Source organism: Antrihabitans cavernicola, from assembly GCF_008297975.1.
In the GTDB taxonomy this organism is placed as follows: Bacteria; Actinomycetota; Actinomycetes; order Mycobacteriales; family Mycobacteriaceae; genus Antrihabitans; species Antrihabitans cavernicola.
In genome coordinates, this window is record NZ_VLNY01000024.1 from 1 (window position 1) to 48,232 (window position 48,232).

Consider the following 48,232-nt stretch of genomic DNA (forward strand, 5'->3'; position numbering starts at 1 on the left):
TCGTTGGTGGAAGGTCATGGCCGCCGAAGCCGCGGTCGAGGCCGATCCGATCAACCCGATGCGGCTCTTCGCCGAACTCTCGTCTCGGCTGCCCGACGACGCCATCGTGACAGCCGATTCCGGATCCTCCGCCAACTGGTACGCGCGACAACTGCGGTTCCGGGGGAACATGCGCGGCTCCTTGTCCGGCAACCTCGCCACCATGGGCCCCGGAGTGCCGTATGGAATCGGAGCCAAATTCGGTCACCCCGATCGGCCGGTCATCGTCTTCGCCGGCGACGGCGCAATGCAGATGAACGGGCTCGCCGAACTCATCACCATCAAGCACTACTGGCAAGAATGGGACGATCCGCGCCTGATCATCACCGTTCTGCACAACGACGACCTCAACCAGGTCACCTGGGAGATGCGGGCGATGGCGGGGGCGCCGAAGTTCGCCGAATCCCAGACTCTGCCCGACGTCGACTACGCAGCGTTCGCGGCCAGCCTCGGCCTGCACGCCATCACCGTCACCGACCCCGAGAAGCTGCGTGCCGCATGGGATTTCGCGTTGGCGGCCGATCGGCCGACGATCCTCGACGTGCACTGCGACCCCAACGTCCCACCGGTGCCGCCGCACGCCACCTACGAACAGATGAAAGACACCGCGATGTCTGTACTCAAAGGCGACGACGACGCCTGGGGTCTGATGAAGGAGGGCGTCAAGATCAAAGCCCAGGAATTCCTTCCGCACCCGACGCAATAGTGAGGTCGGAGATCATGATCGGCACGGTTGTCGACGACGTCGATGTCGCCGCGTACACCGTTCCCACCGACGCACCCGAGGGCGACGGCACCATCACGTGGAGTTCGACCACGATCGTGGTGGTCCGAATCCGCGCCGGAGACACGGTAGGCACCGGCTGGACCTACGGGCCGGTGGCGTGCGCGAGCGTGGTACGAGACATGTTGGCCGACATCGTCCTTGGCCGCGATCCCCTCGATGTCGGTGCCGCACACGAGGCGATGGTTCGGGCGGTGCGCAACGCCGGGCGCCCCGGCGCCATCGGCTACGCGATCTCGGCTGTCGACGTGGCGCTGTGGGATCTCAAAGCACGACTGCTCGAGGTGGCGCTGCATCGCTTGCTCGGGGCGGTACGCACCGACGTCCCCATCTACGGCAGCGGCGGCTTCACCACCTATGACGCCCCGCAACTGCGCACCCAACTTTCGCGTTGGGTATTCGAGCAGGCGATACCGCGGGTGAAGATCAAGGTCGGAGAATCGTGGGGCAGCAACCCCGACCGCGATCTCGAGCGAATCGACCAGACTCGCCGCATCATCGGTGACGGCACCGAGTTGTACGTCGATGCCAACGGTGGCTACACCCGCAAACAAGCCATCCGGATGATCAGGGCCGCTGACGATTTCGATGTGCGGTGGTTCGAGGAACCGGTGTCCTCCGATGACCTGGACGGGCTACGGGAAGTACGCGATGCGATCTCGGCGGACGTCGCCGCCGGCGAGTACGGATACGACCTCTACTACTTCCGCCGGATGTGCGCTGCCGGTGCTGTCGACTGCCTCCAAGTCGATGCCTCCAGATGCGGCGGGATCACCGAATGGCTCCGTGCTGCCGCCGTCGCCGCCTCGTTCGGGCTCGACGTCTCCGGTCACTGCGGACCGCACCTGCACGCGCACGCCGCAGCCGCGATTCCGAACCTGCGCCACCTGGAATGGTTCCACGACCACGTCCGCATCGAGTCGATGTTCTTCGACGGCACTTTGAACCCGCTCGGCGGAACCGTGAGCCCAGATCCCGACGCTCCAGGTCACGGACTGACTCTCCGAACTTCGGACATCGACAGATATCTGATCCGATGAACCCCACATGCAACCGAAGGGGCAGAAAACGTGGAATTTGCATACCCGGACCGCTGAATCAGCGGCGCGCCGACGACTACGGTCTACTCTGAAGGGCGCGTCGAGCCATTCCGAACGTGCGGCCTGGCGCCACGGGGGTGCATTGACATGACAGACGATGACATCGATGTCGGCACCGCCCTGTTGTCATACGAATTCCGCTGCGGTCACTGCGAACACCGATTCCACACAGCCGCCGCACAGCCCGACGATGCTGCCAGCGCGGCCCGCATCAACGGCTGGGAGATCACGAGTACGCATGCAGTGTGCCCCGGCTGCATCCAGGCTCTCCGATAACGCCGAAGCGATCGCAACAGTGGCAGCACGCAGGTCGCTCTCGGCGTCCTGAAACGCCTGACGCCCTGGGACTCACGCAGGTGTTGGCCCCAGCGGGCGGCCGCCATCGCCGACGCTGCGTGTGTCGAGGTGCTCCTTGAGCTCGACGAACACGACGTGGCTGTCGGCGTCACCGATATTTTCACCCGCATGTTCCTGCGCATCGAGCCACCGCACCTGCCCGGCCGCGAGTTCGACTTCCACCTGTTTCCCTTCGGTGCCGAGCCTGCGGCGGATCGGGCTCAGCGTGACCATCACACTGTCGGGATGACGGTGCGCCGTGGTGCAGTCACCGGGCCTGTCGTGGTAGTCGCAACACCCGCACCCGCTCATTCTCGAATACCATCGAGTACAGATCCGGATCGGTCAGCACCGGGTCCGTCGATGCAGATTCCTCGATCATGACGACTCCCTTGTCGATCGGGCAGCCCGCTGCCGGTGCGCGCCCGCTTGATCATGAGATTTACGTCTCATAAGAATACGCCGGTACCATAGGCGCATGTCAACGCCCTACGAGGCCAGCGGCCGAACCCGGCAGAAGCAACGCACCCGCGCGGCACTGACCGACGCGGCGCGCACGCTGGTTGCTTCGGGTATCACCCCGACCATCGACGACCTGGCCGATGCGACCGGCATCTCACGCGCGGTGGTGTACCGGTATTTCCCCAATCGATTGGCGATGCTTACGGCCGCGCATCCATTCACCGGGAGGCATTCCCTGCTACCCGAGGATCCGCCCGGGGACCCCGCCGCGCGATTGGAGATCGTCGTGGACACGCTCATCCGGATCGTCCTCGACACCGAGGCGCAGCAGCGCACCATGCTGCGCTTGTCCCTCGAGGCCGGACCCATCGAACGCGCAGATCTACCGTTGCGGCAGGGTCGCGCCATCGGGTGGATCGCCGAGGCATTATCACCACTGCACGCGCAGCTGTCCGAGCAAGCCGTCCACCGACTGGTCCTCGCGGTCCGTAGCGCGGTCGGAATCGAAGCCCTCGTCTGGCTGACCGATGTCGCTGGGCTCGACAGCGAGGCCGCGGCGGCACTGATGTCCTGGTCCGCCCAAGCGATGTTGCACGCCGCGCTCACCTCCGCGCCGCCGATGGGCTGATCGACCGCCTATTTCGTGAGGGTGAATTGCATGACGTCGAGGTAGCGGGTGCGGAACAGGTCGGCGCACCCGGTCAGGTATTTCATGTAGCCGTCGTAGGTTTCTTGCGAGGCGATGCGGACCGCGTCGTCTCGGCGCTCCGACAGGGCCGCGGCCCAGCAATCGAGCGTGCGCGCGTAGTGCGGCTGCAGCGACTGAATCCTCTCGACCCGGAACCCGGTGTCCTGCGCTGGGTCGGTGACCCAGTCGGGTTCGGGAAGCTGCCCACCGGGAAAGATGTTGCGCAGCATGAAGATCGCGAAGAGAAGATGCTCGCGCGTCACCGGAATTCCGCGTTTCTCCAGGGTGGCGCGTTGATAGCCGATGATGGTGTGCAACAACATTCGGCCGTCCTCGGGCAAGATGTCGTGGCACCGTTGAAAGAACGCCGGGTAGCGACGCTGGCGGAAATGCTCGAACGCGCCGATGCTGACGATCCGATCCACCGGTTCGTCGAACTCCTCCCAGCCTTGCAGCCGGACCGACGCGGTCCGCGCCCCCGACAGTGTCGAACAGATCCGCTCGACGTACGCGTACTGGTTGCGGCTGAGGGTGAGCCCGATCACGTTGACATCGTATTTTGCGATTGCTCGCAGCATCGTCGAACCCCAGCCGCAGCCGACGTCGAGCAAGGTCATTCCCGGCTGCAGATCGCACTTGCCGAGCGCGAGGTCGACCTTCGCCCATTGCGCCTGCTCGAGTGTCATATCGTCGCGCTCGAAGTAGGCGCAGCTGTAGGTCAGGCTGCGATCGAGAAACAGAGCGAAGAACTCATCGGACACGTCGTAATGTGACCGCACGTTCTCATAGAAGGGCTTCAAATCCGGCATGGCAATCCTTCCTCCGATTTCCGCGGATCGTCGCTGTAACGGCCGTAGCGCCGCATGCGTGCCGACCGGGCGGTCGGCACATCTGCACGCGATGGCCGCCGGATGTCCACGACCTGGGCGGCAGCTTCCTCGTGTTGACGCTCCTCGACGACCAGCGCCTCCTTCGACGCATCGGCACGTTCGACGGCGGTGGAGTCGGCGAAAAGTCGGCCCGCACCGTAGTCGAGGGTGACCAGCATCTTTCGATACCTCAGCAGCAGCGACGACCGACGATCGAGCACGATCGACGCCACACCCTCCCCCGCCCGAAGCACGGATCGGATCCCTTCGTACTCGAAACACGCCACCGCGCGCGGCCACATCGTCCACACCATCAGCTCGGCCGAGCGGTATCCGGATCGCCGCCGGCAGCGTCGTGGGTCGCGGCTCTGGTTACCGGGTCCGCGAACATCGCCTCGATCCGGTACTTGACCTCCGCGGTGCTCATCACTTCATGACGCCGGACGTGCCCGCGCGCTGCGGTGGAACTGCTCATCTGGATCACTCTTTCGATCGAAGTCGGGGTGCACCCTCGTCGTGTCAGCCAGCGCTGGTTCATACCAAGATCGCCGACAGCACCGCGGCACTTCATCCCGTCTGCCGCATCCCCGCCGACCCGCAACCCGTGTGACAGCACCCCGGAAACGAAAGTTCGTCGAGGCCGGTGTCGCGATAGGCAGGACGCTAGGTCGACACCCCGAACCACGTCAACCGGAAACCGGTGGATACCCCCCATGGCGCACTCACAGCAATCACCTAGAAACAAGATAGGCACTAGTTTTCGCTCGCAGATTTTGAACTATCGGTTTGCTTGCATCGTGTCCGCAACGGCGATCGACCCAACTCTGCACGACCGCCGCGGCGCTGCATGCGTAGTTCGGCCCGCCGTCGCCGGGAATCGGTTGGGTTCTCGCTACGTCCCGCAAAGAAAGAAAAGGCCGAAAACATCCCGCAAACCGTCTGGCCGGTATTACGGCGTCGATAGCAGCGCAGTGTCGGGGGTTGTGGGCTGGTCGTGATGGCTACGAAGGTGCGTTTGCAGTCGCGCAGGCACCTTCCCCGGAATGTCGTCGAATTCCGGAGGGTCCGCCGCACCTTGCTGCGCGGACCCGGGTGCGTCGGTGTCGGCGTGATGGCGGTGCCGTCGATCGCTACGTTCTGGTCCTTCTCTGCGTGGGCCGACCGGGCCAGCCTCGACACTGCGATCGGTCACCATCGCGAGACCACGATGACGGCGACCCTGTCGGGGAGGGTCGCGATCTCGCTGGTCGTCGTCTACACCGTGCCAACCGGGGAGGTTCCACCGCACTGGGGCGAGGTGCAGGCCCGTCTGCGGCCGTAACCGTCGTGCTGCGAGGACTCCGGCTGGGTGCGCCGGTTCACGAGGTTGCATCCCGCGCTGCCATGAGACGGCGATCAAGATGGATCGTCACGGTGAGCGCATATCCCGGCATAGACGGCGTTGTAGGTGGCATCGTCGTCGAACACCCAGGACATGGAGCGGGTGTCGAACAGAAACGCAGCCAGCTGCCGATCCAGCGAGCACTGCGAGTATCGGCCGGTGCGGTAGCCGGAGGCCAAGAAGGATTCGACTATCGCAGCGGACGATGTCTCCCCGGGGCGACTCATGCGACACCGCTCACTGCCGATGCGGGAGTAGGCCCCGAGTTCGGCGGAGCGAGTGGCGAGCAGAATGCACAGTGACCGATCCATCGACGCTACCTCGGCGGGTTCCACCGAGCATCCGACGCTGCAGGACACCTGGTTTGCTGAATATTGCCTCAAAGAATTCTCTGGTCAATCCACAGTGCCGGATGACGAGAAAGCTTCGTAGCCGATGCGGGTGCCGAAGTTCGTACTGCACGGTCTGGTTAGGGCGTTAGCGGGCGATCCGCTGGATCGGTGCCCGTGATTTACAGTCGTACGGTTTGTTTGCAGAAGCAGTTCATGTCGGCCATCCGGATAATTTGGTGTAGCGGGTGATGAACTGCGGCATTCGGCGGCCAACGCGGCTTGACGACACCGTCAAACACTTCATAACGTCCAGATAACGACGGAGACCGCGTGGTTTGGTACCGGAGGTATAGGGGCCTTCGTAGGGGGTGAAGCAAATGCCGGGCCAACCCTGCGGATCGGGGCTCGTGTTGGTGTAGTCCCGGAGTCGTTGGGGTGAATGCGTCTCCACAGCAATGCTTTTCACAATTCGGTGGACGACGTTCGGTGCAGGTTGACCCGCTGACCGGAGACGAGCACTGCATATCGATTGCAGTCGAACGAGAACAATTTGGGGGAATTCTCACATGGGGGACACTTCAGGGGCCGAATGGCGGACCAACCGGGACAACCGCCCCGGCGGATGCGACATCGGCGATCCGCGGCGACGACTCAACCACGTGTTCGAGGGGTCGTGTGATCGTACGCCAGCGTCGGTGGCGCTCGAATGCGGACCGGTGCGGTTGAGCTACCGCGACCTCGACGAGCGCGCCAACCGGGTGGCGCATCATCTGATCGATCGTGGGATCGGTGTCGGCGCCCGGGTGGCGGTGTTGTTGCATCGTTGCATCGATACCTATGTTGCGATCCTCGCCGTCGCGAAGTCCGGCGCCGCGTTCGTGCCGATCGATCCGGAGAGTCCGGTCGACCGGATCGCCTACATCACCTCGGATGCGGATGTCGATCTGGTGGTGACCTCGGCGTCGTTCCGGGAGTCGCGAACACGGTTGGATCGGGCGTGGCTCGAGATCGACCGCGAATCGTTCGACGGCTACTCCAGAGGTCGGCCGCTGCCGATCGGTGATGGCCCGGGGGTGGGCGCCGATCCGGCGTGTTACGTGATCTACACATCCGGGTCGACTGGGCGGCCGAAGGGTGTCGAGGTGGCGCAGTCGAGTATCTGCAACTTCCTCGACGTCGTTCCCGGCATCTACGACGTGCAGCCGGCCGATCGGGTGTATCAAGGGATGACGATCTCGTTCGACTTCTCGATCGAGGAGATCTGGCCGACCTGGGCGCGTGGTGCCACGCTGGTCGCGGGTCCGACCGATTCGCGGCGCCTCGGAGCCGACCTGGCGGATTTCCTCGACGACGCGGCGATCACCGTACTATATTGCGTGCCAACACTTTTAGCGACGATTCCTCGCGATCTGCCAGGCCTGCGCACCGTTCTGGTCGGTGGCGAAGCATGTCCTCGTGAACTCGTCGAACGGTGGAGTCGACCCGGGCGCCGCATCCTGAACACCTACGGCCCGACCGAGGCGACGGTGACCGCCACCTGGTGCGAGCTGTTACCGGGCCGACCGGTCACCATCGGTCGGCCGCTGCCGAGCTACTCGGTGGTGTTGCTCGACGAGCGGCGCACCGTGGTTCCCGACGGAGAAGTGGGCGAAATCTGTGTCGGTGGGCCGGGGGTGGCCCGCGGCTACGTCGGGCGACCGGAGCTGACCGCGGAACGCTTCATCGACCATCTCCTCGCGCCGCCGGGCGGCAAGCTCTATCGCACCGGCGACCTCGGCCGGATCACCGCCGAGGGCGAGGTCGAGTATTTGGGGCGCGCCGACAGCGAGGTCAAGATTCGCGGGCATCGGATCGATCTGGGCGAGATCGAGAGTGTGATCCTCGAGGACGCCGATGTGGCCGTCTGCGTGGTGGCACCGGTCGATGCGGTCGACGGTGACGAGTTGGCGAGTTATCTCGAGTTACGCGCCGGAACGGCCCGCCACGTCGACGAGGAGACGGTGATCGCCCGCGTCCGCGACGAACTGCGTGTCCGCCTCCCCCGCTACATGGTTCCGGCCTTTCTCGACGTCCTCGACGCCTTGCCGACCATGCCCAGCGGCAAGGTCGACCGTAACCGGCTACCCACACCGACCGGTCGTCGACTGCTCACCGCCGGTCCGATCGTCGCGGTCGTAGGCGAACTCGAACACCAGCTTCGGACGGTGTGGGCGCAGGTGCTCGGACTCGAAGCGGATCGGGTGTCGGCGGAGGCGGACTTCTTCACCGATCTCGGCAGGCATTCGTTGACGGCGGCGCGCCTGATTTCGCAGCTCCGCGAGTCCGAACTGCATTCGTCCGCCGGTATCCGCGATCTCTACGAGCACCCCACCATCCGTTCGCTGGCACAATCGTTCACCGGTGCAGCCGACTCCGCCGACATTCAGGTACCGGATCGTCCGGAAGTGTTGCGGCACACCGATGCCCGGGTTGCCCGGGCCGGCGCCGTGCAGGCGGTGTTTCTGTTGACGGTGCTGCTGGTAGTGACGGCACCGGTGTCGATCGTCTACAGCCGCCATCACGGACAACCCTCGGTTCGGGTGCTGCTCGAACTGCTGCTTGCCACGATCCCGACGTATCTCGGGGTGCGGTGGTTGTTGCCGATGCTGCTGGTGCGGCCACTGTCGTGGGGTATCGGAGCGGGTCGCTACCCGTTGTGGGGGTCGACGTATCTGCGGTTGTGGATGATCGACCATCTGCTGGTGCTCTCACCGATACCGGTGTTGAGCGGTTCGGCGATGCTCGCCCCGTTCCTGCGGGTGCTGGGAGCCAGCATCGGGTCCAACACCGACATCGGCACGAGTGCGATCTCACTGCCGTCGCTGATCCGGATCGGGGACGGGGTGGCGGTCGGCTACAACGCCGACCTGCGGGCGTGGCGCGTCGAGCACGGCTGGGTCGTCGTCGCGCCGGTGATCATCGACGACAACGCCTTCGTCGGGTCGAGCTGTGTGCTCGAACCCGGTGCCCGAGTCGAGACCGCGGCGATGCTGGCCGAACAGTCGCTGGTCTGCGCCGGACACCGGATACCCGAGGGCACCCGGTGGGCGGGGTCGCCGGCGCGTCCGGTGGCGAGGCTCACCGCGACGGTCGAGCAGATGATGGCCGCCGAGTCGCCGCGGCCCTGGACACCCGCACTGCTGGTGTGCTCGGCGGCAGCAGTCGCGGCGTTGGAGGTGGTCGCGATCGCCACCATCGTGCCCGCACTGGTGCTGGTCTGGGCGGTGTTGCTCGAATACGGGATGATCGCCGCGCTGCTCGCGACGCTGCCGTCCGGCACGGTATATGTGCTCACCGTCTGTGGTGTGGTCGCGGCGGGCAAACGTGTCGTGCTGCCGACGTTGCCGGCCGGGGTGTTCGACGCGCACTCCGGGCTCGGGATCCGCAAATGGATCGCCGACAAACTGTTCGAGATGAGCCTGACCTACACCAATTCGCTCTACGCCACCCTCTACACCGCACCCTGGCTACGGCTGCTCGGGGCGAAGATCGGTCGCGGCGCCGAAGTCTCGACCGCCGCCCACATCGACCCGTCCCTGCTGCGCATCGGTGCGGAAAGCTTCGTCGCGGACATGGCGTCCGTCGGCGGATCCACCTTCGCCAACGGGCGGATGGCGTTCGATGCCACCGAGGTAGGTGTCCGATCCTTCGTCGGGAACGCCGCGTTCGTGCCCGCCGGCACCCGAACCGGTACCGGTTCGCTGGTCGGGGTGTTGACCGTGCCGCCGACCGGTGATGTGCCGGAGGGAACGTCGTGGCTCGGCTCACCCGCGATGTTCCTCCCGACCCGCCAGGACAGCGGCGACTACGCCGAGACGCAGACGTTCCGGCCGACGCGGCGGCTGATCGGGCACCGCCTGCTCATCGAGTACTTCCGAATCACCTTGCCCGCCACCGTGATCGGGGTGAGCCTGTATTTCTATCTGTTGGGGCTGTCGCAGTTCGCGCGGACCACCACCCTGGTGGCCACGATCGTGGCGGCACCGTTTCTCGCGGTCGGTACCGCTGTGGGCGTGGTGCTCTACGTGTCGGCGGTCAAACGCAACGTTGCCGGTACCTACCGGCCACGGGTCGAGCCGCTGTGGGCCCGATTCGTGCGGCGATCCGAGTTCGCCACCGGACTCTACGAGGCGGCGGCGGTTCCGGTGCTGCTCAACCAGCTGCTGGGGACGCCGTTCCTGGCGCCGTTGCTGCGCGGATTCGGCGCCGACATCGGCAAACGCACCTGGATCGGTACCACCTACTTGGCCGAGTTCGACCTGGTCCGCATCGGCGACGACGCAGCGATCGGCACCGAGGTGTCGCTGCAGACGCACCTCTTCGAAGACCGGGTGATGAAGATGTCGCAGGTCACCGTCGATGACGGTGCCACCGTCGGATCCCGGTCGATCGTGCTCTACGACGCCATCGTCGGCGACGACGCGACCGTCGCCTCGTTGTCGCTGTTGATGAAGGGGGAACAGCTTCCCCCCGACACCCACTGGCGCGGGATCCCCGCGCAGGCGGTGCACTGATGGCAGGCACCGAGTCGACCGCACGGCCCGCGTCCGGTGGTCTGGCATTGGTCTACCGCGGTCCGGCCGCGTTGCCCGGATGCCCGGAATCGGTCGCGCGACTGCTGCGCGGCAGCCACTGGAACTTCGATGTCCGCTTCGTCGGCCCGGACGAGGGGCGTGATCTGTCCGCCGACACACTGCGCGGGGCGGCGGTCTACGCCCAGCCCGGCGGGGCAACCCTGCGTCCGGCGTGGCGCGCACTGCGCGCCGTCCGCCAACCCCTGCGCGACTACGTCCATCACGGTGGCCGATACCTCGGCTTCTGCCTCGGCGCCTACCTGGCCGGGCGCACCCCCGGGTTCGGGTTGCTGCCGGGCGACACCGAGCAGTACATCCGCACCGCCGGCGCCACCACCGGCACGACCCGGCCGACGATCATCGACGTGACCTGGCGGGGCACCCCACACGCACTGTATTTCCAGGACGGTGCCACCTTCGTCCTCGACGAACCGGACGAGGATGTGGATGTGGATGTGCTCGCCCGCTACCCGAACGGCGAGATCGCCGCCCTGAGCCACCGATTCGGTTCCGGCCGGGTCGCGGTCGTCGGCCCACACCCGGAGGCGACCACCGACTGGTTCGCCGACACCGGCCTGCGTGACCACACCGATCCTACGATGCACGCGGGACACGACCTGATCGACACGGTGATGCGCTGATGGCCACCACAACTACCGCCGTGTCGACCGGCAGCTCGGCGACGGGCTCGCCCACCGTGGCGAAACAGTCGCGGCTGATCGGTGTCGACATCACCCGCGGCCTGGCCGTGCTCGGGATGATCGCGATCCACTCGCTCGACGAGTACGACAACAGCGGTGCGCCCACCCTGAGTTTCACCCTCTTCGCCGGGCGGGCCGCGGCGATGTTCGCGGTGTTGGCCGGGGTCGCCATCTCCTTCATCGTGGGCCGCCGACAACTCGTCGGCGGACCGGTGGCCCGCGGGAAGGTCGCCGCCCTGATCACCCGGGCCGCGACGATCGGGGTGATCGGCCTGGCCCTGGGCTATACCGACGCCGACTACGGCACCGTGATCCTGCCCTACTACGCGATCATGTTTCTGCTGGCGATCCCGTTGACCTATCTGCGGACCCGGGTCCTGATCCCGCTGACCGCCGTAGTCGTCATCGCCGCGCCGGTCCTGAGTCAATGGGTGCGCCCGCACCTGCAGGAGCCCTTGGGGACGCAGGCGTCCTTCGGCATTCTGCTGCACAATCCGCTCGGGCAGCTGATCGATCTCACCGTGACCGGCGAATACCCGGCGCTGGTGTGGATGAGCTACGTGTGCGCCGGGATCGTGGTCGGGCGGATGCGGCTGACCACGCTGCGGGTGGCCCTCGGCCTCGCCGGACTCGGGGGGATCCTCATGATCGCATCGTCCGGACTGAGCTGGCTGCTGCTGCGCCCGCTCGGCGGGATCGCGCACCTGAGCGCCGGCGTCGACACCGACACCGCTCAGGACTTGTTACTCTTCGGCGGTGACGGCATCGTGCCCACCACCTCGTGGTGGTGGCTGGCGGTCGACGGTCCACATACCGGAACACCCCTGGACTTGATGGCCACCATCGGCAGCTCGTTCGCCGTACTCGGTGCAATTCTGCTGCTGGGGCACCTCACCAGGCACCACCTCGGCTGGGTGCTCGCACCGCTCGCCGCCACCGGCAGCATGTCGTTGACCGTGTACACGGCGCACATCATGTTCATCAACTCCGACTTCGACATCTACGGTCCGACGTCGGGATACATCCGCCAACTCGTCTGCATCTTCGTCTTCACGCTGGCCTGGCGGGCCACCGCCGGCCGCGGCCCCCTCGAAGGACTCGTCGCGGCGATCACCACGCGCGTCGCCCGACACGTCGAGCGACGCGCATACTCCCGGACGCCACGACCAGCACACATCACTGGTGAACAGGGCGCAACCGAACGACGGGGAATCACCCAGCGACTCGGCCGCGGTCGATGACGGACACAGTTCCGGAGTTTCGTGCCATCTTTCGTGACGCCCCCACCGCACTAGCGGTGTGCACCCGCGGCGAGGTCATACTCGAAGCCAATTCGGCGTTCGCGCAGCTGCTCGGACGCACCGTCGACGACCTCGCCGACACCGCGCTGCTGCCCTGCGTGCACCCCGGCGATCGGCACATTCTGCACACCGTCTGCGCGACCACCGCCACCGCCACCGCAGTCGCGCGGCGGGTACGCATCCTGCGCCCGGACGGCGGCGAGCGCGCGATCACGGTCACGGCATCGACCACGGCTGGTCACGGTGCCGCCGCCCTGCTCATCCTGCACCTCGACCACGCCCGCTCCACCGACATCGCCCACGCCGCGGCGACGCCGACCTTGTCGCGGCACCACCCTGCGACCGGCCTGCCCGATCACGACACATTCCTCGACCGCTGCCGACACGCAACGATCGCAGGCCACCGTGCGGGCACCCCGACGACCGTGACGGTCGTCGCCGTGACCACCACCTGCTACGGTCGACTCGTCGCGGAGGCCGTCGCCATCGAAACGGCGCGACGCGTCACCGCCTGCCTGCCCGGAGCCGTCATCGGCGCAACCGGCACCGTGGCGTGCGTCGCCACGGGAACATTCGCAGTGGTGTCACAGAACACCACACCCGCACAGGCCACCCGCATAGCGGACCGTCTGCGACGCGAAACGGCCAGACCCATCCACCTCGCGGCTCGACCCCTACAGTGCGCAACGTCCGTCACGGTCTCGAAGATCACCGATCACGATGATCCAGCCACCCTGCTCGCGGCGATGATCCGAGACACCCAGGACCACCTGGCAACGAGTTCACGATGAACCATCACCACTGGCCACCGCACACTCGCCCGCCCCGAACACTGACCCGTCGGCGGTTGCTGATCAGCGGTGCCGGCATCCTCACGGTCGGCGCAACCATCGGCATCACCACACACCAGCATTTCGACCCTCCCGGCAACCGCCCCGTAGCGCTGGTTTACCGCGGCCCGGCGTCGTGTGCCGGATGCTCGGAGGCCGTCGCCAACCTGCTGCAGACCTCCCCGACTCCGTTTCGGACCGTGTTCTGCGGCCCCGACGAAGCCACCCCGCTCACAGCGGCGAACCTGGCGAACGCGACCGTCTACGCCCAACCCGGCGGCGGAACCCTCGCACCGGCCTGGCGCAAAATGCGCGGCCACGCCGACGACCTCCGCGCCTGGGTCCGCGGCGGCGGACACTACCTCGGCTTCTGCCTCGGCGCCTACCTGGCCGGCCCGACGTCCGGGTTCGGACTCGTGCCTGGCGACATCGAACGCTACATCGACTCCGACAACGCCACTGTCCACAACACCGACGACACCGTCATCGCGATCCGGTGGCGAAACCAACCGCGGCACATGTTCTTCCAAGACGGCCCCACCTTCCCTAACACCACACCCGCCACGACGGCAGTACCGGCCCGCTACGACAACGACCTACCGGCCGCAGTCATCACCACCTACGGGACCGGGCGCGTCGGGCTCGTCGGACCACACCCCGAAGCCGACCCGACCTGGTACACCGGAATCGACCTCACCAACCCCGACGGAATCCGCTACGACCTCGGCCACGACCTCATCGAATCCACACTCCACCCCACACCCAACGAACCAGCACCAGCAGGGTGAGGGACATGCGCGAGCTGGTGAGGTTCATGTTCGGTGCGAACGCACAGCGCTACACGCCTTCCACGCAAGTCGCGACCCGCATATTCCGGTCGCAGTTCGGCGATCTTCGTGCGGAACCAGGATTGCGAACCGTGCCAGCCCACCCGCTCGGCGATCACCGTGGCAGGCATCGTCGAAAACTCCGCGAGCAACGCCCGCACGTGTGGCTCGAACGGAACGACCGCCGACGGCCCCGACACCCGCTGATATCGCGGTGGCGACTCGACGACGATCGCCCGCGCGACCGTGTCGCGTGAAACTCCCTCCGGGTCGCGATAGCCCGAATCGACAGACCCTCGCTCGGCTGGAGATACCTGACCTGCGCCAGTCCTGCACTGTGATCACCCATCCGATCGTGGTTGGGTGGCCGATTTTCAAAGAGCGCCAGCGGCCTGGTCTTCAAGGAGCGCTGACACTCTCTACGAAGTAGGAGCCCAACTGTGTCCCTGCGGCCTCGCCACAAGTACGCCGTATACCTTCCCCGCGGCCTCCCGACCGGAAACGGTAAACCGGCCCAGAAGTCCCACCGACCAAGTTGGCGGTACGCACGATCACGGTGCGGCGCCGCTGTTCACGTTCGCCGATGTCGGCGATTCGGAATCGGTCGTTGCGCATGTGCAGGCGCTGGCCAGCACGATCGTCGAGTTGGCGCACGCCGACGGTTCGACGGTGCGTACGGTGGTCAGCGAGTCCGTCTTGCTCCGCGCCGACGACCCAATCGCTCTTGTCGCGTTTCACGATGTCACCGAACAACTGTGGACGCGGGGGTGCCAGGGCCGAAATCTTTGTGCGCACGTTCGCCAACGGTTAGCCGTACTCGGGGGAGCTACCCGTTGGCGGAGAGTCGTCGCTGCCCGGCCTGGACGACTCGATAGAGGTTGTTGAAGGTCGCATCGTCGGTGAGTACCCAGGCCGTGTCACGGCCGTTGGCGAGGAACGCGACGAGTTGCCGATCCAACGTCCAATGTGCGTAACGTCCGGTCCGATACGCGGAGCGAACGAATGCCGCCGCCAGGCGTGCGGTACCCATGTGTTCACCGGTCCTCGCCCGAGGGTGGGGAGTGACACGCATCGGACCAGCCCGGGTGGAGCTCGAACGCTGTTCGTGCCCACAGTTGTTCGGTGACATCATGGAGGGCGACCAACGCCACCGGGTCGTCGACACGTGCCAGCGCCGAGGTGCTCACCAGCGCGTGCACGACCCACCCATCCTGATGACGCAGATCGATGACCACATTCGATCGCCCGCGCAGGCCGTCGATGCCGGTATCGGCATCAGCAGGGTCGGCCAGGATGTGACCGGCACCCCGGTTGATCAACGCGCTGCAGCTCGGATATCCCAGCATGTCGGCGAACGCCGCGTTGACGTAGACGATGACACCGTTCTGGTGCACCGCCAGAATCGGCACCGGGAACCGATCGAGAACCAGCGTGGTCGGCAATCCCTCGAGATAGCCGAGCGGAGTGTCCGGGGGCGCGCACCGCCGACGCTCGGTCCGCGTGTTGCTGGGCGTATATCCGCGCGTGACGTTATCGCCGATCATTGCGTTCGTCCCCCGAACCGGGGATTGCCCGGACGCGACATGCCCGAACAGGGTTCTCGAACCGAGATTGCATATCGACATAAAAAATAAGATCGCGCCCCTTCACCGTGACGACCACAACGGTCGAGATACTCCCGATGCGTCTTCGGAATCCCAAGGTCTGCCTCACCCTCGATAATGACCATCCGGCATTGCACGACCGGCGACGTCGAGGAACTATCCGATTCAGCACGCGACGTGTCAGCCGTGTTCGCCGGCGACATTTCAGGACTCACGGCGGGCTACCGATACCGACCGGCAACCGTCCGATACCCCGCTGCGTAATGGGTACCCGCGCCGAAAAGAGGTGCTCCAAAGCAACTCGCTTATGCATCCTCACCGCCCCCTGTCCGACTCAGAACCCAAGCCGTTACCGCGACGTTATAAGGATCTCCCGTAATGGTCAACCGGATAATCCGCCGGAAGCGATCCGCGCATTATCCGCAACCAATATTTACCAAGTAGGACGAACGGTATCCGCTACCGAACGCCGACCTGTAGTTTGTTATTGGACCGAATTTCAAGACTTCGTATGGCGTAAAACCGCTGACGGTATCGAAATGTGAGTTGCAAAACCTACATGCGGTCGGAAATACATGCGTCCATTCCGCCGGGTCGACCTGCACATCGAGCCAGACAATGTTGAGCAACCAGTGTTTCACGAGTCGCCATCGTCACGCCGCGTACACGCTGGCAAAAGCAGTTGCAGAACATTGCGTCCATACCACTGCTGCGAACACCCTGGCCCGGTTCGCAGCTACGTAGAGACGTTTGTCAGTGGGCAGCGTGACCGCCGGAATGCTTGCGCGGCAGGTGGTTAGGGCCAGCTCGATGCCCGCTCGGACGGTGCGTTTCCCAGCGGCGAAAGCGGGTATTCCCCACCGGACGAACACCGAGTTGGCGACACATACCCAAGGGAGCAGAAATGATCGGAACCATCATCGGCGCGATTATTGTCGGATTGATCGTCGGTGCACTGGCGAGGTTTGTGATGCCCGGCAAGCAGAACATCGGTGTGATCATGACTGTCGTGCTCGGGATCATCGGCTCGTTCCTGGGGACCTGGATCTCCTACAAACTCGGGTATTCCAATCAGAACGGCGGATTCAAGATCATCCCGTTCCTCGTCGGGATCGTCCTCGCCGTCATCCTGATCGCTGCCTACCTGGGCGTCACCGGACGCCGCCGCGCACATCGGTAGGGTACGGCGTCGAACTGCTGAGGAGCGGGTCGACATTAGGTGATCGCCCGGCGAACAAATTTGGGAACCGCATTGCGATCCTTTCCCGTCGCGTCCGCGGGTCTGTCGCGGACGCTGTCCGGCCGTGGTTTGCACCGGCAGGTGTCGGGGGCGCGCGGCGCGGTCAATTTTCGGGTCGGCTGCTCACGATGTCGTCGGCGAGCGGGGCGACGGTGGTCAGTACCTCGTCGATCACCGCCGGGGACACGCCCGCGGCGGTGAGTGCGGCACCGAGATGGGTCGCCACCCGGTCGAAGTGCGCCTGGGTGATGGCGCGTCCGCGGTGCACATCGGGCAGCGAGGCACCGGTATAGGGCTCCGGTCCGCCGAGTGCGGCACAGAAGAACTCGGTCTGTCGACCCTTGAGCCGCGACACATTCGCACCGGTGAAGAATCCGGACAAGTGCCGGTCGTCGAGGATCCGGTCGTAGAAGTCGACGACCACGGCCTCGATGGCCTGGCCGCCGCCGATCCGCTGATATATCGAGGGTGTCATGGTTCCTCCTGAGATGCGGTGCGCCGCATCGTCTAATCGATTCGGTGGGTCTAGATCGGGGCCTGCCGCCGATGCGACGCGGAGCTGCGGGCGGTGTCGGCGTCGGGGTGATCGGTTGCACCGTCGTGCAGTGTGCGGACGCTGCGATCGAGTCGGTGCCTCGGCAGTGCGGGTGACGCCGCTGCGGGCAGGGCGGCGGCGACCGGTGGTGAGTCGAGGTGGGGCAGATCCCCGAGTTTGTCGATCTCGGTCGAGAGTGCGGTGACGATCGCCCGCAACTGATTCTGCGCAATCCGGGCGTGGGTGCGCACGTACTCGATCTCGGGTATCGGCCTGCTGTAGTTCGCCCCACTCCCCTGGGTGAGGCTGGTCAAACCGTCGGCGGTCTCGGCGGCGCTGCGTTGTGCACGGCGCAGAATCTCCCGGTACTGTTCGCGCGCGGTCAGCACCAGATCCCGGGCGTACAGTTCGGCTTCACCGATGGTGGCGTCGGCGGAGACCTGAGCCTGGCTGAGCAGGTTGACAGCGCGGACACTGACGCCGAGCAGATCCTGCTCGGACTCCGCCCGCAGCCGTGCGTTCTCCCGCTGCACCGCCGCCAGTTCCGCCCGCACACCGGCGATCGCGGCACCCCCGCCCACCGCGGTGCCGCGTTGATGTAGTTGATGTAGTTGATGTAGTTGCCATTCCAGGGTGCGTACCCGGGCGATCAGCCGGTCGTTCTCGGCGTCGGTGTCGATGTCGGTGGTCTCGGCCAGTCGGGTGTTGTCGGCGACCAGCCGGGCGTTGCGGGCGAGAAGGCCGGCGACGTCGGCGCCCACCGCATCGAGGAAGTCGTCGACGTCGTTCTCGTCGTAGCCGCGCCGCCCGAGCGGGGACCGCTTGAATTCCTTCCGATGAATCTCGGACGGGGTCAGCGCCATCCGCTCACCCCGTGACGGGCCCGACACCCACGGTCCGGGCGCCCGGTGTCCACATGCCGCCCGGCGTTGGCGCGGTATCGCCCGGTGTCGATTGCTGGCGAGTGGTGGTGGCGATGCCGCCCGGTTCCGGTTGTCGACCGAAACGAGGTGATGGACACGGCTCTGGGAGGACTATCCACACCCGACCGCGCCACCGCGCTCGGGAAGGGGCGTCGCCGGGTCACGGGTACACGCCGGCGACGGGATAGCCGCCGACCTGCGTCGACCCTGTTTGCGCACCACTGGCGGTGTCGTAGCTGTTCAGATACCCGATCCCGCCCGGCGGCAGCAGATAGAAATAGTCGTATTTCAGAATCTGCAGGGCGGTCGGAAGATTGGTCAACGCACCGAGATCGCTGACGTAGGCGGTGCGTCCGTCGGACGAAAAACCAACGTAGGCAGGAGAATTCTGCGTTTTTATCGTCCTCCTCGTGACGCCGGTGTGCGCGTCCAACACCGTGATGTCGTTCGACCCGACATTGGCCACCCACAGTTCGGAGTCGTCCGCGGTCAACGTTCCCGACAACGGCGACGAGCCGAGCGGCAGCACGAAATTGTCGATCACCCGCCAGAGCCGGGTGTCGATCAGGGTGATGTTGCTGGTGATGAAGTTGATCGCGTAGATGATCGATCCGTCGCGGTTCATCGCACCCCAGCCCGGGGCGATGCCGTCCACCAGGATCGGCAGGTTCAGCGGTGCCCCGGTCTGCGAGTCGAACCGTTCGATCGTGTTGAGCGCGGTCAGCACGTAGAACGAGCGACCGTCCGGTGCGACTTCGAGGTGCGTCGGCGCGAACGGGATCGGGAACGTGTGCACGATCGTGTCGGTGGCGGTGTCGATGACCTGCACCAGCGACAACGCGGTCGGGACGAACAAGAAGCGGCCGTCGGCCGAGAGCTGCGACACCGCATAGGGTGCGCCGAGCGTCGGAATCTTCTTGATCAGCCGATTGCTCGCCGTGTCGATGACCCCGATCTCGGCGGTGAACGGACCGAAGTTGCCGACGTAGAGTTTCGACTTGTTCGACAGCATCTTGAGCACGATCGGATGCGAACCCACATCGGGGATCGTCGCCACCACGACATGACGCGCGGGATCGACCACCTGGACCGACCCGTCGGTGTACATCGGGACATACACCAGACCGTTGCCTGTCCCCTGGGTACCGACCGGCGGTCCCGCACCCGCGATCGGTACCAACACCACCAGACTCACCACGGCCACCACACCGGCCAACGCGATCGACACTCTGCGCGGAATCCACTCGATCTTCATTACCTACCCCCGAGCCGAAAGGCACGAACCTCGCTGCCAAAAGCCGACGGTTCACAAACCGAACGGTACCTACAGCAATGGTTTTCCACAGGAGAATCAGGAATTACCGCGATAAACCGGTGCCGGATCGGGGTTCAGACGCAATATTCGGTGCTCATACACTCGCCTCATCGACAGTTTTCGTTCCATTTACCGCGGCTGTGGCCGGACTGACATTCCCGAGGCGGCCGCTCCCGAAACGGACCCGCCGGACAACAGAATCGTTGCCGGGCGCACAATCTCGTCAGCGAAACTATGCAGGCGTTCGGTCGGTATGCAGCAGAAACCAACCGAAAGATGGGGGCTGGGCCCGATTGCAGCACCAGCAATTTTTTGGCAAATTCCCTGGGATGGTGTTGCTTCTCATCGCTGTCGGCCTCTGGTGCGCTGCATCCCTGCCAACCGCAGTGCTTCTCGCGCGCATCCTCACCCCGTGGTCTCGTCGTCCCGCGTCGATGTTTCCGTAACCCGGGTCTACCTGCTGATTCGGCACTTCGGCCAGGAAAGGCTGCACCGTATCGCCATTTGACTTTCCGCAGGGATCACGGATTTCGCATTTCATCGCAACGTCATTGTTGACTGCCGGCAGGTCGACGCCTTCCGGTGTGGCAGCATCACCAAATGGCCTGGCGGCGACCGTTGCCGTCACGCTCGGGCCGCATGTTCGCCGCCACTGCGCACCGCAACGCTGCCGCGGCGATACCGAGCCTGCCCAGCGTTACCGCGCGCGATACCGATTCGCGAACAGCGGCAGCAACCAGGTCGGCGCTGGAGTCAGGAACGCCGGCCGTTCAGTCTGTATCGGCGAGGGCGAATCGCCGATTCGATTCTTGTCTTGCCCGCCGAGAGTTGGTTCTGTCCGGTGTGCTTGCTCGCACAGGCGTAGGCCCAGCGGGCGGACACCTTCGCAGATGCTGCCGGTGTCGGGTTGGTCCTTGAGCTCGACGAACACGACCTGGCTGTCGGCGCCACCGATATTTTCACCCGCATGCTCCTGCGCCTCGAACGTCAAGCTCCGCGACCTTGCCACACGACTCCTCGACGGCGTGGCCCAGATCGACGTCGTGGCCGTAACGCGCTCGGCGATTGACCGGATACCGCTGAGGGACAACACCGGCAACCGACACTGAAATGCGCTGCGCTGGCAACCTTCTGCCCGGGTCGGCGACGACATGTTGAGGGGAACACGGCGGGACGTGCAGCGCTCCGGCGGGATCGGAGGACATAGTCCACCCCGCTTTGCGGGGGTGCGTGCCTACAACCGCATCGTCGAACTTCATTGTGATCTCTTGTGGCCCGGCTATGCCGCTCGGCGGTACCGCCCTGGCGACACCCGCGACCCAGATCGTCGATGGCCGCCCCGGTTGGTTGTGGGCTCAGCGGCGGGTGTCGGCGGGGGGGTTCAGTCCCGTGACCAGGTACACCACACGCCGCCCGACCTGCACCGCGTGATCGGCGTAGCGCTCGTAGTAGCGGGCCAGCAGGGTCACATCGATCGCCGACTGCACACCGTGATCCCAGTCCGGTCCGGCAATGTGCACGAGCAGGCGACCGTGCATCTCATCGACCGCCTCGTCGTCCACCCCCAACCCGGCGGCGCGCTCGGGGTCATGCCCGGCCAGCACATCCCCCGCGGTGGCTGCCATCGCGACCGCAATGCGGCCCATCTCCGCGAACTCGGCGCGCACCTCCTCGGGCAGGACGGGGTCCGGGTGCCGTCTGCGTGCGACCTGGGCGACGTGGCGCGCCAACCCGCCCATGCGTCCGAGGTCGGCCACGATATGGATTCCACCGACGATCTGCCGCAGCTCGCTGGCGACGGGCGCCTGCAGAGCCAGCAACGTGAACGCGTTCTCCTCGCACTCCAGCGCGAGTCGGTCGATTCGACCCACGTCATCGATCACCTGCTCGGCAAGCACGAGGTCGGTGTTCAGCAAGGCCGCGGTAGCCAGGCGCATCGCAGTGCCGGACAATTCACACAGTGTCCCCAACGTCCCGGCAAACGAATCGAGACGCTCGTGAAAGCGTTCGCGCATAGCAGCCAACCTAGCCCGACCGTGACCCCCGCGTACCCGAGTGTCCAATAGTCGAACGGTGCGGTCGCTATGAAGGAATTCGTGAAGTCGCTGGTGGTCATCGTAGTGATGGTCGGCGTCGGGGTCGGCTTGTTCTTCTTGGGGTCGACCTATCTGGTGTCCGACCCGTCGCCCAGCGCGGCACCCCCTCCGCTCGCCGACACCGCATACACGGTAAACGGCCGACCCACCACGTGCACCGACCTGTTCCACCAACCATGTGACTTCACCCTGCAATACGGGTACGACATGTGGGGCCAGCATCTCGAGTCGTTCGTCAACTCCGGTGTGCTGGGCACCTATCGCGACGACATCGGTTTCGTCGCTTCCGCCGAGCTGAGCCTGCAAGCGTGTGGTGTTGCGCATACCACTGGGAAGACTTTTCTGGATTACCTCGACCTCGCGCACACAGACCATCCAGAAGCAGGCAGCCCGCAACTCTTTCCGTTCTGGAACCGGACTCGACAAGATTTGTGCCCTTCGAAGTAGCTCGAGACTCGTCGGACCGAGCCGCGACCATGGACTACCTGACTACTGCGCACGCCAACCCCGTCCGGCACCGGGGTCGGCATGCACGATCACCGCTCGGCCCTTGCCGTTGTTTCGGAGGCCTTCGATGCTGAAGGCGTCGGTCGACGTAACCGGCCCGACCTGTGCCGTCCTCGCGAACATGGACAGACATCAGGTCGCCGGCGTGTTGCACACTCGCCTCGCCGCCCAGCCTCAGCACATCCCCGCGAACAAGAACCTGCCAGCCCTCCCCCCTGGTATCCGTTTCATGTTCGTCCTATCGCAGGGCTTCTCGGTACCGGGCGTCGTCAGCGAACTCCGTGCGGGTCACGCTACGAATTTTCCCGGCCAGGACGGTCAGCATCAACCGCGTCGGGTGGCTCGACATGCCGCGAAACCCGCTTCACCTGTGTGTGACAGCGGGCGCAGTTCGGGCAGATCACAGCTCCGGGCGCGTTCGGGTTGAGACTGGGCAGACCGTTACGAAAGTAGTAGTCGCTCTGGTGGCCGCGAGTGTCTTCGACGTGGAGAACGTCGTAGTTCACCACCCAACTGTGTCCACAACCCGAGCAGGACAGGGTGAACCGCTCGATCGCACGCTCTTCGAGAAGCATTTCAGACACCCTTCCGGTGCGCCGTGTGAACGACGGCACCTTTTCGGCCCGCCAACGTACGAGCTGACAGAGCAAAGCCAGTCTAAACGCAATCTTTGCGATACCGCAATAGATGCCGCTGCGCAGACGACACTGCTCGAGATCGTCCTGCCAATACGGCCAGCCATGCACTCCCGTGGGAAGCATGTCGACAATCGCGGAGATGTTCACAGCGCGCAGTCGATCGACGAGGCGGCGGGCGCACTGGTTGACCACCGCTTCGATCCCACCACCGACCATTGCTCGATCCATGAGCGCACCGACGTTGCCGTCGAATCCATCGTCTCGTGTGGTCCACGCATGCCGGTTCCGGCCGAGATGTATAGCCGAGATGTATAGCAGAGTGCCCGCCTGCAGAGGCGGATCGTTGTGGCCCATGCCGGATTTCCCCGGCCCGCCCCACATATTGCCCGCATCGGGCCGAACATGTGCCACCTGCGAGTACATACGCCTGAGCCACCGGGTCACGCGTATGCGCGCAGCCACTGGACGAACCGGCGACCTGATAGAGCTCCCGGTGCATCAATGGCCAGGTTCAAGGCAGAACATCGCCGATATGTTGCACCGAGAATGGGATCGTCGTGCTGCCAGTCCGTGTAAGGGCAAGCACTTCCGGCCAGCTGGAACCACAATGTTGACATTCTCGCCCGCGAAGAACGACGCCAGGTCGGGCGCTCCGCCTGCCTCACCGCCATCGACGCCGTTGAGCGAACACGCGGATGCGACACCCACAACGGAATCTGCTGATTCATCGCTGCCGAGTACACAATCACGTCGAGCTGCCCGGCCTGGCGAACGGTGCAATCGAGACAATGGCGGGCGCACCTCCAAGCCGACGCTTACGGTTTCCCAGCGGATCGGGCGCACAGGTCGGTCGACCTCCACACATCGTGGACGTAGCCACCGGGCGCGCAGTGTGCTCGCAACGAACGTTCAGTGTCCGTTCAGGTCCGAGGCGGTATCGTTTGCGCGATGACCGGGGAGTTCCGAACTGCCCACCGAGTCCGATGATCGACCGGGCTCCCCGATCCGCTGGCGGCACGTCACGGCCGATGTTGAGTGCGTGGCGGTTCGTGACAGTCTTCGGCGCGGTCAGCTTGCTCGCCGACTTCGTCTACGAAGGTGCCCGATCCATCACCGGTCCCCTGCTGGCCGCCCTCGGCGCGACCGGGCTTGTGGTCGGCGTCGTGACCGGCATCGGCGAGGCGGCAGCTTTGGGGTTGCGGTTGGTCTCCGGCCCGCTCACCGACCGCACCCAGCGGTTCTGGGCCTGGACCATCGCCGGCTACACCGTGACCGTGATCACCGTGCCGGTCCTCGGTATCGCCGGCACGCTCTGGGTTGCGGCCACGCTGGTCATCGCAGAACGGGTCGGCAAGGCGGTCCGTAGCCCTGCCAAGGACACGCTGCTCTCCCACGCCACCAGCGTCACCGGTCGTGGTCGCGGCTTCGCTGTCCACGAGGCCCTCGATCAGATCGGCGCGGGTCATCGGACCGCTCACTGTGGCGGCCGTCCTCGCGGCCACCGACAACAACTATCGCCCAGCCCTGGGGGTGCTGGCCGCACCCGGCGTCGCCACGCTGGCCTTGCTCGTCTGGTTACGGTTGCGCGTACCGGAACCGGCTCGATACGAAACACCAGCAGCCGACGAACTCGACGAACCCATCGCGTCGCCTGCATCGACCGGCGGTCCGCGGCGCGCCTGGGCTATCGCGCTGCCGCGCGCGTTCTGGCTCTACGTCGGGTTCACTGCGACCACCATGCTCGGCTTCACCACCTTCGGACTGCTCTCGTTTCACATGGTGACGCGTGGCCTGTTGCCTGTGGCGGCGGTACCTGTTCTCTATGCGGCGGCGATGGTCGCCGACGCGGCTGCGGCGCTCGTCTCGGGCTGGGTTTACGACATGATCGGCGCGAAAACCCTTGCTGCGCTGCCTATCCTGTCGGCATTGGTACCGCTGCTGGCATTCTCCGACCACGTCGGGCCAGTGATCGCCGGTGCGTTGCTGTGGGGTGCCGCGGTCGGGCTGCAAGAGTCCACGCTGCGCGCCGTCATCGCCGACCTCGTCGGTCCTGCGCGCCGCGCCACCGCGTACGGTGTGTTCGCTGCCGGTCTCGGCGTTGCCACCGCGGTCGGCGGTGGCCTGACCGGGCTGCTCTACGACATCTCGATCACCACGCTGGTCATCACGGTCGTGGCAATCCAAATCATGGCGCTCGCAACCGTTGTGGCGGTCCGAATCCGACGTGGACCGAATCGCACGGCTTCCGAATACGAGGATCGGATCACGTGACCGCGGTGTGTACAACCGTGGCCGCCGTCGCGGCCGGATTCGTCGTACTGTGGCTCACGTTGCTTGTCGGGTTGGCGGTGATACGGCCCACAGACGCGAGCATCCCGGACGCGCTGCGCCTGCTTCCGGACACCGTTGTGTTGCTGCGCCGACTCGCCGCCGATCGCGAACTGCCCCGCGGAGTCCGCATACGACTGGCATTGCTGTTGGTGTATCTGATCCTGCCGATCGACCTCGTCCCCGACTTCATCCCTGTCCTTGGCTACGCCGACGACGCGATCATCGTCGCGGTCACACTGCGCTCCGTTGCCCGCCGCGCCGGCACGCACGCGCTCGACAAACATTGGCCGGGTACACCCGACGGGCTGCAGGTCGTTCGGCGCCTGGCCGGCGTACCGGATCGACCCGGGAACTGAAGGTCCCGGCCCATCCACGGGCGAGATGAGTCGCATCGATCAGCTTGTGGAGCCAGTCCCTACGTGCCGCCGACGTTATCGCACGCCGGGTCGGAGGCGCGGTCGGTCAGCGTCCGGTCAGTGGCGTGGGTTGGAAGTGAGATAGGTGAGCCGGAATTTGCCGACACGAATCTCGTCGCCGTCGCTGAGAACTGCGGTATCGACAGATTCCCCGTTGCGATACGTTCCGTTCAGGCTACCGACATCGGCGAGCCGGAAACGGTCCCCGTCGCGGCGGAACTCGGCGTGGCGGCGGCTGACGGTGACGTCGTCGAGGAAGATGTCGCTATCGACGTGCCTGCCGACGGTGATGACCGGCCCGTCGAGTAAGAATTGTGCTCCCCGGTTGGGTCCGCGTTTCACGATGAGCAGCCCGGCACCGTGCGGGAGCGGGCCGAGCGCGACAGGTCGTGCAGGGTCGGGACCCCGCGATATGTCCTCGTCCATGCCTTCGAGATCGGCACGGAACTGATCCGTGTGCTCCACCGGCCGACCACTCTCGCCTGCGGGCCCGTTTTTGTCGATCACCAACAAGTCTCCTCCCGCCGCTTCGCGGGTTTGCGCTCAGAATACGCCCTGCCCGGAGGTGCCCGCATGACCCATGGTCCTACACGAGCGATGGTGGGATTCCATCGATCAAGGCCCGACCCGACGTGACGCAGGCTCAGACGCCGAGGGCGGCTGCCAGTGACGGCCAGCTCGCCTCGAGTTGGTCGGTCCAGTACGGCCAGCTGTGTGTTCCGGTGGCGGTGTGGACGACGGTCGCGGCGATGTGCAACCGATGCAGACGGTCGGCGAACTCGGTGGTGCACTCGTTCACCGCCGCCTCCAGTGCACCACCGGAGACAACGGTGTTCGCGAGATCCGGAGTGGCCGAGTTTTCGTGCGGTCCAGGCAAACCGGACCCACTCGAGAGGTAGACGAGTTTGCCCCGCAACGCCGGGGCATGGGTCGCGACATCGTGAGCAACCCAATCCGGATCGTCGATTCGGCCCCACATGTTATCGGCCGTGCCGCCGTGTGTGCCGACGACGAAACGCATCTCGGCTTGCCCGACAGGATCGCTGGTGCGGTAGCAACCACTGTAGGCGGCGACGGCGCGGTAGAGCGGCCCAGTGCGTTCGGCCAGCATCACCGCCGACTGCCCGCCCATCGACAGACCGATGACCGCGTTGGTTCCGCTGCCGCCGAAAGTACGGTCGAAGAGCGGCGGGATCTCTTTGGTGAGCATTGTTTCCCATTTCTGCCGTCCCAGTACCGGGTCGTCCGATTGCCAGTCGGTGTAGTAGCTGCCGTCACCTCCGACCGGCAGCACGACATTGACGTCCTTGTCGTCGAAGAACGGCACCGCGCCGCCCTGTGCGGTCCAGTCGTTCTGATCCGGTCGTAAACTGTCGACTCCTTCGAGCAGGTATACGGTCGGCCGCGGTGCGACCGTGTCTTTGGGCAACAGCAGATCGATCTGCACAACGCGGTGCATTGCCGGCGAGTCGACGAACACCTGGAGCCACCGTGGCGTGACCGCACTGATGTGATCGATCCTCGCCGGTATCGGATCGACGGTCGGGCTCGCTGCTGCCGGCGCCGTGCCGCAGGTCATCAATGCAATGGCGGCAGCGACCCGCGCCGTCGCTCGGGCGCCGATCATCGTGGCGGCACCAAGTGCCAGAGGAGCTCACCGCCGCGACGCGCATGCGATCGTCGGATCATCGCGGCGAGTCGGTTCAGACCGCCGAGCATCGCCGTTTGGCTGCGGTATTGCCCGATTGCGGCGATCTTGGCCTGCTCGTGACCGCCGACGGGAACGACCTGCGCTGTCCACGTGTGATGATCGCCATCGGTGGGGCTGAGGCCGAGGAAATCCGACGATGCGGGCCCGCGCGCAGCCCAGGACACCGCCTCGATGGCCAGTCCCGCCCTCGGGGCGGACCACCCCGGTGCGGAGGGCCACGGAAACGGTGCCGTCGCCGACACCGGATGCCGGCGGCGGCAGCGTTCCGAGATTGCGTAGAATTCCTCGTAGAAGGCGATCCGATCGGTCGCGTCGGTGCCGATGGCGGCCCGCATCGCCGCGACCGAGACCTCGACGTGATCGACATGGTTGCCAATTCCCAGCGGCGCCAGCATCGTCACTACGGGATCGGCCAGCACCTCGCGAATACCGGATTCGATCGTGTCCAGTTCGCCGAACCCGGCGACGCTGCTCGGTGTTCTGAAGACCTGTATGGGCCGAGCCAGCGGGGGGTTGCGAAAGAGGCGTTCGCGCAATCCCATCCGGCTACGGTCGGCGCCGAGCAGCGCGAGGGCTCGATCGTCTTCGCCGCGTCGTACTCCGTAGTCACCGAAGACTCGCCGCCGCCCGCGCAATGTGGTCGGCGGTGGGCCGTCGCTGTAGACGGAGATGACGTGCACCGATCGTCGCGCAGCAGTCCGACGTCCGATCAGGGCACCGACCGCGAGCACCGCGTCATCGAGGTGCGGTGACAGGATGTACAGGGGCCCGGGCCCGTCGACAATCACCAGAAGCTGCCTTCGTGGTTACTACGCTGGCGATCGCGTGCCGCCGTTCGAAGGATATGTCCATGCGCGTCCTGATCGTAGCGTTACCGCTGATCGGCCACCTGTTCCCGATGATGCCTCTCGCGGTCGAACTGGCGTCGTCCGGACACGACGTCCGCATCGCCACCGGTGGCGATGCCGTGCTCGCCCGCGACAGTGGGATCGCCGTCGAGGACATCTGGCCGCTACCCCGGTCCAACTTCGGTGGGGCGGCGGTGCGCGCGCTGGCGTTGCACCCGCAACGGGCATTGCGCGGCATGCGCGGCATCGCCGACCCGCAGGCCGCCGGACGAGTCTTCGCCGTCGTCAACCGGCCGATGATCGAGCCGGTATTCGCTCTCGCCCGCCGATTTGCGCCCGATGTCATCGTGCACGAGCCGTACGCGGCGGCCGGAGCCATCGCCGCCGCACGGCTGGGCATTGCGTCGGTGTTGCACAACATCGCCCTCATCGACGGGGCCGCCCTGCTCGAACAGATCCTGCTCCGCCTCGGTGCCCGCGCCGCACCGGCACAGGCTTTTGCGGCGACACTCTCGATCGCACCACCGAGCATGCTCACGGTGCCCGGCTTGCCGATGCGATACGCCCCGTATTCCTCACCCGGCTCCACCGCACCGCCGTGGCTGCACGAGTCCGCAACCCGGCCTCGCATCCTGGTGACTCGCAGCACGATGCTCGGCGACGGACCGAACGCGATGCTCGATTCCGTCCTGCGGGCAGCACCGCAGGTGGACGCGGAGATCGTGATCGTCCGACCCAACGATCCGATCGTGAACGCGACGCGACTGCCTGCCAATGTTCGAACGGTGGGCTGGATCCCCCTGTACTCGGTTCTGCACAGCTGTACCGCGATCCTCACGCACGGTGGTGCCGGATCGGTCTACGAAGGGCTCCGCGCCGGGATCCCGCAACTCGCCACCCCAGCACCGGGCGATCGGGCCTGGACTGCGGCCTTGGTGCAGCAACGCGGTGTCGGGCTTTCGGTCCCGGCCCGCAAAATCACCGCCACCCACCTGTCCTCGCTGATCAGCGACCCGACGATGGTGAGCGCGGCCCGAGAGGTCGCAGCCGAGATCGCGGCAATGCCGAGCGTCGAACAAGTGGCCGCCATGTTGACCGCCCAGATCGCGTCATAGCCGTCACCCTGCTTGCCGAACCTTCGCTTACCGAGACCTTTGCTTACCGAACGTCGCAACCGCACGCCTCTCCGCCACAGCACGAACGGCGACGGTGGTTGCTCGGGCACTCGGGTGTCGTGGTTGTCTCCCGGATGATGCCAAGGGGCACGGCAGTGGGGCGCTCGGCCCGGCCGTCGCGCAGCGAGTTCACCCGGGATCGGTTTCGCAGGATCTTGGCCGCGTCCTCATCGTCACCGGACTGGTCGGGCTCCCAGATAATCGACTTTGACGCCCTTGTGCAGCAACGTGCAGCGCATATGCGCGAGGGCATAATGCAGGCGAGACTTGATCGTTCCCACGGCGACGTCCACCTCCCCGGCGACCTCCGTCGGCGTCATGCCCCGAAAATAGGTCAGGACGACGACTTCGCGCTGATTCTTGCTGAGGGCGGCCAGCGCGTCGAAGATGATCCAACGATCGAGTACCTGATCGAACCGGTCATCTGCTGGCTGCGGCGGAAGAGCTGCAACGCATACTTCGTGCCTCACGCACGCACTACGGCTGTAGTCGATCGCGAGGTGGCGGGCAACAGTCCACAGCCACGGGCGCGGTTCACCCCGTGAGCGATCCAGGACTTCCGGATGTTGCCAGGCACGCAGCAGAGTTTCCTGAACAATGTCCTCGACACGCGCACGATCGCTTGTCAGACTTCTGGCATAGTCTCGGAGGGCTACTCGCTGCTCGCCGTCGAGCACGCGAAACGACTGCATCGACATCGACATGGCCCTCCTCACCTGACCCGGCCTCAGAGTCCATGATGCCCCGTTCGCAGCGATCCGACACCGTCATCCGTGGCTGAACAGGAAAGGGGCGCTTCGATATTCGCAAACCTCACATCCGAGACTCGAGCCGCCACCCAGCGTAAGAAACCGACGGGCACACGGTGTCCAACTCGTGAATGTGCGTCCGCGCGGACAGTCCATGTCGGGTGTCGCTCAACTACCCACGAGAAGAGTCCGCCGGGGCGACGATGCGAGGATGACCCACAAGTCGTGGCCATCCGCCGGCACCCTGGCACTGATCGTCGAAACGATCGCACGGCTGGTGCGCAATTCGGGTTCTAGCGCGGCTTGTCGGCCGAGGCGACCACGTAGTCCAGCCATGTGCCCCAGAACGAAGCGCCGATGTTTCCCAGGAATATTCGTCCCGCGGGATTCACTCGGGCCATTTCCGGATCACGGAGGCGATTTTTCATGAACGCCGCGTACGGCTTGAATACGTGATCACGAATGGAGTACAACTTGACGTTCACGAAACCTGCGTGTTCCATCGCATCTCGGTACTCTGCCAGAGTCGGACGATTCTTCCGATCTGGCATGAAAAGCCAATGAACCATGGGGCCAACTGGACGTATCCCGCGCAACCTGGATGACACCTGATCACGAGGAAGCGGGATCATGTCGGCGGTGACGATCCGTCCACCAGGTTCGAGCACCCGAAAGGCCTCAGCGAAAAACTCGGCCCGAGAGGGGAAATGGAACGCCGATTCCATGGCTGTCACCTTGGTCCCGGAGGAGTCCGGTCTCGGAATCGAGCTCGCAGAACCGAGCAAGTGCCGAACGGTACCATCGAGTCCTAGTTCCCGAGCCCTGGCGTTCGCGATTTCTATCTGCCCCGGAGCGACGTTGACTCCGACTATTTCCTTGACATCGAACTCGATGGCCCACACAAAATCTTGATCTCCGTATCCGCAGCCCACATCTATCACGACGTCATCCGGGCTCAAATGCGCTTCGTTCGCGACCAGCCGTGCTAGCTCGGTGCACGCCTCATCGAGGGTCTTCGGGCTGTTCGCCCAATACCCGAAATCCTGAAACATCGACTCCTCGCCGAAGGATGTCGCGGGCCCGAATCCATTGTCGTACAACAGGCGAGAATATTTCTCCGGAGCTTTGGTTGAGAACGGCAGCGTTGCGAAACTCGCCCATTCCCGAGCCCAACGTCCTAGCCGCTTCGCCTGCTTCTCGGGCGGACGATAATCAGTAGGTGTCATACTGTTCTTCCATTCATTTGCGAGTACGCCTCGAGATCGAGAATTTCCGTCGCGACCCGCCTACCCGAATCGATGGCACCGCTCATCGAACCATATTCGATGGGAACGGTTTCCGAACCAGCCCAGTGAATACGTCCGATCGGATTCCGGAGTGCAGCACCGTATTCGGTGAGTAGGCCAGGAGGAGTGCAACCGTGATAGCACCCCCTTGTGTATTCCTCGGCCATCCAGTCTTTTTCGAACAGCTCGAAGGGCCGCCCGGCGCGTGGACCGAATATGCGCGTGAGCGCGCCGACTACCGCATCACGTCTGGCGGCTCCGGGCAGGCGTGCGAGTTTTCGTGCGTTCGGACCGGTGACAAATGCAGTGAGGACACCGGGCGATCCGTCAGGTGGCGAGCCATCCATGACCGCCTGTACCGGACCGACATGGCTGAGAGCAGTACCTGACAGCTCCTCTTTACGCCAAAACGGTTCGTCGTAAACAGACAGATACTTGATCACCGATCCGGCCGGCAGACGTTGGGTGAGCTGATCGCGATAGCCCGGAAGAGCGGGTAGATATTCGATACGCGCGGCCAACGGCACCGGCACCGTGATCACCACACGACGACCGACAGCGTCGAATCCGGGTCCCGTCAGTCGAACACGATCGCGAAACTGCTCGATGCGCCGCACCACCGCACCCAGAAATATTTGCTCCTCGATGTTTTCGGCAAGTCGATGCACAAGCCCCTGCGACCCACCGACCAATCGCCGCTCAAGAGATCCACCAGTCACCTTGGTCACAGCACGGTAGCCGCCCAAACCGTTCGAATAGTTCAAGATATGTAGTAGCGAAATCTCCGTCGCCGGTGCAGCAAATCCCGCTTCAGTCAATAGACTCATGAGCGTACGACCGCCCCGCGTCAACATATTGCGTCGCATCCAGGACGACAGCGTCTCGCTGTCCCAGCGTCGAGCATGCGGAGCGTCCCAGGGAGTCTCTTCCGGAACTTCTCGCCGCATCCGCTCCAGACGCATTGCCGCCTGAAAATAGTCGGCAAGTGTGATTGGATTCGCTCGCGGGATTTGACCTTTCCATCGGACAAGTTTGTCGTGTTGGTCGGTCAGCTTGTACCCGCGGTCGTATTGCTTGTACGACGAGATGCCGACGGCGTCCGCCATTTCGTCGGCAACGGCGCCGCGTCGGCCGATATGCTCACACCCGAATTCGACAATTTTTCCGTCGCCGATCGGATGGCTCAGTGACCGACCCCCGATTCGGGATCGCGCCTCCAGCACCGCAACAGTTTTTCCGGCGCGGCTGATTTCTCTTGCTGCGGTGATTCCGGCGAAACCCGCGCCGACGATGACGACATCGGCCTCGATCGACGGATTATCGGTGATATCTCGCAATTCTTCCTCCCGGTGTCACAGACGACTCTGGACTACGCACCATCCCGCAATGCCACTGTCGAACTAATTTGGCCGATGTCCATGCTTCCGCCGTTCTTGATCATTTCGCTGAGAACAAATCGCCGCGCTTTGGCGGTCGCAGTGCGCTCCAGTTCGACCCAGTCGATGATGAACGGATACTCGAGACTGGGGAGATCGGCCGAGACCCGTCGCCAAGTGCTACTGCTGAGCGACGTTCCATCACGCATGCACACGACCGGTACAGGTCGGCCGTCGCCGTCCGGAACGATGACGACTTCTCTCGCATCGGGGATCCGGTCGAGCAATATGTCTTCGATCGCAATACAGCTCTCGACGCCGTCGATTCGGTCCGCTACTCGGTCCAGGAGCTTGAGCTGACCCCAACGCCCCCGCCGGCCCCAGTCACCTGTGTCGAACCACCTCCCGTGCCGACGTTGCGAATATTTCTCGGGAGTACCCACGAAGGAGAGCGCATTCGCCCTCGTCTTCGCCTGAATCATTCCGGGCTCACTCTGGTGGCGGCGGCGCCCACCGTTCATCGGATCGGCGATCCTTACTCGCACCCCGGGCAGCGGCCATCCGTTTCCACGAGAGTCGGGATTTCCCCGCCGGCCGAGCGAACGCCTCGTGAAGAACGAGGCCGTGAGCGCCTGCGTCTCGGTCATCCCGTAGATGTCGACCCAGAACGGAAATTTCCGTTCCGAAGCGTTCAGGAGCCGGCGGATAGTCCGTGAATGCATTGCATCGAAGGTGTTGAAGAAGACGCGAACGCTCGCGAACGGCTTTGCCGGGTCGTCCACCAGCGCTTCCCAATCCATGAAATCATTCGGGTGTGCCAGGGCTATGGTCGGACGGTGACGAGCGAACAACCGAAGAATCGTCGCTTCGTCAGGTTTACCGATACCCAGCAGCGGGGTGCCGCGTGAAAAGGCTGCCAGCTGCTCCGTTGTAGCCGCTATGTGCGCGTGCGAGATGGAATTCGCAAGCAATTCATCGTGTGAGTGACCGAACGGAAAGATCGACTCCATCAGGGCCGTGAACGACACCCCCGTTGCGGACGCCTCCACCAGTTTCGAGACACCTGTCGTAGACGAGGTGTGGGTTATGACCATCGGCTCGTCGTCCTTCAGAGGCGAAGGTGCCGGAGTGGGAGCATCCCAGAGTTCCTCGATCGAGATCGCACCCTCGACCTGATCGATTCCGATTGCGACACACGAGAGAGCGCGAAAACGATCGGTGTCCAAACCCGCATACCTGGCCGTTTCCGAGTCGGTTATGAGAATGCGCGGCTGGAGACGTTCGAGAAGTACGTTAAGTACCGCCGGGTCGAGACCTGCTGAAAGCGGAGCGGGAATAGCCCCGATCCGGGCGGCCGCCCACACGAATGCCTGAATGTCGTAGCTTCGCGACTTGACGATCGCAATCCGATCCCATCGTTCGGCGCCGGCCGCCTTGAACGCAGCGGACAACCGTTCCACCAGATTTGCGTAGTCGACATAGTCAAGGGTGTCACGATGCTCCGGATCCCAGGAGAATGGCTCGTCAAGATATATCGGTACGGTTCGTCCGAACTTGTTTGCAGCAAGCTCCGCGATCACACCGACATTGACAGGTTTGAACAGCGGTACCCTGCGTTGGAACTGGCCGCGTACGAGCTTGAGCGGAGTGGTGCGGCGATCGAGAAGCGTGGGCGTGGCGCGAGGATGGTTCATCGTCGTGTCTTCACTGTTACCGCCGTTCCACAAGTTCGTCGACTGCTCGCACGTCACCTGTGCCCCAGACGATTCCTTGCAAGTGGGACGTGCGCAGCGCGACGTAGTTCAGCTCGCCGAACGGGCCACCCGTGCGACCGGTCCCGCCGTGGGTGGCCAGTCGAGAGCGGAAGCCGATATGCGAGTCGTTGATTTTCAGCTGGCCTCCGTTGTTGACGTCCTTTGCGAATCTGTCGGCGATATCGCGAGACGATGTCCACACCGAATTGCGCAATCCGTAGACGTTCTGGTTGAGAAAGCCGATGGTCGCGCCGAGTAGCTCACTCTCTGCCACATCATCGGCAATAACGATCGGCAGCATCGGGAAGAACGTCTCTTCGGTGACACACGACATCGCACGTCCTCGGTCGAGTCCCTTGATCCGAAGCACCGTCGGCTCGAAGAACAGGCCGGTATCTTGCCGGGTGCCGTCGACGCCGATTCGATGTCCACCACACAGCACATCCGCGCCGTGTTCGTGTGCTTCGGCCAGATAGTCATAAAACTGGTCGGCTTTGAGTACTGGGCTGAGCAGCGCGTGCGGATCCTCGGGATAGCCCGGGACCACCGTCTCGGTGATCGCGAGGAGTTCCTGTATGAACGCGTCGGCGACTCTCGGATGGACAATCGCATACTTGGGCACCATGCAGATCTGCGCGGAACCATAGAAGCATTCGCTAAGTGCCTGTGCCGCCGCGGGAAGATCGGCGTCCTCCCACACTACAAAGCCGTCATTGCCGGACAGTTCGAGAATCGGCTTCTTACCAGCGGCGACACAGTCGTATCCAACCTTCAGTCCCACGTCGCTGCCGCCGAAGAACAGGACGTCATCGACGTAGGGGCTGGCGATCCAGTCCCGCATGATCTGCTGCGAATCGCCACTGACAATGTTCAGTGTGCCTGGCGGCGCGCCGATCGACTCGAGCGCCGGTTGCACGATGTCGCGGTAGAAGTACATCACCGTCAGGGGAGTCGAGCGCGGGGCCTTGACGACCACCGCATTACCCGCCATCAAGGCCATGGCGCCGAGAGCACCGTTGGACCCGGCGGCGTTCTGCGGCGGATTCACACACACAACACCGTCCGGCTTGCGGACCAATTGCACAGCGTCGTCGGGCGCTGCGTGCATCGAATCGAACTGGTTGCGATACCACGACAATGTGCCTTCGTCACAGCCTCGGATCACACCGCTCAATTCCCACTCGGCCAGCCGCCGCGGATGCCCCTCGATGACCAACATGTCGACGAGAGTCTCGACATTCGCCACCAGCGCCTTATGGACGAGGCCGAGCATGCCGATCCGATCATCGAGCGGTATCCGCGAATACTCGACGCTCGCGCCATGCGCCGCATCCAGGGCAGTCCGGCACAGCTCGCGCCCGCCCCAGGCGCAGCGTGCTGCCACCGAATCCGGATAGATACCTGCGGCCACTGAGCCGGGAACCGCGTCCGAATGCAGGTCGAGTTCGAGGCCCCGCTTGAGATTGAAGGCACCAACGGTATCTCTGATCAGCTCCGAGGCGCGGACTACGTAGGTCCATCCGTCACCGTCAACGTCTCGACCGTTTATGAACAACGGATACTCGTGCATCACCCCACCACCTGCGCTTCCCTCTCGTCGAAAGATTCGACCTCCACATCTCGCAACTCACCGGCGTTGTAGCGTCCGTATGCCTCGAGGTCGAGCAGACCGTGCCCGCTGTAGTTGAAAACAATCGTTGCGTCGCGCTTCTGTTCCTTGCATTGCAGCGCAAGATCGATCACGCCCTTGATCGCATGACAGGTTTCCGGTGCGGGAAGGAATCCATGCAGGCGGGCGAAGGTGACGCCGGCATCGAACACCTGAGTCTGCGGATAGGCCACCGAGTCGAGAATGCCCTGATGGCGCATCTGTCCGATCAACGGTGCGCACCCGTGATAGCGCAGCCCGCCCGCATGAATCGGCGGCGGCACGAATTCATGGCCGAGGGTGTAGGTGCAGACACCGGGCCCACTGCCGGCCGCGTCCGCGTAGTCGAAGCGGTATTCGCCGTACGTCAGCGGTGCACACGCTTCGGGTTCGACCGCCAGGAAGGTGGTCTCGGAACCGTTTAGTTTGTCCTCCATGAAGGGTGTGGAAAGTCCGGCCATATTCGATCCGCAGCCGACCGACGCAACCAGATAGTCGGGATAACGGTCGATCATCGCCAGCTGCTCACGAAGTTCCAATCCGATGATCGTCTGATGCAGGAGGCAGTGATTCGAGAATGCACCGACAGACATGCGGGCAGCCGGATCTGCTCGTACGGTCTCAAGAGACTCGGAAACCGCCGTCGCCTCACTGCCAGGGTGGTCGGGGTTGTCGGCCAGCACACCTCGCCCGTACTCCGTCGTCACACCCGGGCTGGGATGCACTTGGGCTCCGTAGGTTTCCATCAGATATCGCCGATATGGCTTCTGGTGGTAGCTGGCGCGAACCATGAACACGCTCAGGTCCAACCCGAACATCTGGCAAGCGAGAGCGAGAGCACTTCCCCACTGCCCGGCTCCGGTATCGGTAACCAAGCGCGAATGCCCTTCGCGCTTGGCATAGTAGGCCTGCGCGAGGGCAGAGTTGAGTTTGTGACTGCCACTCGGCGAGGTGGCCTCGTACTTGAACCAAATCTGTGCCGGCGTGTCGAGATACCGTTCCATCGCCACTGCACGGATCAATGGTGTCGGTCGCCACATCGCATACGCGTCCAGCACCGGCTGCGGGATGGAAATCCATCTGTCCAGCGAGAATTCCTGTGCTGCCATCGCTTTGGTCCACAACCGCTCGACATAGTCGAGAGTGACAGGCGCATCGGTCGTGGAGTCTATGTACGGTTCGGGCGCTGTGGGTAAAGCGGGTATTCCGTTGTACCAGCGCTTTGGCATCTGATCGAGAGGCAGATCGACTCGATCCAACAATGTATTCATAGCGGTCTCCCCGAGATGTATGTCATTTCGTCAATGAATGTTGGGATACCAACTCCTGGCTGACCTCCGCGGCGACACGGTCACCGGAGGCGATCGCGCCGTCCATGAATCCCTGCCAGTAGGTCGCCGTCTCAGTGCCCGCCCAATGGACGCGTCCGACGGGCTCCCGCAAGGCCGGTCCACAGCTGGTGAGGAGTCCGGGCGGGGCAAGCGACCCCGGGCAACCCCGAATCCATGGCTCGGTGTGCCACCGTTTCAACAGGATCTGGCGCGGTTCGGCCGCCCGTTCGCCGAAATAGTCGGTGAGATTGTCGATGATGGCCTTTTCGACCGATTCGGGGCTCTGATTGTCGAGTTCACGTGCCGCGTCGCCCTTGATGAAACACACAAGCACCCCGGGGCTGCCTGCCGCAGGCGTGTTGTCCCATACATTTTGAACTGGTCCTCTATCGCTCAGGACGTAGCCGGAGAGCCCCTCGTCGCGCCAGAACGGCTGGTCGAACACGACGTTCGCCTTGATCTGAGAGCCACGTAAAAGCCTTTGCGCCAGGTGAATTCGCCGCTCCGGAAGTGGCGGATCGAATCGGATGTCAGCGGCCATCGCCGGAGGGGTGGCCACGACAACTCGCTGTGCGTGAATGGTCGTCGTCCCCGCACCCACCGTTACGCCGTGGTCGTCCTGAGATATGTGTGTGACGGGGCTCGACAGACGGATCGCGTGTCTCAGCTTTGCTGCCAGCAGCAGCGGTATGCGCTGCGAACCACCCTCGATACGGAACATCGACGCGCCGTCAGCGGTAACCACCACGCGCAGGATCGATCCCGGATGATCTTCGTCCCCAGCGGCAGCCACGTAGGACGCCATATGCAGCAGCGAAAGTTGCGCTGGCTCACAAGTATTCGTGCCCCGGACCACGTACTCGATCACCAGCCGGGCCGCCGGGTCATCGACATATCGGTCCATCCAGTCCTGAAAGGAATGCGCGTCCAGTTCCGCTGCATGTGGTGCCTCCCACGGCCGATCGGGCGACACCTCCGCGGCCAGGTTCTGCAGCTCGGAGATGGTCGTCAACAGTTGTCCGATAGCCCGATCGGACTCCGGTGGGATCGGACCGCCGGTCGCGTCGTATCGGGTGCGAGTACCGAGCCGAAAATAGATATGGTCACCGGCGACGTGGGTCGGGTAGGTCGACAGACCCAATTTTTCGATCAGCGCGAGAATGTGATTCTGGGTAGGACCGACGAATTGTCCACCCAATTCGATCACCTGGCCGTCGCCGATTTCTGCGCCGAGCACCCTGCCACCGACCCGGTCGCTGGCCTCGAGAACCCGAACACTATGTCCGATGCGACGCAATTGCAGCGCCGCCGTCAATCCTGCGAGACCGGCACCGACGACGACGACGTCGACGACTTCTGCTTCGCTCATCTTCACACCTTCGATTCCGGATCGGTCATGGGTCGTCAATCGGGTTCACCGATGCTCGATAGTCGCGGCAACGACTTCTGTGTAACACCCCGGGCGCGCTGCCCTCGATTCCCCGACAACCCGACGATAGTCGGCGGAGAGCACGAATGCGATAGCCCAGATGCTCATTACCGGTGAGGCGCTTAACCAACTCGGATCTCTATCGCGTTGCTTGGCAATACATTTCGTAGCATGCACTTAGCGTGTCGAGCGAGGATCGCGGCGGCGACGGCAGTTGGGACGAACGCGAATGAGTCTCACGTCGCCGTCGCCGGACTCTCTGCGCGACAATAGTTTCACTTGTAAAGCGTTGCGCCGCAGACCCATCGACTACGTCTCCGGTCGAGGAAACTCGGTCATTAATCCAATTACCTTGTCGATCAGCGTTATTCGTACTCCCGACGACATCGACGTTCACGATGCATTTCGACATCATGCCAGCCAGCGATTCCTTGCGCGCGGGGCCGTGGTCACAACGCGATTGCGGCAGCGGCCGGTCCCCAGCTCCATCATGTGCTCAATACCGGCGACGAGGACGGCGGTGCATGAGAGCAACAGCCGTCCGCCACGCAGGGGGTGGCCTCGAAAACTGCGTGATGCTTTCGCACGAGGAACAGCGCTGGCCTCAGCGTGCCATCACAGAGTCGGTGCGTTGCCCTCGCCGCGGCTAGCCTCTAGCGCACCTTTGGCCCCGGTCTGACGTGGCGTTGCAGATATTCAGCGTGCAAAACCTTCATCTCTTCCGGCGATTCAGCTGAGCCGCCAAGATAGCCCATTTCTCTGCATTATAGTTAGCTATTGAAAGGATACTGTCAATACAGTGCTCAGGTGTTTGAACGGCGATCTTCGTAAAATCCTCAGCCGTGCGCGGGCTAGCTTCCAACCAGCGAATCAATATCCGTCCGGATTCACTGAACCGGACCGAGGGGTCATTTCGCAAATTCGTGAGAATTGAATCCCGGTGGGGTTCGGCAATCCCTTCGACTCCGCGTCGGGAGGTGGCATCCGACTTGGTCGCAGGCGCGGGCTCATGGGCGGACAGGTTTTCGTCATTTCCGCCTTTCGAGGCCGATTTCCGCGCATCCCCATCGTGCTTTTTTACCTGCCGCCGGCGCCCATCCCGCCCTCTACGGGTATCCAACTGGGGAATTTCCCCAGTCGATTTACCGCGTATGACGCCGATGGTCTTGTGATCGAGTCCGACGACTTGGCCGATCCTCCGGTCCGACCATTCCGGGTGTGTCGACAAGATCCGTTGTGCCGCTGTCCGGCGATCCGCAAGCGATAGCGGGAGTCCGTGCGCGATGTTCAGCTCGACCGAGAGGAGAAATGCTTCCTCAGCACTACCTTCGTAGTACTGAACCAAAATGGTGCGCCGCCCCCTGAGCAGTGCCGCCTTCAGCCGATGCATTCCATCTATCACCAGATTGGATGGTCTATGCACAAGGATCGGCGGTAGGTCACTGCACGACTCGGCTAGGAGCCGCGTGTGTGACACATCTTCACCCGATACCCTCGGCGAGATATCACCAGCGATCTCGCTTATCGGTAGTTCGATCGCGCCGTCGATCACTCTATGCCGAATCGGGCTGGACCCGATTTGCGATCCTGTCGTACCTAATTGGGATTCACTGAATCCATTCCCCATCGTCTCCCCCCATTGAGGTCAATAATTATACCCAAACACCTCGACATGAGGATATTTGTCGTGCACCCCTGCGCACCAATTCAGTTCTATTCATCCGTCCGCCGCACTCTGGACTCGACGGTTCTAGCCGCGATCTTTGCCTGCGCCGAGTACGGACCATTCGGACAATCATGACAATTTGCCGCAGCGTCGGAGCTTTCGCGAACCGACCGTCCTGATCACATTCTCAACGTAACAAGGTTTCGGTCGCTGTTCTAGCTACGGGATCTTCTTTCTGGATATCAAGAGTTGTGCGGTCAAGAGTTTACGGTCCATTCATTTACCACTCGCATGTAAATCACCAAACCAGGCTTTACCGAGGGGTCGCACTCTCACCGTGTCGAATGTGTGCGCCCGGTCGCGGAGCTTCCGGCTGCGGTTGCCCTTACGCATTGGCCGGACGGTCGTGCGTGATCGGTACGCACCCATTGGCCTGAACCCCTCGACTCGCCGCAACAGTGGCTGACTGGTAGGGCCGCGTGCGCTAAGCAGGCTGTGAACGTCAATCCGTTCAGTGAGCAGTTACCATATGGGCGCGAAGGAAGCCGTGCGCGGCAGTCTGAAAGGGGTTCGTTCGAACCCGGAGTCCGATGCAATCCCTTGCACCTCAACCTATTGTGCAAAGCCCACCCCTACTGCACCTGCGACGGGCGTTGGTTGAGAGCGCACTCCGTCTGCTGTCGAGTGCCATCGGCACAGCGGATGGTTAAGTGCCTTCAGCGAAGGTCAAACTGATGTTTGTTCTCCTGCTATTTCTTCGACCGGTAGCGACGAGAGGACGCCGAGCGCACGAAGGAACCCCGCACGATCGCGGGGCTCCAACCGGCTGAGGGTGAGTTCCTCACGACGTTGAATCTCGGTCTGAACAGCTCGGCATAGACCTTCGCCGGCGGCCGTCACCGAGAGCAGATGCACTCGACGGTCCGCCGAGTCGGGATACCTTTCGATGAGACCTCGACCCTGGAGATCGTCGAGCACAGAGATCAGCCGTGTCTTGTCGGCTCCGATCTCGTTGGCCAACCGCGTTTGACTGCGGACCGAACTGTCCGTCAGCGCGATCAGCACGATGTATGCCCACATGGTGAGGTTGTGGGCACGCAAAATTGGCAATTCCGCAGTCGTGAAGGCCTGAGCCAAGGGCACAAGCATCGCCGCAACGTCCTTTCTGGAAGCCGTCGAGTGCCGACCTGCTCTTGAAGTACTCATCGTTCCCTGCTCAACACCGTCTTAAGAAGAATCCAGTATTCGTAAACCGACCGATATTGTAGCCTAGGAATATTGTCTGATTTGCGAGACGATAAGCGCCGACCTATAGTTCGGAAGACAGCATCCATCCGGGGTGGAGGTCGGCGATGCTTGATGACTTTTCTGACGCCATCGTGCGGTACCGCAGAACTGTCCTGGTCATTGCGGCGCTGGTCGTGGTCGTCGCCGGCGCGTTAAGTCTTGGGCTGCGAGACCGGTTGACCAGTGGGTGGGGCGATTGGGACGACCACGGGTCGGCAAACGTCGCTGCCCGTGAGGTGATCGAGAACGCAACCGGAGTCAACACCCAGCAGGGTTATGTGCTGTTGGTGCGCGATGACCAAAGGATCGACCCGACCATGGCAGTGCCACCCGTGGTCCAGGCTGCCGCCGATCTCCTGAGGCAGCGGCCGGAAGTGCGGCAGGTGATCGACTATCGATCGACGCAGAATCCGGCGTTGGTTTCAAAAGACAAACGCAGCACGCTGGTAATCGGGGAGATAGGAACCGTCACCGAATCGAAGGTGATCCCTCAGCTCGAGCAGCAGATTCGCGACAACCCCGTGTTGAATGGACATGTCGTGGTTGGCGGATCCACAGCCGGAAGTGCGCAGGTAATGTCTGTGGTGCTCAAAGATTTGGCATTCGCTGAGTTGATCATATTTCCACTGCTGTTCGTGTTACTGGTCGTCGTTTTCCGCGGTGTCACGGCAGCACTATTGCCGTTGGTCGGCGGAGGTTTTGCAATTTTGACCTCGATGCTCGCGATACGCATCATCGTCGAGTTCTGCACGATCTCGGTATTCGGACTCGATCTGGTCCTTGCGCTCGGATTGGGCTTGTCCGTCGATTTCAGCCTGTTAATCGTCTCTCGCTATCGTGAACAGCTGCGACAAACCGACAACGGCTCGAAGGCTTTGCGAGACACCGTCAATACTGCCGGCCGGACCGTGCTGTTTTCCGGGTTGACAATCAGTTCTGCCCTGGTCGGACTCCTGATCTTCCCGCAGCGTTTCCTCTATTCGATGGGAATCTGCGGCATCGCGGTCGTCGTCGCAGCCATGCTTTATGCACTGGTGATCCTTCCCGCCCTCCTGGCGGTGTTGGGCCACCGTACCGAGTCGCGTGCGCCAAGATACTGGCAGCGACGGTCCGATCAAGCCGAAGATCCGTCGGCGCAACGGTGGCGGAGGATTGCCATAGTCGTCACCGGCCGGCCGGTGCTATCGGCTAGTTTGGCCGCCGTCGCGCTATTGGTGCTGGCGTCGCCGCTACTTGGGGTGAAATTCACTGCGGTCCAGTCGGCCAACACGCTTCCTGACGGTGCGTCGGCCGGCCACGTGGCCCAGGTGATGGCCAGCGACTTCGGTGCATCGGTCAGCGATCAGGAGCAGGTGGTCATCGACGCACCGTCCACTGCAGGCCCACCCATCAACTCTTATGCAGAAAAGCTTCGGTCGATCGAAGGCGTCGCGGCGGTCGAGCCGCCGCAACGACTCAGCGGTAACCATTGGCTCGTTCCGATCAGCCTGACCGGGCAACCGAACACCGATACCACCCAGGACACAATGCATCGAGTCGAGAACCTGGATCCGGGATATCCGACGCGCTTCACGGGTCCCACCGCCGATGGGCTGGCCTTGGACACCGATCTGGGGCGCCATCTCCCTCTCGCCGCAGCAGTTCTCATAGTGGCGACCCTCGTCGTGCTGTTCGCGATGACCGGGTCGGTCGTTTTGCCGGTGAAGGCCGTTGTCATGAACTTTCTGTCCCTCGGTGCCGCTCTGGGGGTGGTCGTCTTCGTATTCCAGAACGGTCATTTCGCCCGCCTGCTGGGGACCACGGGCCAGGGCGCGCTGGAATCAACGTCTCCGATCGTTCTCGCTGCCGTCGGATTCGGACTTTCCACCGACTACGGCGTGTTTCTCCTCGGGCGGATCAAAGAAGGCTGGGACTCCGGCCTATCGAATCGTCAAGCGGTCGCCGCGGGTATCGAACACACCGGCCGGATCGTCACCGCCGCTGCGGCCCTGTTCTGTTTGGCTATGTGTGCAATAGTCCTCGGGCGGCTCGCCTTCGCCAAGGAACTCGGATTCGGTGCTGCGTTGGCGGTCATTCTCGATGCGTCGATCGTGCGCGCGATCCTGGTTCCGTCTTTGATGACTTTACTGGGCGGGGCCAACTGGTGGGCACCGAAACCGCTGCGGATCCTGCATCGCCGAATGTTCCCATCCGCGGCGACACAGGTTGCGGCACAGGCGTCGTCAATAGACAGCGCCGGCACGCAGACCATCACTACGTCTCACAGCGAGGAAACACGAGCATGAACAACAATCCCCACTCCGTCCTCATCATCGGTTCCACCGGCGTCTTGGGATCCACCATCGCCGCGGCATTCACCGAACAGCAGTGGACAGTCCTACGAGGCGTGCGAGCCTCGGATGACGCGCCCGGCACCGTACATGTAGACCTCGACGACCCGGATAGCGTCACTCAAGCAATGCGACAAAGCGAACTCACGGTCACCTCCGTCCCTGACCACAATTGTGTCGCCGAAAATATCGCCCTCAAGCAGGGCGGCATTTTGCTCAATGTGTCGACACTCGATTCGGAGCACACACGAGCTATGCGCCAACAAAGTAATGCAACGGGCACCGTCATCCTCAATACTGGTCTGGCTCCGGGGGTGACAAACCTCGTCGTTGCCGACTTACTGCAGCAGTATCCGGAGGCGGATACGATCGAGGTCGCGCTGGGGTTTTCCACGAAAGGAATGGGGGGGCGCGCAGGAGTCGAGTTCGTGTACCACAATCTCACGTCCGGAACGCATGACACCGCAGTAATTCCTTTTCCGCGGCCGATCGGACGGCGGCGCTGCATCGCCTTCGCCGAACAAGAACCAGGCTGGATGGGGGCCTGCGCCGACGGACGACAAGTTCACATCTATGCATGCTTCGATAGCCGGCCGCTCCATACCGGCATCCGTGCCCTGAACAAGATCGGACTACTATCGAAAATTCCTTCAGCCCCGTTCATGATCGGACATGGATCGGTCCCGAAGTCCCCAACGACGGAATCCATCGTCCACTGGGTGAGTGTCAAAAAGCAGGACCAGTTGTTAGCAGCGCGAACTGTGGAGTGCAGAGGCGACTATCTAAGCTGTGCGCGCGCCACCACGATATTTGCAGCCGCCGCGCTGGATGCAGATCTCAGGGCGAACTCGGGATGCTTCAGCTCCGAGGAGGTGTTCGGTCTTGCGGAATTGCGTCCGGAACTGTCGCGCGCGGGTATCGACGTCGTCGATCGCACTTCCGGCTAAATTCGGTCGGATTGTTTTGAGTGTCCAGCGGTGACTTTGACGGGGCTCTTCCGACTGGGACCTGGTTGAGTTTCGACGTCTTCACAATAGTGTCGGTATTTGTGATCGCGTTCGTCACAATGGCCGAACTCGTTGTTACAGTTCACAACTGGATTGAATCTTCAACACTCGGCGGAGGCACTGCGTGATCGAGATGCTAAGCCCCATCGACTACGAGAAGTCGCTGGACGCGTCCGATTGGCCGTGTGACACTGTCCACTTTCGGGGGACCTCAGACACGGTGGCTGATCGATAACGGTTCGCCCAAGTGCCCCGGCGTCGTCAGGCGTTTCGAATCATCTCGACAGCTGCGCCCATCCCGTATCGCCCGGTGAGGATGTCGAGGATCTCGTCGACTTCCTTCGGTGGGCGGGTGAGCCGCGCCGAGATCGCCTCGATCGCGGCGCGCGCCCTGTTCGGATCGACTGCCGTGGTGTCGGCAACGAATTCGGCAGCGCTGACAACGTGGATGGATCCGGGTATGCGCTCCGATGGAAAGTCGCGAAGGTTGTCGGTGACGATCGCGCCTGCGCCTCCCACTACGGCCGCAGCGACGACATGCTCGTCGTCGACATCCGGAAGACCGAACGTGCCTTCAAGCGGTTCCCAATGCTCAACGATGGCGTCGTCGAACGCTTCCCGCATCACATGCAGCAGTCGTGCCGCGTCGATCGCTGCCTGCTCGGGATCTGCACCGCGATCGACAAGCTTGCGCGCCTCGTGGTACTCCAGCTCGTCGAGAATGGCGTCCGACCAGAGCGGCCGGTACAGATTCTCGACCGCCAAGGACAGAAGGAGATCGCGTTGGAGACTGGGCCAGAGCACACAGGTATCCAACACGGCCGCGAACATCACACGATTCTGGCAGACCGCTCCCTGCGCTCGCGCCGACGCTCCGCAATAGCCTTCCGAGCATCGCGAAGCTGCTCACGCACTGCCTCAGGATCGTTCTCGTCGAGGAAGTCGATCGATGTTTCAGCCAGCGCGGCGTACTGCCGAGTGCGTCGCTTCGTGCGGTAATCGAGGACATCGGTCAGCAGCAGTTTGTGCCGGCTACCGACACGTTCCGCGGGTAGATCACCGATGTCGATCAGCCGCTTCACCGTCGGCCGGCTTACACCCAGCAGATCGGCCGCTTGCTGAGTCGTCAGCGTGGTGCTCTGCGGCGCGACAGTGACAGCACGCCCAGCCTCCATCGCGTCCACAACTTGCTTGAGTATCCGGTGAACGGACGCCGGCACAACGACCTGATCATGCTCGTCGGCACCGACCAGCATGTACCGCGGCTCAACAGTGTTGCCGCGCTTCGCTTCATGAATCGCGAGGAAGCTGATGACCTGTGCCAATTCGTCGGACTTCTCCGGCAAGAATGTCTGCTGTTCCAATGCCTGGGCAGTCATGACAACCTCCTTACTCGAACGAATAGTAACACGGTTTCGAAACTTTCGAACTGGGTTTCTCGATGCGAACCCTACTGGCGGCGTCCGACGCGTAATCGTTTTTTCAGCCGTTTCCACCAACCGTTCGGCACATCTGGCGAGAGCTGCAGGTCAATCCATTGCATCCAGTCCGGTTCCGGCTGTTGCATGACGAGTGCGGATTGCGCGGTCTGCGTCAGGTTGCCCTTGTCGGCGGCAGGATGGCGGGCCGCGAGTGTTGCTGGGTCGGATGGTGTCGTGGGAGTCGGTGCCGGGGCTGGTTGCGATGGCGCTGGCCCTGGGTGCGCGGGTGCAGGATCGGGCCGCGCAGGACGGTCCGCCCGCTCGTCGATGGCGGCGTTCACCGCGCGGAGGGCGTGTTGGATATCCTGTTGCGCTTTCAGCCACTGCTGATAGCGCTCGTACTCGGTCGCGAGTACCCAGCCAGCGAATGAGTGGGCCGTTCCCCTCGGGTACCACACCCGTTCGCCTGACCACACCTGGCGCAGAAACTTCTCGAGCGGAATGGGGTGTGTTTCGAAGAATTTCTCACCGGGGACAACGTGCGGACCGTGGCGAAGGTGCAACACAGTTGCGCTCGCCGATATTTCTACCTCGGTGTCGCCTTCCCACGGCCGTCCCGGAATCAGGATCGTTTCTGTCGTCCGGGCGAGCTTCTTACTGATCCTGACCTGCACGCAGGGCGACCCGAAAAGGTACTTCTTCGTCGACTGCGTGATCGCAGTCTCCCGTAGGAGCCACACCACATCGGGGTAGTCTCCGGTTCGCGTCGGGATGTCCGTCGGGACACGCTGGACCTCGACGCGCGCCCGGGTAGCGCCGGGAACCCACACATCGGCGCGCACGCCTGGGAGGGAATGTTCCAGTTCCGCCGCATAGCCGCACCGCTGCGCCACATCGAGCACGAACTGCTTGAGCCACAAGTGTTCGTCCGACTCTCCCCCACTCGCCGTCGGAGTCGACCGAACTTCGACCCCGTGTTCGACCTCTGCGTGCGTGCACCGTCGCGAGTTCTTCGGGAACCGAAAAAACCTGGTGACCGTGCCCTTCGTCTTGTTCTGCTTCTCGACCGCGATCAGCTTGCTACGACATCTGTCGTCGGAATCGGGGCAATACATGTCAGGACCTCGGCCTGTTGACGGGTGCACCAGGGCCCAGTCGTCGTTATTGGCAGCACTTACCAGCTGACCTGTCTCCGAGATTCGGGCTTTCACCTTCACGGTCATCAGTCTTACCGCAGGACTACGACACCTCTTTGGGCGCTGGTCACGAATCAGCATGAGCCTTATCCAGAATTGGGTAGCGAGCACCGCAACTAGCAGTTGTCAGCTCGGCGCAGCGGTGGGCAA

The 48,232-nt window shown here is 63.4% G+C and carries 45 protein-coding genes and 1 pseudogene; 17 read left to right on the forward strand and 29 right to left on the reverse strand.

Annotation, left to right across the window (positions count from 1 at the left end):
• The 3 genes from FOY51_RS25515 to FOY51_RS25525 form a co-directional block, all read left to right on the forward strand.
• Nucleotides 1-745, forward strand: a 745-nt coding sequence (locus FOY51_RS25515) for a thiamine pyrophosphate-dependent enzyme (protein WP_235916762.1), incomplete at its 5' end; no start/stop codon positions are given.
• Between the two features lie 14 nt (nucleotides 746-759).
• A complete protein-coding gene (locus tag FOY51_RS25520; RefSeq protein ID WP_149433087.1) occupies nucleotides 760-1,863 on the forward strand; it encodes an enolase C-terminal domain-like protein in 1,104 nt (367 codons plus the stop codon).
• A 147-nt stretch (nucleotides 1,864-2,010) separates the two neighbouring features.
• Nucleotides 2,011-2,199, forward strand: coding sequence for a hypothetical protein (locus FOY51_RS25525; protein WP_149433088.1), 189 nt, complete (start codon nucleotides 2,011-2,013; stop codon nucleotides 2,197-2,199).
• Nucleotides 2,200-2,271: 72 nt separating this feature from the next.
• On the opposite strand, the gene FOY51_RS25530 is transcribed toward FOY51_RS25525, so the two are convergent.
• Nucleotides 2,272-2,571: a cytoplasmic protein gene (locus FOY51_RS25530; protein ID WP_214633154.1), complete on the reverse strand. Its 300-nt coding sequence runs from the start codon at nucleotides 2,569-2,571 to the stop codon at nucleotides 2,272-2,274.
• Nucleotides 2,572-2,737: 166 nt separating this feature from the next.
• On the opposite strand from FOY51_RS25530, the gene FOY51_RS25535 reads away from it, so the two are divergent.
• The gene (locus FOY51_RS25535) at nucleotides 2,738-3,349 is read left to right on the forward strand and encodes a TetR/AcrR family transcriptional regulator (RefSeq protein ID WP_149433089.1); all 612 of its coding nucleotides are present in this window, start codon (nucleotides 2,738-2,740) and stop codon (nucleotides 3,347-3,349) included.
• A gap of 8 nt (nucleotides 3,350-3,357) precedes the next feature.
• Here FOY51_RS25535 and FOY51_RS25540 read toward each other — a convergent pair whose 3' ends face one another.
• Genes FOY51_RS25540 through FOY51_RS27350 form a run of 3 tightly spaced genes read right to left on the reverse strand, consistent with a single transcriptional unit; the run spans nucleotide 3,358 to nucleotide 4,753 of the window.
• Nucleotides 3,358-4,218 carry a cyclopropane mycolic acid synthase family methyltransferase gene (locus tag FOY51_RS25540; protein WP_149433090.1) on the reverse strand — a complete coding sequence of 287 codons (861 nt, stop codon included), beginning with the start codon at nucleotides 4,216-4,218 and terminating at the stop codon, nucleotides 3,358-3,360.
• The gene (locus FOY51_RS25545) at nucleotides 4,206-4,580 is read right to left on the reverse strand and encodes a hypothetical protein (RefSeq protein WP_149433091.1); all 375 of its coding nucleotides are present in this window, start codon (nucleotides 4,578-4,580) and stop codon (nucleotides 4,206-4,208) included. The genes FOY51_RS25540 and FOY51_RS25545 overlap by 13 nt, the downstream gene beginning before the upstream one ends.
• An 11-nt stretch (nucleotides 4,581-4,591) precedes the next feature.
• Nucleotides 4,592-4,753 carry a hypothetical protein gene (locus FOY51_RS27350; protein ID WP_187776473.1) on the reverse strand — a complete coding sequence of 54 codons (162 nt, stop codon included), beginning with the start codon at nucleotides 4,751-4,753 and terminating at the stop codon, nucleotides 4,592-4,594.
• Nucleotides 4,754-5,275: 522 nt separating this feature from the next.
• Between FOY51_RS27350 and FOY51_RS25550 the strand changes: the two genes are divergently transcribed.
• Nucleotides 5,276-5,599, forward strand: coding sequence for a hypothetical protein (locus tag FOY51_RS25550; protein WP_149433092.1), 324 nt, complete (start codon nucleotides 5,276-5,278; stop codon nucleotides 5,597-5,599).
• 74 nt (nucleotides 5,600-5,673) lie between these two features.
• On the opposite strand, the gene FOY51_RS25555 is transcribed toward FOY51_RS25550, so the two are convergent.
• Complete coding sequence (locus FOY51_RS25555) at nucleotides 5,674-5,970, reverse strand: hypothetical protein (protein ID WP_149433093.1); 297 nt, start codon at nucleotides 5,968-5,970, stop codon at nucleotides 5,674-5,676.
• A 587-nt stretch (nucleotides 5,971-6,557) separates the two neighbouring features.
• Here FOY51_RS25555 and FOY51_RS25560 point away from each other — a divergent pair.
• From FOY51_RS25560 to FOY51_RS25580, 5 genes are read left to right on the forward strand one after another with little or no spacing between them, the layout of a single operon-like run.
• A complete protein-coding gene (locus tag FOY51_RS25560; protein WP_149433094.1) occupies nucleotides 6,558-10,544 on the forward strand; it encodes a Pls/PosA family non-ribosomal peptide synthetase in 3,987 nt (1,328 codons plus the stop codon).
• Nucleotides 10,544-11,245, forward strand: a complete 702-nt coding sequence (locus tag FOY51_RS25565) for a BPL-N domain-containing protein (protein WP_149433095.1) — start codon at nucleotides 10,544-10,546, stop codon at nucleotides 11,243-11,245. Before FOY51_RS25560 ends, FOY51_RS25565 begins: the two co-directional genes overlap by 1 nt.
• A complete protein-coding gene (locus tag FOY51_RS25570) occupies nucleotides 11,245-12,546 on the forward strand; it encodes a heparan-alpha-glucosaminide N-acetyltransferase domain-containing protein (protein ID WP_149433096.1) in 1,302 nt (433 codons plus the stop codon). Before FOY51_RS25565 ends, FOY51_RS25570 begins: the two co-directional genes overlap by 1 nt.
• Nucleotides 12,543-13,397 (forward strand): PAS domain-containing protein, encoded by an 855-nt coding sequence (locus FOY51_RS25575; RefSeq protein ID WP_149433097.1) that lies wholly within the window; start codon nucleotides 12,543-12,545, stop codon nucleotides 13,395-13,397. The genes FOY51_RS25570 and FOY51_RS25575 overlap by 4 nt, the downstream gene beginning before the upstream one ends.
• The gene (locus FOY51_RS25580; protein ID WP_235916764.1) at nucleotides 13,394-14,224 is read left to right on the forward strand and encodes a BPL-N domain-containing protein; all 831 of its coding nucleotides are present in this window, start codon (nucleotides 13,394-13,396) and stop codon (nucleotides 14,222-14,224) included. The genes FOY51_RS25575 and FOY51_RS25580 overlap by 4 nt, the downstream gene beginning before the upstream one ends.
• An 865-nt stretch (nucleotides 14,225-15,089) precedes the next feature.
• On the opposite strand, the gene FOY51_RS25585 is transcribed toward FOY51_RS25580, so the two are convergent.
• Together FOY51_RS25585 and FOY51_RS25590 are read right to left on the reverse strand one after the other, a co-directional pair.
• Nucleotides 15,090-15,293, reverse strand: a complete 204-nt coding sequence (locus FOY51_RS25585; protein WP_149433098.1) for a hypothetical protein — start codon at nucleotides 15,291-15,293, stop codon at nucleotides 15,090-15,092.
• Between the two features lie 4 nt (nucleotides 15,294-15,297).
• The gene (locus FOY51_RS25590) at nucleotides 15,298-15,807 is read right to left on the reverse strand and encodes a PAS domain S-box protein (RefSeq protein ID WP_149433099.1); all 510 of its coding nucleotides are present in this window, start codon (nucleotides 15,805-15,807) and stop codon (nucleotides 15,298-15,300) included.
• A 964-nt stretch (nucleotides 15,808-16,771) separates the two neighbouring features.
• Between FOY51_RS25590 and FOY51_RS25595 the strand changes: the two genes are divergently transcribed.
• Entirely contained in the window at nucleotides 16,772-17,047 is a 276-nt protein-coding gene (locus FOY51_RS25595; protein ID WP_149433100.1) for a GlsB/YeaQ/YmgE family stress response membrane protein, read from the forward strand.
• Nucleotides 17,048-17,210: 163 nt separating this feature from the next.
• Here the strand turns inward: FOY51_RS25595 and FOY51_RS25600 are convergent, their stop codons facing one another.
• The 5 genes from FOY51_RS25600 to phoU all read right to left on the reverse strand — a co-directional run bounded on the left by FOY51_RS25600 (nucleotide 17,211) and on the right by phoU (nucleotide 21,895).
• A complete protein-coding gene (locus FOY51_RS25600) occupies nucleotides 17,211-17,582 on the reverse strand; it encodes a group I truncated hemoglobin (RefSeq protein ID WP_149433101.1) in 372 nt (123 codons plus the stop codon).
• Nucleotides 17,583-17,632: 50 nt separating this feature from the next.
• Nucleotides 17,633-18,505 carry a DivIVA domain-containing protein gene (locus FOY51_RS25605; RefSeq protein ID WP_149433102.1) on the reverse strand — a complete coding sequence of 291 codons (873 nt, stop codon included), beginning with the start codon at nucleotides 18,503-18,505 and terminating at the stop codon, nucleotides 17,633-17,635.
• A gap of 220 nt (nucleotides 18,506-18,725) precedes the next feature.
• Nucleotides 18,726-19,820 carry a YncE family protein gene (locus FOY51_RS25610; protein ID WP_149433103.1) on the reverse strand — a complete coding sequence of 365 codons (1,095 nt, stop codon included), beginning with the start codon at nucleotides 19,818-19,820 and terminating at the stop codon, nucleotides 18,726-18,728.
• Between the two features lie 757 nt (nucleotides 19,821-20,577).
• Nucleotides 20,578-20,889, reverse strand: coding sequence for a hypothetical protein (locus FOY51_RS25615; protein WP_149433104.1), 312 nt, complete (start codon nucleotides 20,887-20,889; stop codon nucleotides 20,578-20,580).
• A 346-nt stretch (nucleotides 20,890-21,235) separates the two neighbouring features.
• Nucleotides 21,236-21,895 carry a phosphate signaling complex protein PhoU gene (phoU, locus tag FOY51_RS25620; RefSeq protein ID WP_149433105.1) on the reverse strand — a complete coding sequence of 220 codons (660 nt, stop codon included), beginning with the start codon at nucleotides 21,893-21,895 and terminating at the stop codon, nucleotides 21,236-21,238.
• Between the two features lie 69 nt (nucleotides 21,896-21,964).
• Here phoU and FOY51_RS25625 point away from each other — a divergent pair, with 69 nt between their 5' ends.
• Nucleotides 21,965-22,423: a hypothetical protein gene (locus tag FOY51_RS25625; protein WP_149433106.1), complete on the forward strand. Its 459-nt coding sequence runs from the start codon at nucleotides 21,965-21,967 to the stop codon at nucleotides 22,421-22,423.
• 42 nt (nucleotides 22,424-22,465) lie between these two features.
• Here the strand turns inward: FOY51_RS25625 and FOY51_RS27355 are convergent, their stop codons facing one another.
• Together FOY51_RS27355 and FOY51_RS25630 are read right to left on the reverse strand one after the other, a co-directional pair.
• Entirely contained in the window at nucleotides 22,466-22,606 is a 141-nt protein-coding gene (locus FOY51_RS27355; protein WP_187776474.1) for a hypothetical protein, read from the reverse strand.
• 170 nt (nucleotides 22,607-22,776) lie between these two features.
• On the reverse strand, nucleotides 22,777-23,544 hold the full coding sequence (locus tag FOY51_RS25630; protein WP_149433107.1) for a hypothetical protein: 768 nt from the start codon (nucleotides 23,542-23,544) through the stop codon (nucleotides 22,777-22,779).
• A 560-nt stretch (nucleotides 23,545-24,104) separates the two neighbouring features.
• On the opposite strand from FOY51_RS25630, the pseudogene FOY51_RS25635 reads away from it, so the two are divergent.
• Together FOY51_RS25635 and FOY51_RS25640 are read left to right on the forward strand one after the other, a co-directional pair.
• Nucleotides 24,105-25,392: pseudogene (locus FOY51_RS25635) on the forward strand (MFS transporter).
• A 5-nt stretch (nucleotides 25,393-25,397) separates the two neighbouring features.
• The gene (locus tag FOY51_RS25640; RefSeq protein WP_371830489.1) at nucleotides 25,398-25,808 is read left to right on the forward strand and encodes a YkvA family protein; all 411 of its coding nucleotides are present in this window, start codon (nucleotides 25,398-25,400) and stop codon (nucleotides 25,806-25,808) included.
• A 117-nt stretch (nucleotides 25,809-25,925) separates the two neighbouring features.
• Here the strand turns inward: FOY51_RS25640 and FOY51_RS25645 are convergent, their stop codons facing one another.
• The 3 genes from FOY51_RS25645 to FOY51_RS25655 form a co-directional block, all read right to left on the reverse strand.
• A complete protein-coding gene (locus tag FOY51_RS25645) occupies nucleotides 25,926-26,372 on the reverse strand; it encodes an FHA domain-containing protein (RefSeq protein ID WP_371830490.1) in 447 nt (148 codons plus the stop codon).
• A gap of 139 nt (nucleotides 26,373-26,511) precedes the next feature.
• Nucleotides 26,512-27,495, reverse strand: coding sequence for an alpha/beta hydrolase (locus FOY51_RS25650; RefSeq protein WP_235916768.1), 984 nt, complete (start codon nucleotides 27,493-27,495; stop codon nucleotides 26,512-26,514).
• Complete coding sequence (locus FOY51_RS25655) at nucleotides 27,492-28,367, reverse strand: PIG-L family deacetylase (protein ID WP_187776475.1); 876 nt, start codon at nucleotides 28,365-28,367, stop codon at nucleotides 27,492-27,494. Before FOY51_RS25655 ends, FOY51_RS25650 begins: the two co-directional genes overlap by 4 nt.
• Before the next feature lie 62 nt (nucleotides 28,368-28,429).
• On the opposite strand from FOY51_RS25655, the gene FOY51_RS25660 reads away from it, so the two are divergent.
• Complete coding sequence (locus tag FOY51_RS25660) at nucleotides 28,430-29,542, forward strand: glycosyltransferase (RefSeq protein WP_149433110.1); 1,113 nt, start codon at nucleotides 28,430-28,432, stop codon at nucleotides 29,540-29,542.
• A 233-nt stretch (nucleotides 29,543-29,775) separates the two neighbouring features.
• On the opposite strand, the gene FOY51_RS25665 is transcribed toward FOY51_RS25660, so the two are convergent.
• From FOY51_RS25665 to FOY51_RS25705, 9 genes are all read right to left on the reverse strand, one after another.
• Complete coding sequence (locus FOY51_RS25665; RefSeq protein WP_149433111.1) at nucleotides 29,776-30,306, reverse strand: sigma-70 family RNA polymerase sigma factor; 531 nt, start codon at nucleotides 30,304-30,306, stop codon at nucleotides 29,776-29,778.
• A 338-nt stretch (nucleotides 30,307-30,644) separates the two neighbouring features.
• Complete coding sequence (locus FOY51_RS25670; RefSeq protein WP_149433112.1) at nucleotides 30,645-31,577, reverse strand: SAM-dependent methyltransferase; 933 nt, start codon at nucleotides 31,575-31,577, stop codon at nucleotides 30,645-30,647.
• A complete protein-coding gene (locus tag FOY51_RS25675; RefSeq protein WP_149433113.1) occupies nucleotides 31,574-32,974 on the reverse strand; it encodes a flavin monoamine oxidase family protein in 1,401 nt (466 codons plus the stop codon). Before FOY51_RS25675 ends, FOY51_RS25670 begins: the two co-directional genes overlap by 4 nt.
• A gap of 32 nt (nucleotides 32,975-33,006) precedes the next feature.
• A complete protein-coding gene (locus FOY51_RS25680; protein WP_149433114.1) occupies nucleotides 33,007-34,707 on the reverse strand; it encodes an AMP-binding protein in 1,701 nt (566 codons plus the stop codon).
• Nucleotides 34,708-34,723: 16 nt separating this feature from the next.
• Complete coding sequence (locus FOY51_RS25685; RefSeq protein ID WP_149433115.1) at nucleotides 34,724-36,337, reverse strand: aldehyde dehydrogenase family protein; 1,614 nt, start codon at nucleotides 36,335-36,337, stop codon at nucleotides 34,724-34,726.
• On the reverse strand, nucleotides 36,337-37,686 hold the full coding sequence (locus FOY51_RS25690) for a TrpB-like pyridoxal phosphate-dependent enzyme (RefSeq protein ID WP_149433116.1): 1,350 nt from the start codon (nucleotides 37,684-37,686) through the stop codon (nucleotides 36,337-36,339). The genes FOY51_RS25685 and FOY51_RS25690 overlap by 1 nt, the downstream gene beginning before the upstream one ends.
• 22 nt (nucleotides 37,687-37,708) lie before the next feature.
• Nucleotides 37,709-39,115, reverse strand: a complete 1,407-nt coding sequence (locus FOY51_RS25695) for a flavin monoamine oxidase family protein (RefSeq protein WP_149433117.1) — start codon at nucleotides 39,113-39,115, stop codon at nucleotides 37,709-37,711.
• A 772-nt stretch (nucleotides 39,116-39,887) separates the two neighbouring features.
• A complete protein-coding gene (locus tag FOY51_RS25700) occupies nucleotides 39,888-40,565 on the reverse strand; it encodes a ParB/RepB/Spo0J family partition protein (protein ID WP_235916770.1) in 678 nt (225 codons plus the stop codon).
• A gap of 1,002 nt (nucleotides 40,566-41,567) precedes the next feature.
• Nucleotides 41,568-42,047, reverse strand: coding sequence for a MarR family winged helix-turn-helix transcriptional regulator (locus tag FOY51_RS25705; protein ID WP_149433119.1), 480 nt, complete (start codon nucleotides 42,045-42,047; stop codon nucleotides 41,568-41,570).
• 146 nt (nucleotides 42,048-42,193) lie between these two features.
• Between FOY51_RS25705 and FOY51_RS25710 the strand changes: the two genes are divergently transcribed.
• Both FOY51_RS25710 and FOY51_RS25715 read left to right on the forward strand, forming a co-directional pair.
• Complete coding sequence (locus tag FOY51_RS25710; protein ID WP_149433120.1) at nucleotides 42,194-44,413, forward strand: MMPL family transporter; 2,220 nt, start codon at nucleotides 42,194-42,196, stop codon at nucleotides 44,411-44,413.
• Nucleotides 44,410-45,405, forward strand: a complete 996-nt coding sequence (locus FOY51_RS25715; RefSeq protein ID WP_149433121.1) for a saccharopine dehydrogenase family protein — start codon at nucleotides 44,410-44,412, stop codon at nucleotides 45,403-45,405. Before FOY51_RS25710 ends, FOY51_RS25715 begins: the two co-directional genes overlap by 4 nt.
• A gap of 321 nt (nucleotides 45,406-45,726) precedes the next feature.
• Here FOY51_RS25715 and FOY51_RS25720 read toward each other — a convergent pair whose 3' ends face one another.
• From FOY51_RS25720 to FOY51_RS25730, 3 genes are all read right to left on the reverse strand, one after another.
• A complete protein-coding gene (locus FOY51_RS25720; protein WP_149433122.1) occupies nucleotides 45,727-46,296 on the reverse strand; it encodes a PIN domain-containing protein in 570 nt (189 codons plus the stop codon).
• Nucleotides 46,296-46,844, reverse strand: coding sequence for a helix-turn-helix domain-containing protein (locus tag FOY51_RS25725; protein WP_149433123.1), 549 nt, complete (start codon nucleotides 46,842-46,844; stop codon nucleotides 46,296-46,298). The genes FOY51_RS25720 and FOY51_RS25725 overlap by 1 nt, the downstream gene beginning before the upstream one ends.
• Nucleotides 46,845-46,915: 71 nt before the next feature.
• The gene (locus tag FOY51_RS25730; protein WP_149433124.1) at nucleotides 46,916-48,109 is read right to left on the reverse strand and encodes a competence protein CoiA family protein; all 1,194 of its coding nucleotides are present in this window, start codon (nucleotides 48,107-48,109) and stop codon (nucleotides 46,916-46,918) included.
• Nucleotides 48,110-48,232: the final 123 nt, after the last annotated feature.

Bases quoted from the DNA above. Each gene is read 5' to 3' on its own strand.
- FOY51_RS25520 (WP_149433087.1), top strand. From the start codon at position 760: ATGATCGGCACGGTTGTCGACGACGTCGATGTCGCCGCGTACACCGTT.
- FOY51_RS25525 (WP_149433088.1), top strand. From the start codon at position 2,011: ATGACAGACGATGACATCGATGTCGGCACCGCCCTGTTGTCATACGAA.
- FOY51_RS25530 (WP_214633154.1), bottom strand. From the start codon at position 2,571: ATGAGCGGGTGCGGGTGTTGCGACTACCACGACAGGCCCGGTGACTGC.
- FOY51_RS25535 (WP_149433089.1), top strand. From the start codon at position 2,738: ATGTCAACGCCCTACGAGGCCAGCGGCCGAACCCGGCAGAAGCAACGC.
- FOY51_RS25540 (WP_149433090.1), bottom strand. From the start codon at position 4,218: ATGCCGGATTTGAAGCCCTTCTATGAGAACGTGCGGTCACATTACGAC.
- FOY51_RS25545 (WP_149433091.1), bottom strand. From the start codon at position 4,580: ATGTGGCCGCGCGCGGTGGCGTGTTTCGAGTACGAAGGGATCCGATCC.
- FOY51_RS27350 (WP_187776473.1), bottom strand. From the start codon at position 4,753: ATGAGCAGTTCCACCGCAGCGCGCGGGCACGTCCGGCGTCATGAAGTG.
- FOY51_RS25550 (WP_149433092.1), top strand. From the start codon at position 5,276: ATGGCTACGAAGGTGCGTTTGCAGTCGCGCAGGCACCTTCCCCGGAAT.
- FOY51_RS25555 (WP_149433093.1), bottom strand. From the start codon at position 5,970: ATGGATCGGTCACTGTGCATTCTGCTCGCCACTCGCTCCGCCGAACTC.
- FOY51_RS25560 (WP_149433094.1), top strand. From the start codon at position 6,558: ATGGGGGACACTTCAGGGGCCGAATGGCGGACCAACCGGGACAACCGC.
- FOY51_RS25565 (WP_149433095.1), top strand. From the start codon at position 10,544: ATGGCAGGCACCGAGTCGACCGCACGGCCCGCGTCCGGTGGTCTGGCA.
- FOY51_RS25570 (WP_149433096.1), top strand. From the start codon at position 11,245: ATGGCCACCACAACTACCGCCGTGTCGACCGGCAGCTCGGCGACGGGC.
- FOY51_RS25575 (WP_149433097.1), top strand. From the start codon at position 12,543: ATGACGGACACAGTTCCGGAGTTTCGTGCCATCTTTCGTGACGCCCCC.
- FOY51_RS25580 (WP_235916764.1), top strand. From the start codon at position 13,394: ATGAACCATCACCACTGGCCACCGCACACTCGCCCGCCCCGAACACTG.
- FOY51_RS25585 (WP_149433098.1), bottom strand. From the start codon at position 15,293: ATGGGTACCGCACGCCTGGCGGCGGCATTCGTTCGCTCCGCGTATCGG.
- FOY51_RS25590 (WP_149433099.1), bottom strand. From the start codon at position 15,807: ATGATCGGCGATAACGTCACGCGCGGATATACGCCCAGCAACACGCGG.
- FOY51_RS25595 (WP_149433100.1), top strand. From the start codon at position 16,772: ATGATCGGAACCATCATCGGCGCGATTATTGTCGGATTGATCGTCGGT.
- FOY51_RS25600 (WP_149433101.1), bottom strand. From the start codon at position 17,582: ATGACACCCTCGATATATCAGCGGATCGGCGGCGGCCAGGCCATCGAG.
- FOY51_RS25605 (WP_149433102.1), bottom strand. From the start codon at position 18,505: ATGGCGCTGACCCCGTCCGAGATTCATCGGAAGGAATTCAAGCGGTCC.
- FOY51_RS25610 (WP_149433103.1), bottom strand. From the start codon at position 19,820: ATGAAGATCGAGTGGATTCCGCGCAGAGTGTCGATCGCGTTGGCCGGT.
- phoU (WP_149433105.1), bottom strand. From the start codon at position 21,895: ATGCGCGAACGCTTTCACGAGCGTCTCGATTCGTTTGCCGGGACGTTG.
- FOY51_RS25625 (WP_149433106.1), top strand. From the start codon at position 21,965: ATGAAGGAATTCGTGAAGTCGCTGGTGGTCATCGTAGTGATGGTCGGC.
- FOY51_RS27355 (WP_187776474.1), bottom strand. From the start codon at position 22,606: ATGTTCGCGAGGACGGCACAGGTCGGGCCGGTTACGTCGACCGACGCC.
- FOY51_RS25630 (WP_149433107.1), bottom strand. From the start codon at position 23,544: ATGTACTCGCAGGTGGCACATGTTCGGCCCGATGCGGGCAATATGTGG.
- FOY51_RS25650 (WP_235916768.1), bottom strand. From the start codon at position 27,495: ATGATCGGCGCCCGAGCGACGGCGCGGGTCGCTGCCGCCATTGCATTG.
- FOY51_RS25660 (WP_149433110.1), top strand. From the start codon at position 28,430: ATGCGCGTCCTGATCGTAGCGTTACCGCTGATCGGCCACCTGTTCCCG.
- FOY51_RS25665 (WP_149433111.1), bottom strand. From the start codon at position 30,306: ATGTCGATGTCGATGCAGTCGTTTCGCGTGCTCGACGGCGAGCAGCGA.
- FOY51_RS25670 (WP_149433112.1), bottom strand. From the start codon at position 31,577: ATGACACCTACTGATTATCGTCCGCCCGAGAAGCAGGCGAAGCGGCTA.
- FOY51_RS25680 (WP_149433114.1), bottom strand. From the start codon at position 34,707: ATGAACCATCCTCGCGCCACGCCCACGCTTCTCGATCGCCGCACCACT.
- FOY51_RS25685 (WP_149433115.1), bottom strand. From the start codon at position 36,337: ATGCACGAGTATCCGTTGTTCATAAACGGTCGAGACGTTGACGGTGAC.
- FOY51_RS25690 (WP_149433116.1), bottom strand. From the start codon at position 37,686: ATGAATACATTGTTGGATCGAGTCGATCTGCCTCTCGATCAGATGCCA.
- FOY51_RS25695 (WP_149433117.1), bottom strand. From the start codon at position 39,115: ATGAGCGAAGCAGAAGTCGTCGACGTCGTCGTCGTCGGTGCCGGTCTC.
- FOY51_RS25700 (WP_235916770.1), bottom strand. From the start codon at position 40,565: ATGCATCGGCTGAAGGCGGCACTGCTCAGGGGGCGGCGCACCATTTTG.
- FOY51_RS25705 (WP_149433119.1), bottom strand. From the start codon at position 42,047: ATGAGTACTTCAAGAGCAGGTCGGCACTCGACGGCTTCCAGAAAGGAC.
- FOY51_RS25710 (WP_149433120.1), top strand. From the start codon at position 42,194: ATGCTTGATGACTTTTCTGACGCCATCGTGCGGTACCGCAGAACTGTC.
- FOY51_RS25715 (WP_149433121.1), top strand. From the start codon at position 44,410: ATGAACAACAATCCCCACTCCGTCCTCATCATCGGTTCCACCGGCGTC.
- FOY51_RS25720 (WP_149433122.1), bottom strand. From the start codon at position 46,296: ATGTTCGCGGCCGTGTTGGATACCTGTGTGCTCTGGCCCAGTCTCCAA.
- FOY51_RS25725 (WP_149433123.1), bottom strand. From the start codon at position 46,844: ATGACTGCCCAGGCATTGGAACAGCAGACATTCTTGCCGGAGAAGTCC.
- FOY51_RS25730 (WP_149433124.1), bottom strand. From the start codon at position 48,109: ATGACCGTGAAGGTGAAAGCCCGAATCTCGGAGACAGGTCAGCTGGTA.